Annotated in this window: 51 protein-coding genes (1 of these 51 only partly in view); 16 read left to right on the top strand and 35 right to left on the bottom strand. The window is 61.6% G+C overall.

Annotation, left to right across the window (positions count from 1 at the left end; translation table 11 throughout):
- The 5 genes from HX869_RS11985 to HX869_RS11965 form a co-directional block, all read right to left on the bottom strand.
- A protein-coding gene (locus HX869_RS11985; protein ID WP_003217110.1) for a type I secretion system permease/ATPase crosses the window boundary here: on the bottom strand, positions 1-1,076 show its 5' portion. The gene continues 676 nt to the left of window position 1, outside the view; only the first 1,076 of its 1,752 coding nucleotides appear in the window; it begins with the start codon at positions 1,074-1,076; its stop codon lies off the left edge, out of view.
- A 104-nt stretch (positions 1,077-1,180) separates the two neighbouring features.
- Entirely contained in the window at positions 1,181-1,549 is a 369-nt protein-coding gene (locus HX869_RS11980; RefSeq protein WP_158213549.1) for an AprI/Inh family metalloprotease inhibitor, read from the bottom strand.
- 74 nt (positions 1,550-1,623) lie between these two features.
- Positions 1,624-3,072 (bottom strand): serralysin family metalloprotease, encoded by a 1,449-nt coding sequence (locus HX869_RS11975; protein WP_003217113.1) that lies wholly within the window; start codon positions 3,070-3,072, stop codon positions 1,624-1,626.
- A gap of 364 nt (positions 3,073-3,436) precedes the next feature.
- Positions 3,437-4,537: a P1 family peptidase gene (locus HX869_RS11970; protein ID WP_178903130.1), complete on the bottom strand. Its 1,101-nt coding sequence runs from the start codon at positions 4,535-4,537 to the stop codon at positions 3,437-3,439.
- 9 nt (positions 4,538-4,546) lie between these two features.
- Positions 4,547-5,911, bottom strand: coding sequence for an APC family permease (locus tag HX869_RS11965; protein WP_003217116.1), 1,365 nt, complete (start codon positions 5,909-5,911; stop codon positions 4,547-4,549).
- Positions 5,912-6,108: 197 nt separating this feature from the next.
- Here HX869_RS11965 and HX869_RS11960 point away from each other — a divergent pair, with 197 nt between their 5' ends.
- Positions 6,109-6,903 (top strand): response regulator transcription factor, encoded by a 795-nt coding sequence (locus tag HX869_RS11960; RefSeq protein WP_371132459.1) that lies wholly within the window; start codon positions 6,109-6,111, stop codon positions 6,901-6,903.
- Between the two features lie 97 nt (positions 6,904-7,000).
- On the opposite strand, the gene HX869_RS11955 is transcribed toward HX869_RS11960, so the two are convergent.
- From HX869_RS11955 to HX869_RS11940, 4 genes are read right to left on the bottom strand one after another with little or no spacing between them, the layout of a single operon-like run.
- Positions 7,001-8,080: a polyamine ABC transporter substrate-binding protein gene (locus HX869_RS11955; protein ID WP_003217120.1), complete on the bottom strand. Its 1,080-nt coding sequence runs from the start codon at positions 8,078-8,080 to the stop codon at positions 7,001-7,003.
- Positions 8,081-8,140: 60 nt separating this feature from the next.
- Complete coding sequence (locus HX869_RS11950; protein WP_003217122.1) at positions 8,141-8,482, bottom strand: cupin domain-containing protein; 342 nt, start codon at positions 8,480-8,482, stop codon at positions 8,141-8,143.
- Positions 8,483-8,509: 27 nt separating this feature from the next.
- Positions 8,510-9,916 (bottom strand): FAD-binding oxidoreductase, encoded by a 1,407-nt coding sequence (locus HX869_RS11945; protein ID WP_177122984.1) that lies wholly within the window; start codon positions 9,914-9,916, stop codon positions 8,510-8,512.
- A 49-nt stretch (positions 9,917-9,965) separates the two neighbouring features.
- A complete protein-coding gene (locus HX869_RS11940; RefSeq protein ID WP_003217127.1) occupies positions 9,966-10,781 on the bottom strand; it encodes an AraC family transcriptional regulator in 816 nt (271 codons plus the stop codon).
- Between the two features lie 261 nt (positions 10,782-11,042).
- Here HX869_RS11940 and HX869_RS11935 point away from each other — a divergent pair, with 261 nt between their 5' ends.
- Complete coding sequence (locus tag HX869_RS11935; protein ID WP_003217129.1) at positions 11,043-11,315, top strand: DUF1652 domain-containing protein; 273 nt, start codon at positions 11,043-11,045, stop codon at positions 11,313-11,315.
- 112 nt (positions 11,316-11,427) lie between these two features.
- Here the strand turns inward: HX869_RS11935 and HX869_RS11930 are convergent, their stop codons facing one another.
- The gene (locus tag HX869_RS11930; protein WP_178903129.1) at positions 11,428-13,896 is read right to left on the bottom strand and encodes a UvrD-helicase domain-containing protein; all 2,469 of its coding nucleotides are present in this window, start codon (positions 13,894-13,896) and stop codon (positions 11,428-11,430) included.
- Positions 13,897-14,114: 218 nt separating this feature from the next.
- Between HX869_RS11930 and HX869_RS11925 the strand changes: the two genes are divergently transcribed.
- Entirely contained in the window at positions 14,115-14,810 is a 696-nt protein-coding gene (locus HX869_RS11925; protein ID WP_003217133.1) for a pirin family protein, read from the top strand.
- Positions 14,811-14,937: 127 nt separating this feature from the next.
- On the opposite strand, the gene pgm is transcribed toward HX869_RS11925, so the two are convergent.
- The 4 genes from pgm to HX869_RS11905 all read right to left on the bottom strand — a co-directional run bounded on the left by pgm (position 14,938) and on the right by HX869_RS11905 (position 21,216).
- Entirely contained in the window at positions 14,938-16,584 is a 1,647-nt protein-coding gene (gene pgm / locus HX869_RS11920) for a phosphoglucomutase (alpha-D-glucose-1,6-bisphosphate-dependent) (RefSeq protein WP_087694418.1), read from the bottom strand.
- 99 nt (positions 16,585-16,683) lie between these two features.
- Positions 16,684-18,096, bottom strand: coding sequence for a PLP-dependent aminotransferase family protein (locus HX869_RS11915; protein ID WP_178903128.1), 1,413 nt, complete (start codon positions 18,094-18,096; stop codon positions 16,684-16,686).
- A 24-nt stretch (positions 18,097-18,120) separates the two neighbouring features.
- Entirely contained in the window at positions 18,121-19,542 is a 1,422-nt protein-coding gene (locus tag HX869_RS11910) for a hypothetical protein (protein WP_178903127.1), read from the bottom strand.
- A gap of 651 nt (positions 19,543-20,193) precedes the next feature.
- Positions 20,194-21,216 (bottom strand): zinc-dependent alcohol dehydrogenase family protein, encoded by a 1,023-nt coding sequence (locus HX869_RS11905; protein ID WP_003217140.1) that lies wholly within the window; start codon positions 21,214-21,216, stop codon positions 20,194-20,196.
- Between the two features lie 248 nt (positions 21,217-21,464).
- Between HX869_RS11905 and HX869_RS11900 the strand changes: the two genes are divergently transcribed.
- On the top strand, positions 21,465-22,379 hold the full coding sequence (locus HX869_RS11900) for a LysR family transcriptional regulator (protein ID WP_003217142.1): 915 nt from the start codon (positions 21,465-21,467) through the stop codon (positions 22,377-22,379).
- A 20-nt stretch (positions 22,380-22,399) separates the two neighbouring features.
- Here the strand turns inward: HX869_RS11900 and HX869_RS11895 are convergent, their stop codons facing one another.
- The 4 genes from HX869_RS11895 to HX869_RS31815 are packed head-to-tail and all read right to left on the bottom strand — an operon-like array spanning position 22,400 to position 25,635.
- On the bottom strand, positions 22,400-22,639 hold the full coding sequence (locus tag HX869_RS11895) for a hypothetical protein (protein ID WP_178903126.1): 240 nt from the start codon (positions 22,637-22,639) through the stop codon (positions 22,400-22,402).
- 20 nt (positions 22,640-22,659) lie between these two features.
- Positions 22,660-24,528, bottom strand: coding sequence for an FUSC family protein (locus tag HX869_RS11890; protein WP_087694521.1), 1,869 nt, complete (start codon positions 24,526-24,528; stop codon positions 22,660-22,662).
- Positions 24,528-25,436: an HlyD family secretion protein gene (locus HX869_RS11885; protein ID WP_178903125.1), complete on the bottom strand. Its 909-nt coding sequence runs from the start codon at positions 25,434-25,436 to the stop codon at positions 24,528-24,530. Before HX869_RS11885 ends, HX869_RS11890 begins: the two co-directional genes overlap by 1 nt.
- 10 nt (positions 25,437-25,446) lie before the next feature.
- A complete protein-coding gene (locus HX869_RS31815) occupies positions 25,447-25,635 on the bottom strand; it encodes a DUF1656 domain-containing protein (protein ID WP_371319406.1) in 189 nt (62 codons plus the stop codon).
- Between the two features lie 127 nt (positions 25,636-25,762).
- On the opposite strand from HX869_RS31815, the gene HX869_RS11875 reads away from it, so the two are divergent.
- Entirely contained in the window at positions 25,763-26,557 is a 795-nt protein-coding gene (locus tag HX869_RS11875) for a helix-turn-helix domain-containing protein (RefSeq protein WP_003217152.1), read from the top strand.
- Here the strand turns inward: HX869_RS11875 and HX869_RS11870 are convergent.
- Complete coding sequence (locus HX869_RS11870; RefSeq protein ID WP_177081203.1) at positions 26,554-27,477, bottom strand: LysR family transcriptional regulator; 924 nt, start codon at positions 27,475-27,477, stop codon at positions 26,554-26,556. The genes HX869_RS11875 and HX869_RS11870 overlap by 4 nt on opposite strands.
- A 110-nt stretch (positions 27,478-27,587) precedes the next feature.
- Between HX869_RS11870 and HX869_RS11865 the strand changes: the two genes are divergently transcribed.
- Entirely contained in the window at positions 27,588-27,806 is a 219-nt protein-coding gene (locus HX869_RS11865; RefSeq protein WP_003210829.1) for a DUF2790 domain-containing protein, read from the top strand.
- Here the strand turns inward: HX869_RS11865 and HX869_RS11860 are convergent.
- The 8 genes from HX869_RS11860 to HX869_RS11825 all read right to left on the bottom strand — a co-directional run bounded on the left by HX869_RS11860 (position 27,803) and on the right by HX869_RS11825 (position 36,701).
- Positions 27,803-29,050, bottom strand: a complete 1,248-nt coding sequence (locus HX869_RS11860; protein ID WP_178903124.1) for an OprD family porin — start codon at positions 29,048-29,050, stop codon at positions 27,803-27,805. The two genes, HX869_RS11865 and HX869_RS11860, sit on opposite strands and share 4 nt — an antisense overlap.
- A gap of 30 nt (positions 29,051-29,080) precedes the next feature.
- Positions 29,081-30,415: an MFS transporter gene (locus HX869_RS11855; RefSeq protein WP_008433830.1), complete on the bottom strand. Its 1,335-nt coding sequence runs from the start codon at positions 30,413-30,415 to the stop codon at positions 29,081-29,083.
- Between the two features lie 55 nt (positions 30,416-30,470).
- A complete protein-coding gene (locus HX869_RS11850) occupies positions 30,471-31,232 on the bottom strand; it encodes a 1,6-dihydroxycyclohexa-2,4-diene-1-carboxylate dehydrogenase (RefSeq protein ID WP_008433831.1) in 762 nt (253 codons plus the stop codon).
- 10 nt (positions 31,233-31,242) lie between these two features.
- The gene (gene benC / locus HX869_RS11845; protein WP_177021725.1) at positions 31,243-32,265 is read right to left on the bottom strand and encodes a benzoate 1,2-dioxygenase electron transfer component BenC; all 1,023 of its coding nucleotides are present in this window, start codon (positions 32,263-32,265) and stop codon (positions 31,243-31,245) included.
- A 10-nt stretch (positions 32,266-32,275) separates the two neighbouring features.
- The gene (gene benB / locus HX869_RS11840) at positions 32,276-32,764 is read right to left on the bottom strand and encodes a benzoate 1,2-dioxygenase small subunit (RefSeq protein WP_102604627.1); all 489 of its coding nucleotides are present in this window, start codon (positions 32,762-32,764) and stop codon (positions 32,276-32,278) included.
- Positions 32,761-34,137: a Rieske 2Fe-2S domain-containing protein gene (locus tag HX869_RS11835; protein WP_003210841.1), complete on the bottom strand. Its 1,377-nt coding sequence runs from the start codon at positions 34,135-34,137 to the stop codon at positions 32,761-32,763. The genes benB and HX869_RS11835 overlap by 4 nt, the downstream gene beginning before the upstream one ends.
- Positions 34,138-34,222: 85 nt before the next feature.
- Entirely contained in the window at positions 34,223-35,182 is a 960-nt protein-coding gene (locus HX869_RS11830; RefSeq protein ID WP_178903123.1) for an AraC family transcriptional regulator, read from the bottom strand.
- A 118-nt stretch (positions 35,183-35,300) separates the two neighbouring features.
- Complete coding sequence (locus HX869_RS11825; protein WP_178903122.1) at positions 35,301-36,701, bottom strand: DHA2 family efflux MFS transporter permease subunit; 1,401 nt, start codon at positions 36,699-36,701, stop codon at positions 35,301-35,303.
- A 263-nt stretch (positions 36,702-36,964) separates the two neighbouring features.
- On the opposite strand from HX869_RS11825, the gene HX869_RS11820 reads away from it, so the two are divergent.
- Genes HX869_RS11820 through HX869_RS11805 form a run of 4 tightly spaced genes read left to right on the top strand, consistent with a single transcriptional unit; the run spans position 36,965 to position 40,884 of the window.
- The gene (locus HX869_RS11820) at positions 36,965-37,810 is read left to right on the top strand and encodes an ABC transporter substrate-binding protein (protein ID WP_008433837.1); all 846 of its coding nucleotides are present in this window, start codon (positions 36,965-36,967) and stop codon (positions 37,808-37,810) included.
- Positions 37,811-37,826: 16 nt separating this feature from the next.
- A complete protein-coding gene (locus HX869_RS11815) occupies positions 37,827-39,335 on the top strand; it encodes an amino acid ABC transporter permease/ATP-binding protein (RefSeq protein WP_102369136.1) in 1,509 nt (502 codons plus the stop codon).
- A gap of 17 nt (positions 39,336-39,352) precedes the next feature.
- On the top strand, positions 39,353-40,018 hold the full coding sequence (locus HX869_RS11810; protein ID WP_003210850.1) for a GntR family transcriptional regulator: 666 nt from the start codon (positions 39,353-39,355) through the stop codon (positions 40,016-40,018).
- A 14-nt stretch (positions 40,019-40,032) separates the two neighbouring features.
- Positions 40,033-40,884, top strand: a complete 852-nt coding sequence (locus HX869_RS11805) for a DUF1989 domain-containing protein (RefSeq protein WP_102604621.1) — start codon at positions 40,033-40,035, stop codon at positions 40,882-40,884.
- Between the two features lie 30 nt (positions 40,885-40,914).
- Here the strand turns inward: HX869_RS11805 and HX869_RS11800 are convergent, their stop codons facing one another.
- From HX869_RS11800 to HX869_RS11765, 8 genes are all read right to left on the bottom strand, one after another.
- Positions 40,915-41,889, bottom strand: a complete 975-nt coding sequence (locus HX869_RS11800; RefSeq protein ID WP_178903121.1) for an ABC transporter permease — start codon at positions 41,887-41,889, stop codon at positions 40,915-40,917.
- Positions 41,886-42,878, bottom strand: coding sequence for an ABC transporter permease (locus HX869_RS11795; RefSeq protein WP_177036674.1), 993 nt, complete (start codon positions 42,876-42,878; stop codon positions 41,886-41,888). Before HX869_RS11795 ends, HX869_RS11800 begins: the two co-directional genes overlap by 4 nt.
- Positions 42,865-44,400, bottom strand: coding sequence for a sugar ABC transporter ATP-binding protein (locus tag HX869_RS11790; protein ID WP_178903120.1), 1,536 nt, complete (start codon positions 44,398-44,400; stop codon positions 42,865-42,867). Before HX869_RS11790 ends, HX869_RS11795 begins: the two co-directional genes overlap by 14 nt.
- A complete protein-coding gene (locus HX869_RS11785) occupies positions 44,400-45,386 on the bottom strand; it encodes a sugar ABC transporter substrate-binding protein (protein WP_178903119.1) in 987 nt (328 codons plus the stop codon). The genes HX869_RS11790 and HX869_RS11785 overlap by 1 nt, the downstream gene beginning before the upstream one ends.
- A 188-nt stretch (positions 45,387-45,574) precedes the next feature.
- On the bottom strand, positions 45,575-45,985 hold the full coding sequence (locus HX869_RS11780; RefSeq protein WP_177021731.1) for a VOC family protein: 411 nt from the start codon (positions 45,983-45,985) through the stop codon (positions 45,575-45,577).
- A 16-nt stretch (positions 45,986-46,001) separates the two neighbouring features.
- Positions 46,002-46,532 (bottom strand): ester cyclase, encoded by a 531-nt coding sequence (locus HX869_RS11775; RefSeq protein WP_177021732.1) that lies wholly within the window; start codon positions 46,530-46,532, stop codon positions 46,002-46,004.
- Between the two features lie 34 nt (positions 46,533-46,566).
- On the bottom strand, positions 46,567-47,583 hold the full coding sequence (locus tag HX869_RS11770; protein WP_178903118.1) for a polysaccharide deacetylase family protein: 1,017 nt from the start codon (positions 47,581-47,583) through the stop codon (positions 46,567-46,569).
- Positions 47,584-47,613: 30 nt separating this feature from the next.
- Positions 47,614-48,798 (bottom strand): MFS transporter, encoded by a 1,185-nt coding sequence (locus HX869_RS11765; RefSeq protein ID WP_177020810.1) that lies wholly within the window; start codon positions 48,796-48,798, stop codon positions 47,614-47,616.
- Positions 48,799-48,899: 101 nt separating this feature from the next.
- On the opposite strand from HX869_RS11765, the gene HX869_RS11760 reads away from it, so the two are divergent.
- The 6 genes from HX869_RS11760 to HX869_RS11735 all read left to right on the top strand — a co-directional run bounded on the left by HX869_RS11760 (position 48,900) and on the right by HX869_RS11735 (position 56,795).
- Positions 48,900-49,823, top strand: coding sequence for a LysR family transcriptional regulator (locus HX869_RS11760; RefSeq protein ID WP_178903117.1), 924 nt, complete (start codon positions 48,900-48,902; stop codon positions 49,821-49,823).
- Positions 49,824-49,855: 32 nt separating this feature from the next.
- Positions 49,856-50,242 (top strand): cupin domain-containing protein, encoded by a 387-nt coding sequence (locus tag HX869_RS11755; protein WP_134326679.1) that lies wholly within the window; start codon positions 49,856-49,858, stop codon positions 50,240-50,242.
- A gap of 68 nt (positions 50,243-50,310) precedes the next feature.
- Positions 50,311-50,721: a DUF3757 domain-containing protein gene (locus tag HX869_RS11750; RefSeq protein ID WP_178903116.1), complete on the top strand. Its 411-nt coding sequence runs from the start codon at positions 50,311-50,313 to the stop codon at positions 50,719-50,721.
- A gap of 225 nt (positions 50,722-50,946) precedes the next feature.
- Positions 50,947-52,188, top strand: a complete 1,242-nt coding sequence (mexE, locus tag HX869_RS11745) for a multidrug efflux RND transporter periplasmic adaptor subunit MexE (RefSeq protein WP_008433857.1) — start codon at positions 50,947-50,949, stop codon at positions 52,186-52,188.
- 15 nt (positions 52,189-52,203) lie between these two features.
- A complete protein-coding gene (locus HX869_RS11740; protein ID WP_003210869.1) occupies positions 52,204-55,383 on the top strand; it encodes an efflux RND transporter permease subunit in 3,180 nt (1,059 codons plus the stop codon).
- Positions 55,380-56,795, top strand: a complete 1,416-nt coding sequence (locus HX869_RS11735; RefSeq protein ID WP_102369143.1) for an efflux transporter outer membrane subunit — start codon at positions 55,380-55,382, stop codon at positions 56,793-56,795. The genes HX869_RS11740 and HX869_RS11735 overlap by 4 nt, the downstream gene beginning before the upstream one ends.
- The last annotated feature ends 142 nt before the right edge of the window (positions 56,796-56,937 follow it).

Genomic DNA, 56,937 nt, shown 5'->3' with positions numbered 1-56,937 from the left:
ACTTCGCCCGCAGTCAGGTTGAAGCTGACTTGATGCAAGGTCGGCACACGTCGCCCCGGCGGGCCTGCGCTGACTTGCTCGAAACTCACATTGCCCTTGGGCGCCGGCAAGGCCATCTGCTCGCCCTGGGGCGGAAACTCGCGCATCAGGTTGTCCAGGCGCTGGTAGGCCAGCTTGGCCGAACTCCATTGCTTCCACACGGCGATCAACTGGTCGATGGGGCTCAACACCCGACCCATCAAAATGGAGCCTGCGATCATCATCCCGGCGGTCATGTCGCCCTTGATCACCAGGAGCGCACCCAGGCCCAGCACCAACGATTGCAGGCACAGGCGCAGGGATTTACTCAGGGAACTGATGATCGAGCCGGTGTCGCTGGCCTTGTTCTGCAGGCCCAGGAACTGCGAATGCACCTTGAACCAGCGCTTGCGCAATGCACCCAGCATGCCCATGGCCTGGATGGTCTCGGCGTTATGCAGGTGGCTGGTGGCCAATTGGGTGGATTGCTGGGAATAACCGCTGGCTTCACCCAGAGGCTTTTTGGTCAGGTATTCGTTAAGGCACGCCAGGGCAATCAGCAGCACGGCACCGGCACTGGCCAAGACACCCAGCCACACGTTGAACAGGAAAATCACGAACAGATAGATCGGAAACCACGGCGCGTCGAAAAACGCGAACAGCGCAGGCCCGGTGATGAATTGGCGGATGTGGGTCAGGTCCCCCAGGGATTGCCCGCCATGGCCTTCGCCCCGTTGCAGGTTGCGCTCGAAAGCGGCCTTGTAGACCCGCAGGTTGAAACGCCGCTCCAGCTGGCTGCCGATGCGAATCACGATAAAGCTGCGGATCACCTCCAGCACACCGATAAAGGCGAAGAACCCCACCACCATCAGCGTCAACATCACCAGGGTGGTTTCGTTCTGTGAAGACAGTACGCGGTCGTAGACTTGCAACATATAAATCGACGGCACCAACATCAATACGTTAATCAATGCCGTGAAACAGCCAATACTGATCAGAATACTTTTGTAGTCGCCGAGTGCCTTGAACAGTGGTGCAACGGGAGTGGTCTTCGCCATGTTGCCTGATCTTCCCTGAGCCGAATGACGCGCAATAGTTTACCGAGCGCTCCAATAAGGGGCGGGCAAACATTAAAATCGGGTTATATCGTTATAACGAACTATTACGGTGCACGTTGCAATATCAATACCGCGCCGGTTTTTGCGCGACCTTCATATTCGCCTTCTTTCTGGCGATTCAAATGGGTTATGCCGGTGCCTTCGGCATTCATCAGCCAAATACCATCGGGAGTAGGCGTCCAACTAACGGGGGCTTCCCCCAGCCATTGTCCGGCGCACTCCACATCGCCCCCTAACGCGTTAGCCTGCTCAATCAAGTCCAATGCGCACACCTGCTCTTGCTGGTGCAGCGCCCAATGCCCGGCCAACTGCGCGGAAGTAGGTAAAACCAGACTGCTTGCCATTGCTGTGGCTCCTGCCGACATAAGCAACACCTGGAAACTCCAGGCCACGGTACTGCGAAATAGCGTCATCACCTTCGCCCGTTCATGGGGTGGATGCAAGGGCAGAGGGCGGCGCGTGTGCGCCACCCTCCTTTACGCGTGTATCAGGCCACGATGTCGCTGACGGCTGCCTGGCCAACGGTGGTGACGAGGAAATCCGCCACGCCGTGCCCGGAGAAGTCCACGGCCAATGTGCCCAGGTTGGTACCCGAAGCGTAGGACAGCACCGCGTCGCCGGCATGACCGGTAAACGCGTTGACGAAGGTCAGGCCTGCACCTTTGGTGATGCCGGTGAGGTCGATCTTGTCGGAACCCGAGGTGAAGTCGAAGATCTTGTCCGCCGCACCCGGCTTGGAGTCGGAGCTGGCGCCGAACACGAAGGTGTCGTTGCCTGAGCCGCCCCACAGCTGGTCTGCACCGCCGCCGCCGAAGATGATGTCGTTGCCGGCACCGCCCTTGAGGACGTTGGCGGCTGCGTTACCGATCAGCAGGTCGTTGCCCGAACCGCCGATGGCGTTCTCCACGGTCACACCCTTGGCGATGGAAACGTTGCCCACCAGGCCGCCAACGTCGGAGAACGAGGTTTCATTGAGGTTGATCTTCTGGTTCTGGGTAAAACCGGAGAAGTCCAGGGTGTCGTTGCCGCCACCGTCCCACACCGAGAACACCAGCTTGTCGGCCGATGAAGTGGCGCTGAGGAAATCACGCCCGGTGTTGGAGTTGAAGCCATAGGTGGTGTCACCGGCACGGGTGTTGTAGTTGGCGCCGTAGAGCTTCTGGATCGCGGCGATGTCGTCAATCAGCGGGCCGGACGAGTAGGCTTCTACCCCGCCTTTGCTGAAGTTCTGGTTGGTGTTGCTCTCGCTCCAGTAACTCATGACGCTGTAGCCACGCGTGTCCTGTCCATAGTCCGCGTCTTTGTACGAAGGGTTGCCGGTCCCGGCGTTGTAGTCGCCAGGGTGGTCCAGGCCCAGGGTGTGGCCGATTTCGTGGGTCAGGGTCTGCCGGCCATAGTTGTTCAGGTCCGGGGTCTTGTTCGGCGTGTAGCTGTTGTTCGTCAGGTACCAGGAAGTGCCGTCAAGACCGCTTTCGTTGTACTTGGCGTTGGTGCCTGGCAGGTAGGCAAAGGCCGCTGCGCCGTCCTGGCCGCCGCTGTAGTTGCCGAAGGTCATGTGGAAGTCACCGCCCGAGGCTTTCTCGGTGAAGGTGACATTGGCCACATCGGCCCAGGATTGCATGGCCAGTACGGCCTGTGCTTTCTGCTGGGTGTTGAACTGGCTGAACCCGGTGATCCCATGCTTGTTCATGGTCGCGTTCGAAGCCGAAGTCAGGAAGGTGTAGGTGAGATCGATCTTGCCGTTGCCATCCACGTCCCGGTACGCGGCGTTCTCACGCAGCAGGTGGTCGGCGGCCTGGTCAACGGTGAACGACGGTTTGCCATTGACCGTGAGGTTGCCACCGCGGTCGTATTGATGGCTAAAGCTATCGATCTGGGTGTAAGCGGTACTTGCTTGAGCCGCCGACACAATAGCTTTGTCTTTTACTTTTGACATAAACGTACTTCCTTGTTTGCAAGTGGAACAGTTTTTGTCCGACCGGACCCACTCTGGCGAGTAAGTCCGATCACTCGCCCCTTTTGAAGGCGAAAGAAAACTGACACAACCTGAAATCATTCGTCCAGCGGTTTTTATCCAAGGATAAAGTTGGGCCGGTGAACAAAACCTGCAAACACTGGTAAATAGCGCGTTATTAAAATCCAGCTATTTAAATATTAAATACTCCTAAAGACATTTAGCCACGAATGGATCCAAAGTATTGACTGAGGTGCACTAAGAAAGTGTCACCGTGTCATTGTTAGTATTGAATAGCCACTATTTAAGTGTTTGTCCCGTATTACCGGGACAAGACTTAGTTTACTTACTGGCCGCGCCAGCCGGTTTGGCGCAATGCCTGCAGGAGTGTGTGGGCATCCAGCGCGGGCACCCGCACACCCTGGTCGGTGGTCATGTCTTCGCCGGCCACTATGGCATTAATGATCGCCTCTTCCACGGCCTCCGCCGCCGCGCTGAACAGCGGTGAAATGTGGTCGTTATTGACCATTTGCAGGGCTGTGCTGAGGGGCGAGCCCTTGCGCCCGTAGTCGGCCACCGGCAAATCCTGATTGCCGGTGGCGAACGCCAGGAACAGGTCCCCGCTGGAGTCCTCGGTACCGCCACCCGTGCGCGCAATCCCGATGGACGCGCGTTGTGCCAGGCGCTGGCATTGATGGGGCAGCAACGGCGCATCGGTGGCGATGATCACCACGATGGAGCCCATGCCGGGTGTGCCGCGATCGGCAAAGGGTGACGGGATGTCCATCAATTGCCGGCCTACCGGGTAACCATCCACGCGCAGGTCCTGGCGCTTGCCATGGTTGGCCTGCACCAGCACACCGACGGTCCAGCCACCCTGCTCCGCCGGCAAACGCCGTGACGCGGTACCGATGCCCCCCTTGAACTCATGGCAGATCATCCCGGTGCCGCCGCCCACGGCGCCCTCCGCCACCGGCCCGGATTCGGCGTTGGCCAGCGCCTCGCGCACATGCTCCGGGCCGACGTGCTGGCCCCAGATATCGTTGAGCAAGCCGTCGTAGGTTTCCATCACCACCGGCATGCACCAGTACACGGCGGGGTCTTCAAGGCTTTCGCGCTCCAGGGCGATCAGCGTGTCGCGCACAATCCCGATGCTGTGGGTGTTGGTGATCGCCAGCGGCGTGGTCAGCAACCCCGATTCGCTGATCCACTCAAGCCCCGTGGCGTCGCCATTGCCGTTGAGCACGTGGTAGCCGGCAAAACATGGCTGATACCGCGCGGCACCGGCCCGGGGCTGGATCGCCGTCACGCCGGTACGTACCTGTTTGCCGTCGATGCGGCTCTTGATCGTACTGTGGCCGACCCGAACCCCTGGAACGTCGGTGATGGCATTCAACTCACCGGGCGTACCCAGTCCCAAGGTGATGCCCAATTGACGTGCACGCATAACCACTCCTTACAATTTCTGAAACGCCGGACTCAACCGGCCACTGATGCAATACAGGATCACCGACAGTGCCAACAGGCCGATGATAATCATGATGTCGCGAACCGAGGCGGCAATCGCCAGGGTCACCAACAGGTAGCCGGCGCCCAGCACCGCCAGCAAGGCCGGCACCGGCCACAACGGCATGCGATACGGGTGCTCGCGGTCACGCAGCAACACCCGGCTCATCAACGCGCTCAACGCCACGATCAGGTACACCAGCATGATCAGCAGTACGCTGAAAGACGTCAGGTCCGCCAGGTTGGAGCTGAAGCTGAGCAATGCCGAAGGGACCGCCAGGAACAGCGTAGCCAACCACGGGGAATCCCAGCGTGGATGAATCCGGGTGAAGAGTTTGTTGATGGTGGGTGTCCACAACGCATCGCGGCCGCTGCTGAACACCACCCGGCCAATCTGGATGACGATGGCGACGATGGCGTTGAACACCGACAGGAAGATCCCGGCGCTGACCAGCCGCGACAGGGTTTCGTTACCGTGGCTGGTCAGCAGGTAGCCGATCGGGTCGGGACTGCTGATCATCGCGCTGAGGGATGGCGCACCGATCAGCAAGGCGGTGATCGGCACCAGCTCGATGACCACCACCAGGCCCAGGGACCACAACACCGCCTTGTGCACGCCCCTGCCGCCGCACTTCATGTCTTCGGCCAGCAAGACGGCGGGACCGTAGCCATTGAACGAGAACAGGCCGATGCCCACCGCGCCGATGACCAGCGCCCAGGGCGCCAGGTGCAGCACGCCGTTCTCGACGATTTGCGGTTGCAACAGCACGCTGACCGGCTGCACCGGGTTGCCGAAGCCGATAAACACGATCACCAGCAACGCCGCCACTTCCAGCAGCAGGCAGGTGCCGGTGATCCAGGCATTCAGCTTGATATTGAGGATACCCAGGGCGTAGCTGCACACCACAATCACCAGGGCCACGGTTTGCGAATCGAATTGGGTGCCGAGGGCGTTATTCAGGTAAGTCGCCGCCCCGGTGGCCAGTACCGGCGGGATAAACAGCAGCATCACCAGTACCGTGAGGAACGTCGCGTAGCCGGCCATGCCGCCGAACACCCGCTTGGCATACACGTATTCGCCGCCGGCGCTGTTGTGGGCACGCCCGAGTTCGGCGTAGCAAAAGGCGAACATCAGCGCGAGCAAGGCGGCCATCACAAAGGCCAGGAACACCCCGCTGCCGGCCTGCTGGATGGCAAACGGCGCAATCACGAACACTGAACTGGCCGGGGTGACCGCCGAGACGGTGATGGCCACTACATCGAATACGCTCAGGGTGGGTTTCAGCACGCCGTCGGGCGTGGAAGGAGCACTCATATCGTTATCCTCTTGATTGTTCTTGGTTTGAGGCAGAAACGAAAAGGTGAAGCGGCGCAGGGTATGTTCCCCACTGACTGACGGCCAACTTAAACACTCTGTGTAAATCGGCCAATTCCCCTATTGGAGTACTCCCCTTGACGCCGCCGGGCAAAAGTCGAACCCTTGCGGCCTGAATCCTTAGCGTGGAGCTGCACATGAGCCTGTTCAGGGAAGTCGGCATGCACGCGGGCCTGGGGCGTACCGTCGCACAGATCGGCACCGGGCGTTTCTGGAAGCAACTGGTGCTGTTGCTGCACCAATGCCTGCCCTTCGACAATGCCCTGGCGATCTTCTACCCCGCCGATGGCCCGCCCGAAGCGCTGGAAGAATACGACGCACAACCGAGCAGCAAACCGGCGTCGATGCTGGTTTATCTGAATGGCTTGTACCTGTTGGACCCGTTTTTCCAGGCGTGTCGCGAGGGGTATGCCAGTGGCGTGTACCGCCTTGAGGAAGTGGCGCCGGATCATTTTCGCCAGAGTGAATACTTCCTCAATTACTTCCACGACAACGTGCTGGAAGACGAGGTGCAATTCATCCTGCAATTGCCGGGTGCGGGGACGTTATCGCTGTCGTTGGGGATGCAGCGGTTGTTTACCGGCGAGGAAACGGGGTTGATGACCACGCTCGCGGCCTGGGTGTTGCCGTTGATGCAGCAGCATTGGCAGCAGAGCACCCAGCGAGTGGCCGCGCCGGCGGAAATGGCCAGCCAGATACGGGACGCGTTGAGTCATTTCGGCTGTGGCGTATTGTCGGAGCGGGAACTGGAAATAGCGCGATTGGTGTTGCGTGGGTTTTCGTCAAAAGCCATGGCCGAACGGCTGAATATCTCGCCGGATACGGTCAAGGTTCACCGCCGGCACCTGTATGCCAAGCTGGATATCTCGTCGCAGCCGGAGCTGTTTTCGTTGTTTATCCAGTCGTTGGGGCATGACTTGGAGAATCCTTAATGATCGTTCCCACGCCCTGGACGCTCCGCTTCCGCTTTTGAAGTCGTGACGCGGAGCGTCACAGGATGCATTCCCACGCGGAGCGTGGGAACGATCATCAACGCCCGGTACGAATGGTGTTCCACACCCGCGTACGAATCCGGTCGATGTTCAGTGGCATTGCTTCCAGTGCGAACAACTTGCCCATCATTTCCGGACTTGGGTACACCTTGGTGTCGCTCTTGATTGCCGGGTCCACCAGGCTGTCCGCCGCGGCATTGCCGTTGGCGTAGTGCACGTAGTTGGTGATGCTGGCCATCACTTCCGGGCGCAGCAGGTAGTTCATGAAGGCATAGCCGGCTTTTTCATCCGGGGCATCGGCGGGCATGGCGACCATGTCGAACCAGATCGCGGCGCCTTCTTTCGGAATGTTGTAGCCGATGTTCACGCCATTCTTGGCTTCCTTGGCGCGGCTCTCAGCCTGGAGGATGTCGCCGGAGAAGCCCACGGCCACGCAGATGTCGCCGTTGGCCAGGTCGGCGGTGTATTTCGAGGAATGGAAATACGCCACGTATGGCCGCACTTTCATCAGCAGGTCCTCGGCCTTTTTGTAGTCTTCCGCCTTCTTGCTGTGGTGCGGCAGGCCCAGATAGTTGAGCGCCGCCGGCAGCAGCTCCGGGCCGTTGTCGAGGATGGCGACGCCACACTTCTGCAGTTTTTGCATGTTCTCGGGCTTGAAGATCAGGTCCCAGGAATCCACTGGGGCGTTGTCGCCGAGTACCGCCTTGACCTTGTCGATGTTGTAGCCGATACCAGTGCTGCCCCACAGGTACGGGAAGCCGTGGGCGTTGCCCGGGTCGTTGTTTTCCAGGGCCTTGAGCAGCACCGGGTTGAGGTTCTTCCAGTTGGGCAACTGGCTCTTGTCGAGTTTCTTCAGCGCCCCGCCCTGGATCTGCCGGGCCATGAAGTGGTTGGAGGGGAACACCACGTCATAGCCGGATTTGCCGGTCATCAACTTGCCGTCGAGGGTTTCGTTGCTGTCGTACACGTCGTAGGTGAAACCGATGCCGGTTTCTTTCTGGAAGTTCCTGGTGGTGTCGGGGGCGATATAGTCCGACCAGTTGTAGATCTTCACCGTCTCGGCGGCTTGGCTGAGGGTGGCGACGAATACCAGCGGCAACAGGGCAATGGGTCTCATGGTTCGATTTCCTGGCGGTTTTAGGGCTGTTTTTATGGCAGGCGATCAAAGATCAAAGAATCAGAGGATCAATACATAGGTCTTGCGCACGGTTTCCTGGATGTCCCAGATACCGGTGCTGTTGGCCGGCAACATCAGTGCGTCGCCGGCTTCTATGTGGAGCATTTCCCCGTTGTCGGGGGTGAAGGTGCAGCGTCCCTGGATAAAGTGGCAAAACTCCTGGGCTTTGATCTGCCGGCGCCAGCGCCCGGGCGTGCATTCCCAGATGCCGGTTTCGACGCCGTCGCTACGTTCCACGCTCAAGGTCGAGGCCACCGCGACCGGTGTGCCCAGTGGCACGGCGACGGGCGAGGAGTCCGGCAAATGGGCGCTGAGTGTGTCTTTGAACTGGGTAATGCTCATGTTCATACCTGTGGTGATTGAAACGACTCAGTGCATGAAACCTTCCATGAACCCGGCAACCCCGCTGGCCAGTTTGCGGCGCCACGGGGCGGTATTGGGGTTGGCCAACACCTGGTCCTCATGCACAAAACTGCGGATGATCGCGTTGTAGCCCAGCCAGCGGCAGGGTTCCGGTTCCCAGGCCTTGAGCCCGTCCAGCCGGCCCGGCTGAATCACCCATGGCTGGCGAACCAACGGCGTATCGAGCCCCAGGATCAAGTCCGCCAGGGTGCGGCCACCGAGGTTGCTGGCGCCTACGCCCTCGCCGCCGTAACCACCGGCCAGGGCGATGCCTGCCGCGTGATCGCAGAGCATGTGCGGCTTGAAGCGCCGGGACATGCCCAGGTTGCCGCCCCAGGCGTGGGTGATACGGACTTTCTTGAGCTGCGGGAACAGTTCGCCGAACAGATAGCGACGCAGTTCGACTTCGCTGTCGGTGAGCTCGAAGTTGTGCCGCAACTTGCCGGCAAACTGATAACCCCCGCGAGCGCCGAACACCAGGCGGTTGTCCGCCGAACGCTGGCCGTAAGTCACTTGCCGGCTGCTCTCGCCGAACGCCTGGCCACGATTCAGGCCGATCTCGTCCCAGGTGCTGGCCGGCAACGGCTCGGTGGCAACGATCAGGCTTTGCACCGGCAACTGATAGCGCCCCAGCGGAGCCAGCGTGGTGGCATACCCTTCCACCGCCGGCACCACCCAGGAGGCGCGCACCGAGGCTTTGTCCGTGCGCAGGCTGCCGGACTGCCAATGAGTGACGGGACTGTTTTCGTAGATCTTGACGCCCATCCGCTCCACCAACCGCGCCAGGCCGCGCACCAGCTTGGCCGGGTGAATCGTGGCAACGTGGGGTGCATAGATGCCGCCATAAGGCTTGGCGATACGGATCTGCTCGGCCAGTTGTTGCGGGCCAAGCCAACGGTAATCGTCGTCGGTCAGGCCCTGGCTGTGAAGTTTGGCCAGGTACGCACGCAGGGTGGCTTCCTGTTCGGGGTAGCGCGCGGCGCAATACAGCACACCACCCTTGCGGTAGTCGCAGTCGATGCCTTCGCGCTCGATCACTTGCGCGACTTCGTCGGGGATGGCGTGCAGCAGGTCGAACGAGGCCCGGCGCTGTTCCGGGGTCAGGCCGGCCAACAGGCGGTCCTCTCCCAGCAGGTTGCCCATCAGCCAGCCGCCGTTACGGCCCGAGGCACCGAACCCGGCGGTTTGCGCCTCGATGATTGCGATTTTCAGCTCGGGCGCCTGGCGCTTCAGGTAATACGCGGTCCAGAGCCCGGTGTAGCCGGCGCCGATGATGGCCACGTTGACGTCCAGGTCCTGCTCCAGGGACGCGCGTGCCAGCAGCGGCTCGTCCAGCTGGTCCATCCATAAACTGATATTGCGCCATGCAGGCATGCCAAGCTCCACCACCACACTTCGATGGCAGTGATCCTAGAGCCTGGCCTCAGGGGCTGTCTTGCGCGCGTGCACGCAGGGAAATTTGTTTGACGTAGGCCTTGGGCGACTGGCCGGTGTGCTGGCGGAAGCTGCTGTAGAACGCCGACGTCGAATTGAAGCCGGCGGCAAACGCCAGTTCGTCGATGCGGATCGGCGGCGCGGCCATTTCCAGTGCAGCCAGCAAATGCTGGAGGCGTGCCTGGTTGACGTAGCGATAAAAACTTTGCCCCAGCACCTGGTTCAACAGGTAGGAAATCTGGTTGCGGCTGTACCCGCACTCCTTCGCCACCCGTTGCAGGTCCAGTTCGGGGTCCAGATAGGGTTGCTGGCGCTCGAAGTACTGTTGCAGGTCGTTGGCCATGTAGCTCAGTTGCTGCGGCGACAGGCCCAGGCGGCTGACGGTCGGGCGTGTGGTCTCGCGGCGGCTGGCAGACTGCTCGTGGACCAGGGAGGCGTACTCGTTGACCCGCCAGATCAAGCCATCGCGCACGGTAATCGCTTCGCTGGTGCGAAACGACACCAGGCCCTGGCCGCCACGCAAGGTGATGCGGTATTGGATGAACGCGGTGTCGCCGTCGGCGCGGATGCGGTCGGTGTGTTCGATCGCTTCGTCGGCGCCACGGGGCATGCTGGCTTGCAGGTATTCGCGCAGCTCGCCGGCACCCACCACGCGGTTCTGGAAGAAATCGTGGTACTGGATGTCCGGATGGTAGTACGACATCACTCCATCCAGGTCCCGATCCCGCCAGCACAGATGGTGACGCAGTACCAGCTTGGCCGTAGCTTGGGTTTTCTGGGAGTCATCCGGAATGATGTCTTGCATTGAGCGCTCTACGCCGGTGAAAAAAGAGGCAGCTTGCCCAACTGCCCGTACCCGCTCAACGGCCATTTGATATTTCCGACTAATGGCCTTTCGCTTAATACCACGCAGCACGTGACCCATATCAACGTTATTGAAAACAACTGCCGGACGGGACGAAAAAACTCCCATGCCCGATGCGAACGAATGCTATTTTTAATGCTCACGACGGCCAGGACCAGTGACGGTCATGGCGCCCCTGCAGCGAGCTAAAGGAAGCGCTCAATGAACAAGGTGGGCAACATGAACAAAGTGACATTCCCCAACGCCTGCCAGTTGATGCGCTGGCACTTTCATCCCATGGGCTTTGAGGCGAGCATGGATGCTCCCGGCAGCATGATCGCCCGCCTGTTCGACCGCGCCAGCGGGGAAACCCTGATTGCAATTGCCGGTATCCCTTGCGCCACGGTGATGAACGCTGCTGACGTGGAACGGATCATCGAGGCGGTTGAGGATGAACTGGAGTCGTTTGTGCCGCCGCTGTCGCTGCGGGCTTGATCTGGCAACGCAGGTATCCTGTGGCGAGGGAGCTTGCTCCCGCTGGGTTGCGTAGCAGCCCCAAAATCCTGGGAGCGNNAAGCTCCCTCGCCACAGGATTCAACGTCACCCCTTATGATTTGCTGATGCGCTGGTCGTCAAAAAACGGTTTGTCCCCGGCAACCCGGTCCGAAGCCTTTGGCACATTCACCCCTTGGCCATCCTGGCCGTCGACATACCAATAGCAATGGCTCACCGCCCGGGTAATGCCCACGTAGGCCAGGCGCAGCACTTCGTCTTTCTGCGCGCTGTCGTAAGCTTCGGTATCGCCGTCCTTGCCCAGTCCTGCCATGCGGTAGACCTGGTTCTTGTACGGCGAACTGGTCAAGTGCTGGCAGTCGCCCAGCAGGAATACCGCATCCGCTTGCAGGCCCTTGGCGCTGTGATAAGTCAGTTGCTTGAGCCGGCGGCTGCCGTACGGCAAACTAGAATCCACATTAATTACCGACTGAATATGCTCTTGCATCAATGACTTATCGCTGCTTTTTCGATACAGCATTAACACCGAATCACCCTTTTGATAGTGCGCCAGCAGTTGTTGGCCCAGCGCCGCATCGTCACGGTCACGCACCGTGACCGGCACCAACTCCTTCGCGGCTCCACTGGCCTTGGCTTTCTTGCCGCTGATGGCCGGGGCCGCCCGCACAATGTGCTCGGCAGCATCGATCACGTGCTGATGGCTGCGGTAGTTCTCGCCCAGCATCACCCGGGTGGTCGTGGGTGACGGGAACTCCTTGTTGAACTCCATGAAATACTTGGGCGAACTGCCACGCCAGCCATAGATCGACTGCCAATCATCGCCCACGCACAACAGCGAAGAGCGCTGGGCCCCACGCCCCACGTGCATGGCCGGCCCACGGCTGCGGATCTCCCGCAGGCTGGCCCGGATCCACGAGACGATCTGCGGCGATACGTCCTGGAATTCGTCGATCATCAGGTGCGACATCGGCCGTAGCAGCGGGTCGCTGAGCAACTTCAGGTTCTCCGGGGTGTTTTCGCCAAACAGCGAGAACATCCGGTTGTAGGTCATGACCGGTGGCGACTGGTCCAGCAAGTGATCTTCGAGGGCCTTCCAGAAAATGCTCAGTGCCTCGAAGTAAAAACGGTCTGGATCATCCTTGGCAAAACTCATCTTGCCCACGGCGGTGGGCACATCCAGCCCGAGGTTCTCGATGAACCCGGCGGCGGCAACAAAGCTGTCCAGCAACGGTGCCGAACCCAGCTCGCCCTTGACCTTGTAATCGAAGCCCGGGCCCGCTGTTGCGTCACCTGCCAGGCTGCTTAAAAGCCGCTTGGAAGACTCGTAGCTTTCTAGCCATATCAATGGTTTACGGCAGAAAGCTTGAAACAGGGTTCGCTTTACCGCCCATTCGGCACGTACTGACAGCTTGGACCCGGGTCGACTGACCTGGGCATTTTCCCGCGGGTCGAAGCCCAGTACGACCCAGGCATCCAGTTCGGCAATGTAGCCATGGCAGTGAAACTTCGCGCCGTTGATATCGAACGTCTGGCGATTGGGCTCGATGCCCTTGATCGGCCAGGCGCCGGCACGAAACCACAGGTCTTCGATCACATCGCAGAGTTCTTCATCGCGCTTGGCCGCCAGTTCGGTCACCGCCACGCGTTTTTGCACGTCCGGGTGATCGCGCTCCAGCTCCTTGAGTTGCAGGGCATGGCGCGCCAGCGGGGCGATCAGTTCGCGGAAGCGTTCATGGCGGCCATGCAGCCGGTGATAGCAGGCATTCAGTTGCTGGCGCTGGGCGTCGTTGATCCGCAATTCGAAGGGGTTGCTGTCGGCCTCATCAAAGCCCGCTTCGGTCCGCGCATTGAGGTTCTCGAACGCCTGCAGCCGCTCAAGGCCCGGCAGGCTGCGCACCATTGGCAGGATGCGTGAGTGAAAGGTCCGCACCACCGCTTGCGCTTCTTTCATACCAAGGGGTTGGCCCCACAAGGCGAGAATTTCCATGAGCTTGTTGATGAAGTCCTTGCGCGACTCACGGGTGAAGGTCACCACCGTCATCGAGCTCAGCTCGAAGCCCAGGTAATGGGTCAGCAGCAGGATACGCAGCACCAGCGAGGTGGATTTACCCGCGCCGGCGCCGGCGATCACCGAGGTGGACGGCGTATCGCTGAAAATCATCTTCCATTGCGCCGCACTCGGCTGGCCATGGGCCGGCAGCAGGCGCGCCACATCAGCCTTGATGCGTTTTTTCAATTCGGCGGTCAGCGGCAGGCGCCAATCATCGAACAGGTTGTCGTCAACACCCGGCGCAGTGTGCTCATCCGGCCGGAAGTCACGAATCAGCAGGACCTGGCGGCCTTCTTCGATACCATCCGCCTTGCCTTCCTTATAGCCATACTCCACGCCGGCCGTGTGGCCACTGCGAAAGCCGTCGGCCTGGCCATGCAGCCATGAGAAACGGTGCTGTGCCCGCAAGCGCGTCAGGCCGTGACCGAATAATCGGGCGGCGAGCCGTTTCAACAGGGGCATTTCGGCCAGTGGCCGCAGTTCGGGAGGCAGATCGGGGGTGTGTTGCGGCACGCGGACTCCTGCGATGCTTTAACTCGGACAAGAGCCCTATGGTCGCCGCAAATGCCCCACAGTTCCAGCCAATTGCTTTGCGCTCATGCAGTTAGGCGATGAAGTGAAGACAAGTCCTGAGCATCGGCATCGAAGCATTCGATAGGAATCCAGCATTTTTTACGCTTTTTATCGATCTGGCGCTGCTGGATGATAGCTCCCATCCACAGGAGACGATCATGCTTGAACTTCGACCTTTCAACACCCTGGGCGGCGCCAATCACGGTTGGCTGGACGCTCACCACCACTTTTCGTTTGCCGAATACCATGACCCCAAGCGCATGCACTGGGGCAACCTGCGGGTGTGGAACGATGACCTCATCGCACCGGGCACCGGCTTCCCGCAGCACCCGCACCGGGACATGGAAATCATCACCTATGTGCGTGAGGGCGCCATCAGCCATGCCGACAACCTGGGCAACCAGGGCCGCACCGAGGCCGGCGACGTCCAGGTAATGAGCGCCGGCACCGGGATCGCCCACAGCGAGTACAACCTGGAAGCTACGCCGACCAAGATTTTCCAGATCTGGATCATTCCCAATGAGGCCGGTTTGCCGCCGTCGTGGGGCGCTAAGCCGTTTCCGAAGGGTGACCGCGAAGGGTTTGTGACCCTGGCCAGTGGCAAGGCCGGAGACAGCGAAAGCCTGCGGATTCGGGCCGATGCACGCTTGGTAGCGGCAAACCTGAAAGCCGGTGAAAGTGCCGAGTATCGGCTGGACAACGGACGCCGGGCGTACCTGGTACCGGCCACCGGGGTGATTGAAGTCAATGGCTTGCGTGCACAAGCTCGAGACGGTGTGGCGGTTGAGGATGAGCAGGTACTGCGGGTGACAGCGGTTGAGGACAGCGAGATCGTCTTGGTCGACCTCGCCTGACCGAGCTTGAATGTGGCAAGGGAGCTTGCTCCCGCTGGGGTGCGAAGCGCCCCCAAAAATGGGACTGCTGCGCAGTCCGGCGGGAGCAAGCTCCCTCGCCACAGGTTAATCAGTCATAGGTTGGGCATCAGTTAGCCGAGATCGCCCCGTCCACCAACACCTGGGCCTCTTCCACCAGTTGCTTGAGGTGATCTTCGCCGATAAAGCTCTCGGCGTAGATCTTGTAGATGTCCTCGGTGCCCGATGGCCGTGCGGCAAACCAACCGTTTTCAGTCATGACTTTCAGCCCGCCGATCGCCTGGTCATTGCCCGGCGCGTGGCTGAGGATCTGCTGGATGCTTTCCCCGGCCAACTGCGTGGACGTCACCTGGTCTGGCGACAGCTTGCCCAACAAGGCCTTCTGCGCCGGAGTCGCCTTGGCATCCACCCGAATGGCGAACGGCTCACCCAGTGCATCGGTCAGCCCGCGATAAATCTGGCTTGGGTCCTGGCCTTTGCGCGAGGTCATTTCCGCCGCCAGCAGCGCCGGGATCAAACCGTCCTTGTCAGTGCTCCACACGCTGCCGTCCTTGCGCAGGAACGAGGCGCCGGCACTTTCTTCGCCACCAAAACCCAGCGAACCGTCAAACAGGCCATCGGCAAACCACTTGAAGCCCACCGGCACTTCGTACAGGCGACGGCCAATGCGCTTGGCCACGCGATCAATCAAGCCGCTGCTGACCACGGTCTTGCCCACCGCAGCATCAGCGCGCCATTCGGGGCGGTTCTGGAACAGGTAGTCGATGGACACGGCCAGGTAGTTGTTCGGCGCCAGCAAGCCACCGGACGGCGTCACGATGCCATGGCGGTCGTGGTCCGGGTCGCAGGCGAAGGCCACGTCATAACGGTCCTTGAGGCCGATCAACCCCTGCATGGCGTAGCTGGAGGACGGGTCCATGCGGATCTGGCCGTCCCAGTCGACGCTCATGAAGCGGAAGGTCGAATCCACTTCGGTGTTCACCACGTCGAGGTTCAGGCGGTGATGCTCGGCGATGGCCGACCAGTAGCGCACCCCTGCTCCGCCCAGCGGATCGACGCCCAGGCGCAAGCCAGCGTTGCGGATGGCATCGAAGTCGATGACGTTGACCAGGTCGGCCACGTAGGTGTTGAGGTAGTCGTGGCGATGAGTGGTGTCGGCCTTCAGCGCCTGGGCATGGGTGATGCGCTTGACCCCGGCCAGCTTATTGGCCAGCAGTTCGTTAGCCTTGGCTTCGATCCACTTGGTGATGTGGGTGTCGGCCGGGCCGCCGTTGGGCGGGTTGTACTTGTAGCCGCCGCTTTGTGGCGGGTTGTGGGACGGCGTGATCACGATGCCGTCGGCCAAACCACTGGTGCGGCCGCGGTTGTAGCAAATGATGGCGTGGGAAATCGCCGGTGTCGGGGTGTACTCATCGCCTTCGGCGAGCATCACGTGCACGCCATTGGCGGCCAGCACTTCCAGCGCACTGGCGCCGGCCGGGGTGGACAACGCGTGGGTGTCGAGGCCGACAAACAGCGGGCCGTTGATGCCCTGGGCTTCACGGTACAGGCAAATGGCCTGGCTGATGGCAAGCACGTGCCATTCATTGAAGCTGAGGTCGAACGAGCTGCCGCGGTGTCCTGAGGTACCAAAGGCGACGCGCTGGGTGGAGATCGCTGCATCAGGCTGGCCGGTGTAATAGGCCGTTACCAGTCGCGGGATGTCTACCAGCAATTGAGCTGGTGCCGGCTTGCCCGCAAAAGGACTGAGAGTCATGCATAAACCTCGGAAAGAGAAGGATTCGGAAAAAAGTGCAGTTTACTGGGACTTGGACTGCTCCGCGACGTTATAAATCCTACAGCAATCAGCGAAATTTCATTCAGCGCCGGTCTGTGCCTGCCTGAGCGCCAGAGCCAGTTCATCCAGGGCGTTCTCCAGGTTATGGGCGCCGTCAACGGCATGGCTCAGCCGCAGATGCTGGCAGTGCAGGCCACTGAGGCTGAACAACTCCCCCGGCGCAATCACCACCTGCCGGGTGAGCAGGCGCTGGAACACCTGGCGCATATCCACCGGGGCCTCTGAGCGCAACCAGAAGGTCGCGCCAGCGGCGGGCATTCGGTAGCTCACCTGGTTGCCCAGATGCGTGTCCAGCCGCAGGCCCATGCGCCGGGCCTGCTCTTTGAGTTGCGGGCGCAACTCCCGCAGATGCTGGTCGATGCGCCCGCTTTGATAGAGCCGCGCAATCGCGCGCTGGCGGATAGAGGACAACCGGAATGCGCGCAACAGGAACTGGCGCTGCAGCTCGCCGCTGAGGTGGCGCGACAGCAAATAGCCAAACGGCGCTTCCGGCCCGAGCATCTTCTCGAACGTGGAAAACACCATCAGCCGCTCGGGATTGGCCAGGTCCCGTAACGCGGTGATTGGCTGCCCGAAGCCGAGGTCACCATGGCTGTCATTTTCTAACAACCAACAGCCATGCTGGTCCAGCAATCGCACTAGCTGCAGGCGGTCATGGGTGGACAGGACTACGCCGGACGGCAGGCTGACACCGGATGACAGCAACGCCAGCTGCACCGGCTCGGTGCTGAGCAAGTGCTCGAACAACGCCAGGTCCAGGCCGTCGTCCGCCGTGAATGGCAATTCGAGAACCCTCACGCCTGCCCCCTGCAACAACCGCAGGATCAGCCAGTCACACGGGGATTCGACGATGATCGCAGCGCCCTTGAGACCCAGCACCTCGATCAGGATTTCCAGTACCCCGCGCAAGTCGGCGCCGATGTATACCTCGTCCGCCTGCCAGCAACGGGTCGGCGACGAGGTATAGCGCGCCGCGAGCGTCGCCCGCAGTTCCCACACACCACAGGGCTGCGACCATGGCTGCAGATGATGCGGGTAATGCCGCAACAGTTCGCGCTCGAGCAGCAACAGCGCTGCGTCCAGTGACGCCGCAAGTGCCGGCTCATCGGCGCTGAGCACGCGCATTCCCGGGCGTCGCGCACTGGCATAGAGGCGCTCCAGCAGGTCGCCACCGCTGCTGCCTGGCGGTCTATTCAATACCGGCCAGGCGTAGTAGCCCGACTTGGGCACCGAGTACACCCGGCCCTCCTTCTCGAGCAACGAATAAGCGTATTGAATGGTCGAGATCGACACATTCAGGCGCTCCGCCAGCTGCCGCAATGATGGCAGTTTTACCCGGGCATCCGTGCCCACCTCGCCGATGAGGTTGATCATGTAGCGATACACCGCCTGGTAGGCGAAGTCGGTTTGCCGGTCGTCCCTGAGGTTCATCGCTGGTCACCCGCCGCCACCCGCTTAACGCCCCGCCAGTTGGTAGGCTGCCAGGGCGGGAGCATCTTGCTGTGGCGTCTCGGCCATGCCCGGCACGCCGGTGGCTGGCCGCTTGCGATAGAGATGTTGCAGCAGGTCGATCGGCAACCCGCTGATGTCGATGGCCCATTGCACCAGCATCTCGGCCACCGGCTTGCCTTGCAGCGCCTTGTGCAGCTCGGGAAGTGCCACCAGCATGCCGGGGTGGCATTGGCGCAAAAAGCTTTCGAGGCGCTCGCCGTGACGGATAAACGGCGAAAACATCAGGCAGTTCAGTTGGCTTTCATCCAATCGGAACAGCGCCTGGGCGTAGTCGGCCGCCAGCGCTCGACCATCCTGGGTCGCTGCCTGGGCAATCAGGTGTTCGGGAATCTGCTTGCGCCGCATGAACAGCGCGGCCTGCTGCATGAAGCCCTGTGCGCCCTCCTCGTAATCCAGTTCCCGCAGGCACTCGGCCTGCAGGCCCCGCAGATGGGCCATCAGCAACGGGTTCGCATAGCTCGCGTGGCTGAAATGAAAGCCAAACTCGTCCGGTTCATAGCCCATGAACTGACGCAACAGCGGCCCGGAGGAGTATTCGGCCGCGTCCTTAAGGTCGGCAGCGCCGATATAGGCCAAGTGGCGATGGTTGTCCGTGTCGGACTTATCGGCGACGGCGTAACGCTCGCCGTAAAGGTCGCAGTAATAGGCGTTGCTCCACTCATCCATGCGCGCGAACAGCCCGCTGAGCACCAGGGGCTGGCGCGGCGGGATCTCTGCACCGCTCGCCAGCGCAGCCTTCTTCAGCCACGCCAGGTACTCCCGCTGCTTGCGCGCGGAGTCACCGCTGACCAGCGCGTGCACGCCGCCATTGCATGTGGTGACGCGCTGGTAAAAGTCACCGAGGGCCAGGTAGGCGTCGTTGCACAGGGTTTGGCGAAGATCTCCCGAAGTCAGGTGCCCCACCATCAGCATATTGCGCCGGCTGGTGTCGCGCGCCGCACTGGAGGCCGGCCGCAGGTGGTTGAACGGCAAGACTTCCTGATTCTCGACCATCAGCAATTCGACACGCGCATCGTCATGCAGGAACAGCGCGCTGTAGCCGCGATGCAGCGTGTCCAGGGCATTTTGCGACATGCCGGCATGGCGCAAGGTCGCGACCCGCAGTTGAAACGTCCGCGGCGCCCGGCCTGCAAGCGTCAGCTGGGCTGCGCGCAACAACGCCAGGACATAGCTGCTGCCGGCGCCTGCGCCGTGAGCGACCAGCACCTTGTATTCACCGATCCGCTCCATGCCGCCTGCCGCTACCACGATTCGTTGAATCAATAACTGGAGCGAGGTACGTTCTGTTCGAGAGAAATGCCCTATCAAGCGTTGCAATACTTGTTGATAGACATAGTTCATGGCTTGTTCGTGAATAGCGCTCATAGTTCTACTACCTGAGTTGAAATATCAGTTTCGGGCAATCGTTGACGGCATTTGCCTGACCTGTTGTTTCTGTAGGGGCGTTACAACATGTGACATTCAATGGAGATTAGCACCGGGCCCTACCTGCCAAGCCTGCCTTTGGGGGCTTCCAGTCCCGAAAAGGCGCCAAGCCAAGGGGCACGCAGCCCAAACCGAAAGTCTTAGGAACGCTCTGACAACTTCCTACGCTGCTTTAACTTACAAACTAGAGAAGCATCCGACATAACCCACTTCAATATTGATGTTCCGGCAAAACAGCCATGGGAAACATTATTGGGCTTGACGGATGTACGGGGTGATTTCATATATTCAATCATTGCTCAATCCTTGAGATAAAAGTGACGGGGCAATTATCGGCACTTGAATAATGATTAACAGATACAGAACGCCGGCTAAAACCGGTTCAGATGGGGGCTTGCATGGAGTATCGAGTGTGCAGACACGACAACGCCGCGCTGGGATTCAGGGCGGCGTCAGGGGCATACATCTGGTTTATCGGGCTGAAGTGCTGAAATCCCGATTCAAGCGGTGGGCAGGTTAAGTCCTGTCAAATGGCGCATTTGCCCCATGCGCCCGGGGGCAGGAATACTCGCTTGAGAATATTCCCACAGATCAAACAGTTTCTACCTGCAAGGCAACCCGTTCACGGCACGGACATTCGTCCATATAGCGGTGCGCTTCAACGAACTGGCTGAACGGAAATACCGTGGTTTTCAGCGGTACCAGCACCTTGTCGGCGGTCAGTTGGTTGATGTCACGCAGGGCTCGCTGCAAGGCCACCTGGTCCTGGATGATGCCCAGTTCCGGTTTGCCGGTGAAGTTGCCGATGCAGTGCACAAAGAACTGAATGTTCTTCTGGAACGCCGCGCAGGCCGGGAATGGCGTCTGGTTGCCACCTTGCAGGCCGTACAGCACCAGGCTGCCACGCGGCGCCAGCACATCACCCAGCAACGACATCTGCGGGCCACCCAAGCCATCGAACACCACGTCTACGCCGCGGTTGTCGGTGAACTTGTTGACTTGCATCAGCAGGTCCTGCTCTTCGGTGACGATGACCTTCTCGGCCCCGAGGGACAGCAGGTATTCGCGCTCATCACTGGTCTTGGTGGCGGCAATCACCCGCACACCCAGGGCTTTGCCCAGTTGCACGAACGATGGGCCGGCACAGTGGCTGGCGTCCGTTACCAGGGCGAATTGCCCGGGTTTGACCCGCGCCAGGTCCATGTACGCAAAGTAGGCAATCAGCAACGGCGTGTAGTGCACGCTGGCTTCGATCGGGCTCAGGACATCCGGGTAGCGGGTCAGGGCCGAGCGCGGCAGGACGATCTGTTCGCCGTACACCGGGTAGTCATTCGGGCTCTCGGCCGGGAAGCTGGCGACCTTGTCACCCACCGCCAGGTCGTCGACACCCTCGCCAACGGCCACAACCACGCCGGCCATTTCATGGCCAAGGCCGGAAGGCAAGCGGGCATGGGACGACGCCAGGTTCTGGCGCCACAGAATGTCGTACCAGCTGATGCCAATCGCCTCGACGCGCACCTGCACTTCGCCCGGTGCGGGCTTAGCGGCTGCATGCTCTTCGCATTTGAGCACCTCGGCCGGACCAAACTTGTGAAAACGGATCGTGCGGGACATCGCAAACCTCGTCAAAGTAACCTCTATTGCCATGAACTCTATCTGGGCTTTCGGGGCAAGACCACCGGTCGCCGTTAATAGTCGACATGCCTGTCATTGATTCCGCACATACGGAAAAGGTGCCAAGCCATGTAGGAAAACTGAATTAGCCGGTGCAGAGTACCAGCCTTTCCCCGTAAGATTCATGCCGGTCATTGTTCTTATATGACCGCTCCCGTCAAGTTTACTGACGCCGCCTGGGACACAAGATGAACCGTAACGACCTGCGTCGTGTCGACCTCAACCTGTTGATCGTATTCGAAACCTTGATGCATGAGCGCAGTGTGACCCGCGCTGCCGAGAAACTGTTCCTTGGCCAGCCGGCCATCAGCGCAGCCCTGTCACGCCTGCGCGGCCTGTTCGACGACCCGTTGTTCGTGCGTACCGGACGCAGCATGGAGCCCTCGGCCCGTGCGGTAGAAATCTTCGCCCTGCTCTCCCCGGCCCTGGACTCGATTTCCACGGCCGTCAGCCGCGCCTCCGAATTCGACCCGGCCACCAGCACCGCGGTATTCCGCATCGGCCTGTCGGACGACGTCGAATTCGCCCTGCTGCCGCTGCTGCTCAAGCGCCTGCGGGCCGAAGCCCCCGGCATCGTGCTGGTAGTGCGCCGCGTCAACTACATCCTGATGCCCGGCCTGCTGGCCTCCGGCGAAATCTCCATCGGCGTGAGCTACACCACCGATTTGCCGGCCAACGCCAAACGCAAAGTCCTGCGCCGCAGCAAGCCGATGCTGCTGCGAGCCGACAGCATGCCGGGCTCCATGAGCCTGGATGACTTCTGCGCCCGGCCCCATGCTCTGGTGTCGTTTGCCGGGGATTTGAGCGGGTTTCTGGATGAAGAACTGGAAAAACTGGGCCGCAAGCGCCACGTAGTCCTGGCTGTGCCGCAGTTCAATGGGCTCGGGACATTGCTGGCGGGCACCGATATTGTCGCGACCGTGCCGGACTATGCCGCTGAAGCGTTGACTTCAGCGGGTGGCTTGCGGGCTGAGGAGCCGCCACTGCCGGTGCGCACATTTGAATTGCACATGGCGTGGCGTGGGTCACAGGACAATGATCCGGGGGAACGGTGGTTAAGGTCGCGGATTCAGATGTTCTTTGGCGACCCGGACAGCCTATAAAGCAACAGCACCGCCGGGCATCACACCGAACTCGTCACTTCGCTCTGAACAGATTGCAATTCCCCGGGAACCGGCTCATCGCTGGCGATCGGCCTTGGGCCTTGAATCACGGCCAGGCGCCCGGTGCTCGGCGAGCTTTTTTGCTCTTGTTTGAATTGCTGTTGCCAGCGGGCCAGCGCCTCAGCCCCGTCCGATGCCTGCACCGCCATTGGCACAGACACAATCATCCCGAAAAGCGTCCAGATAAGGAGTTGCTTCATTTCATCTCACCTTCGTTGTTTTAGCTGAAACGGGTTCGGATATCGGCACGCTGGTATTGGTCGAGCAACCCCGCCAAATCCCGGTAACAAGCAGCCAGGTCGCGGGCACCAAGGCGGATCAGTGATCTCGACGTACGCCGGGCCTGGGCCGCGCTGATCGCTGAATCGAAGGCATATCTGGCAATACGCCGATCGCCCGCTTGCACACACCTGGCGATTGACGAATGAGGCTCCAGGTCGCGTGTCTTGCGGTGCAGCAACCTTAACTGTCGACCCAGTTGAAGCGAGACGGCACCGGCCTCATCGGCGCCCGACAGCGCTTGCAGGGCAACCATCCGGTGCTGTTGCGTGGCCTGCCACTTCAGAAGATCCATGCGGTGCCCGTGACGCAGTAACCGGCGTGTGTCCTTGTGCAGCGCGGTCCTCAGGACGTCGGCGTGGCTGGCGGGTTTCCCCGGCAGCAACTGGAAGGCCAGCAGGCAGATAGCAAGCGTCACCATCCAGGCCAGGGCTTGATTCACGAAGTCAGCGAAGTCGTATTGGGCGGTCCCGGCGGTGCCGACCAGGGTGTTGAACGTAATCAGGTAGGCGACGCCTTGCAGGGCATGGCGCGGCCGGGTCGTGGCATGAATCCCGACCGCCCAGAACGCAACCAGCACCACCGTGAGCAACCCGAACCCGCTGATGTGCGGCAACAGCAGGAACTTGCACCCCGCCGCTGCCAGGATTGCGTAGAAGGTTCCCCTGGCAAGGCTCGCAATGCCTTGCTCGGGCGCCGCGCTGGTGGCCAGCAAGGTGCAGAACGGACCCAGTACGGCCAGCAAGGTTGGCCCCTGGTCCCAGCCGGTGAGGTACCAGACAGCACCGGTCGCCAGCGTGGCCAGCAACGCTCGCACACCGTTACGCAGTGCAGCGCCGTAGTGTCGGTGAAACCCCACGGCGCGGGCCGGCGGCAGGGGCGCGCGCTCAAGGCAGGCAAAACTCGACAAGGCGCTGGCCAGTTCGGCCAATGGTTCATTCAGACGCCGCTGGCTCGCGCCTGGTTCAAGGCTGGCTTGCAGCTCCCGGACACGATCGGCCGCCACGCAAAACCCGGGCATGGCTTCAGCCAGCTGGCGCAACTGTGCGCCGATTCCAGCGTGCGAAGGTATCGCGCATTCGTCGAGCACCACGGCATGCAGATACGCAAGTCCTGCCTGCAGGGTCGCCAGCCTGGCGCGGATCAGCACCGACTCGCCCCGACCAATCCCGAGAAGGTCGTCCACTTTGCTGATATCGATGGCCAGCGGGTCCTGCGCACGCGCCGGCCCGCCGTCAAACCGCACGGCCAATAACCGCAGGGTGCGCGACGAGACGTCGCGAAGTGCCATGGTCAGTGTGCGCTCGACGGTCTTGCGGCTGAATAATGTGGCCACCAGGCTCAGGCTCAACACCCCCAGAACAACGGCCGTGCCCCGACCGACGATATGTTCGAAACCTTGCTGTGGCGCGACGATGGCGGGCCCCAGGGCCAGGCAAACGGTGTAGCCGGCGACCACCGCCGCCGTGGCCTGGTAGTGCCGAAGCACGGTCATGGCGCCGACACAAAGGCCCAGCCATACCCCGATCCCGAGGATAAACAGCAGCATTTGCTGGGCGAACAGGCTGGTCAGGACCAATGCCACAGCCAACCCCACCAGGGTGCCCAGTGCCCGGTGGAAGCCCTTGCCAACCACTGCCCCCTGCAGCGGATGGATCAGCAACAACACGGTTGAGGCGGCCGAGAACGGCGAATCCAGGTGTAATTGGAACCCCAGCCACAGGGCCAATGAGGCCGCCAAAAGACTACGCAGCACATAGCCCGAGGTAGCAGCTTCCCATGCCCCCAGCATGCGCAGTGCACGGAGCATCACATGAACGCCTGAAGCCATTGCACCAGCCTCCAGCGCGGCGCCGTGCCCTCCTCGGCAACCTCGATGCTGGCGGTCATCCCCGCCGCCAACTCCACACCGGGCGGCACCTTGTCCAGTTCAATCCGCACGGGCACGCGCTGGGCCAGGCGTATCCAGCTGAACGTAGGCGCCACCTGGGGCAAACCACTGTTACTGCGCAGCTCGTTACCGTCGGCAATGCCCCGACCAATGCTCGCCACATGCCCTTCGAGCAGCGGTGAAAAACCCATCAGCTTGATGGACGTCGCAGCCCCCACCCGAACACCAGCCAGCTTGGTCTCCTCGAAGTAACCGGTGACCCAGAAGCTATGGCTATCGACTACAAAGATATTGGTCTCGCCCGCTGCCGCGTAGTCACCCGGCTGCAGCCGCAACTGGGTCACATAGCCGTCGACCGGCGAACGAATCGTCGTGCGGTCCAGATCCAGCCGCGCATGGGCCAGTTGGCTGCGGGCCGCATCCAGGCGCGCCCTGGCCACCGCCAGGTCCCGGGCTGCGTTGTCGGTTTCCTCCCGCGCAATCGCATCGCCGAGCTGGTTGCGGCGTTTGAGCTGTGCACTGCGCTGCTCGAAAACACTGCGCGCCTCGGCAAGCTCGGCCGTGCGCTGTTGCTGGGCAAGCAAGTAGCTGCTGCGATCGATCTGGTACAGCAACGCGCCCTTGGCGACCCACTGGTTGTCACCCACCAGCAGGTGTTCGACCTGGCCGGACACCTCGGGGGCAATACGGATGACTTGCGCGCTGACACGCCCGTCCCGCGTCCAGGGGGCCAACTCATAGGCACGCCATAGTTGCATGCAGAACAGCAATGCGGCCAGCCCGAGCACCAGGGTGACGAGGGTCTTGAGGATGTGTTTGATGATCATCGCGCTGCCCTCAAAAGCTCAGAACCAAGGTCGAGAGCACGATCAGCGACACAAAGAAACGCGCCAGGCTGGGGTGCCAGGCCCAATCCAGCCCGCGCCGCAGGGCCCGCTCCAGTAGCCCGTACACCAGGGCTGCAACGCCAACGTAGAGCAAGAACGGAGGAATGTAGAGGTGGGCAATCGTGATTTCGCTGAGCATCGGTTGAATCTCGCAGTCGGCAATCACCTTGATCGCCTTGATGAAGATGGTAGGGACTGCAAGGTCGTGCCGATATTGAGTATGCTGCCAGGATATAATCAATTTCAGACAATCGAGGCGGTGCAACATGGGCGAGATGAAGCTCCAGGGCGTTGATCAATTCGAACTGGACAGTTTTGATCAGCCCGCCGTCGCGTTGATGCTCGGCAGCCAGCGCAACGACACCGAATTCCCCGTGCACAGCCACCGCAAAGGCCAACTGGTGGTGGCGTATCACGGCGGTATCGTGTGTACCGTAGAGGATGGCGTGTGGATGGTGCCGTCGGGCTTCGGCGTGTGGATTCCGGGCGGTATCGCCCACAGCAACCGGGTGACCGCCAACGGCAGGATCGGCTATCTGTTTGTCGAGCCCGGCGCCGCCGCGCTACCGGAGAAATGCTGCACGCTGGTGCTTTCGCCGCTGGTCCTGGCGTTGATCCTGCACCTGAGCGCCCAGCCCCAGGATTATCCGCCTGCCTCTGCCAATTCGCGCGTGGCGAGCGTGCTCCTTGAACAACTGGAACTGGCTCCTTCGGAGCAGTTGTACCTGCCGCTCCCCGCTGCTACGCAGTTGCGCTTCATCGCCCGCGGCCTGGCCCAGGACCCGTCAAACCGTTGCACCATGGCCCAGTGGGCACGCCAGGTCGCCATGAGCGAGCGGTCCCTGGCGCGGCTGGTCAAGAGTGAGACCGGCCTGACATTTGGCCAATGGCGCAAGCAATGGCAAATCATCGTGGCCTTGCAGAGCCTGGCCGAGGGCGAATCGGTGCAACGGACCGCCGAGGCGCTGGGGTATGAGTCGGTCAGTTCGTTCATCAGCATGTTTCGCAAGACGCTGGGCTCGTCGCCGGCGCGTTATATCCGTCGTACTGCAACGCGCTAGCCTCGGGGAGCCTCAATCACGTTCACCTGCTCCGCCAGCAACACCGGCAATTGCACCTGCAAAAACGCGACCCACGTGCGCACCTTGGCATCCAAAAAACGCCTCGACGGATACACCGCGAAAATGCTGCGCTCCCTTAGCCGATAGTCGGGCAACAGCCGTACCAGCGAACCTTCCCGCAGTGCCGCGCTTGCACTGAAAAACGGCAACAGACTGATGCCCATGCCTTCCTGCGTCGCCTTGACCATCGCATCCGCGACATTGGTCCTGAAGGTGTCACCCGGCGAAATCGCAATCTCGCCCTCTTGCCCCTTGAACAACCACGCATCCTCCTGGAAATCCTGCAGATGCAACCGTCGATGCTGCATCAACTGCTGCGGATGCTCGGGCACGCCGTACCGGGCCAGATACCCCGGTGCCGCACAGGGCACACTGAACAACTGCCCGATCGTCTGACTGACCAGCGCCGAATCCGGCAACGAATGGGCGATGGAGATCACCACGTCGTGACCCTCTTCAAGCGGGTCCGGGTTGTGCTGGGACAGGGTCAACTCGATGGACACGTCCGGGTATTGCTCGCTGTAGCGGGCAATCAGCGGCGTGATCAGCACCCCCAACCCGCTCATGCAATGCACCCGCAATCGCCCGCGCGGGTTGAGGTGCGCGCCGCTGGCTTCTGCCGTGGCCTCCCTGACGTCTTCAAGAATGTCGCGACAGCGCAACAGAAAGCGCTCGCCCGAATCGGTAAGGCCCAGGCGCCGGGTGGTGCGTTGCAACAGGCGGGTCTGCAGGTGTTTTTCCAGCTCGCAGATCAACCGTGATACGTGTGCCCCGGACAGGTCCAGCGCCTCGGCCGCTGCGGCAAAGCTGCCAGTGTCGACAACCCGGGCAAACACCTGCATGCCATTGAGCAAATCCATCAACATTGCCCCTCGATTGCTACGTGATACGTACGAGTCATTCACCTGTTCCTGTCTTTATCCCGCTGCGGCAATCACTAAAATGAACCCTACTCACAGAGGAACTCATCATGAATATCAAATGGCTCAGCCTGCTCCTGTTTTTCACCGCCGCCGGCGCCATGGCGGCCGGCAGCAATGAAGCGCTGGATATCCAACACGTTGTTTCAATCACGCCCGTGCCGGGCAGCTGCCAGGTAGAACCGGCGACCATGGTGTATCTCGACAGCCAGGGCGCCAGCCATACCGTCCACTACCAGGTCATGGGCACGTGCCAGGGCGGGGTTTAAAGCAGCTTCCAGGTGTAACTGAGGATCAGCCGGTTCTCGTCGATGTCGCTGCGGTAGTTTGAACGGGCCATGACATTGCGCACCCGAATGCCCAGGCCGCTCAATGTGCCGCTTTGCACCACATAGCCGATATCCAGGTCGCGCTCGCGATCCTTGCCTTCATAACCCGCGCCGGTGGTCACGTTGTTGCCGGTGATATAACGCACGGTGGTGGTCAGCCCCGGAATGCCCAGCGCCACGAAGTCATAGTCGTACCGCACTTGCCAGGAGCGCTCGTCGGTGTAGGCAAACTCGTAGGTGGGTACTTCGTTGCCCAGCGGCGTGATGTTGGCGAAGACCCGCGGGAAGGCACTGTCGCCATACATGGCTTGATAACCGACGTAGAAGATATGGCCGCCATGCTTGGCCGACAGCAGCGAGAAAAACGCCTGGTTGTCGATCTTGCCGAGCAGTTTGTCGCCGTCTTCCCGGGCATCGTAGTAGCCGAGGTTGGCGCCGAGCGTCCACTCACCCATTGGCTGGCTGTGCTTGAGGCCGACAAAGTCCTGGCGGTAGATGTCCTTGAGTTGGCCATGCCAGTAGCTGACGCTGGTGCGGTTGGTGTTGAAGGCGTAGTCGCCGCCGACGTAGTTGAACCCATCACTTTCAGCGCCGCGTTGCGGCACATGGCCGAGCATGGCGATCATTTTCTCGTCGCCGGCTTCGTTGCGCAGGCTGGTGGTGGTCAAGTGCCCGGCCTGCAGCGCAAGGCCGGCGATTTCGCCGGAGCTGACACTCACGCCCTGATAGCTCGGCGGCAGCAAGCGGATATCGCTGAAGGCCAGCACCGGCAGGTTCGGTTGCAGTTCGCCGACCTTCAATTCGGTCCTGGAAAACCTGGCCTTGAAGGTCAGGCCCAAACGGCTGTAATCATTCGGGGCGCTGCCGTCGCCCTTGACCGGGAGCAGGCCGGTATTGGTGCGGTCCGGGCTGCTGTCGAGCTTGAGGCCGAGGGTGCCCAGGGCATCCAGGCCAAAGCCCACGGGCCCCGGGGTGTAGCCGGATTTATAGGTCAGGATAAAACCCTGGCCCCACTCCTCTGCCTTTGATTGCTTGTTGGCGCCGACGATGTCCAAGAAATCGCGGCTGAAGTAATAGTTGCGCGCCTGCAAGGTGGCGGTGGAGTCCTCGAAAAACCCGCCCTCGGCCGCCGTCGCCGCAAGGGGCACGCCCAACAGGGATAGCCAGATACGTTGTGTGTTCATGTCGTTGCTCTTAGTTATTGTTATCGACAGTTACTGCGCCGGGGCGGCGATCACCTCCTGCCGGCCCCGACGTTCATTCAGCGCATACGCCGTCATTGCCAGCACGGCGATGGCCCCGGGGATGGCAAAGGCCATGAAGTTCAGGTGCAGCGGCAGTTCAATCCCCATCAGCGCGCCGCCCAGCAGCGGGCCGACGATGGCGCCGGTACGACCGATACCGGAAGCCCAGCCCAGGCCGGTGGCTCGAATGTTCAAGCCATAGAGTTGTGCGGCGCCGGCGTACAGCAGGATTTGCGTGCCGATGGTGGTGGCGCCGGCAAAAAAGATCAGCAGGTACAGGACCGGCATCGGGCTCTTGATACCCAGCAGGCTGATGGAGAGCAGCGCGGCGATAAAGAAACCGATCACCACCTTCACCAGGTTAAGCCGGTCACACAGCCAGCCACCGACAAGCGCCCCGGCGATGCCGCCAAAATTCAGCGCCAGCAGGAACGACAGGCTCGATCCCAGGCTGTAACCGGCACCCGCCATCAGTTTGGGCAGCCAGGAACTCAGGGCGTAGACCATCAACAGGCAGCAGAAAAACGCGACCCAGATCGCCGCCGTCCTCAAGGCCAGGCCGTGGCGGAACAACTCCAGCACCGAAGCGCCCTTGCCTTTACCGGCGCTGACGAGCAGTTGGTCTTGCGGGTCGATCCGGGTCTGCGGCGACAGGCGCTTGAGCAGCTCACGCGCCTGTTCCTTGCGGCCCTGGCGAATCAGGAACCCGATGGACTCAGGCAGCCAGTACACAATCAACGGCATCAGCAGCAGCGGGATCGCCGCGGCGAAGAACATGGACGACCAGCCAAAACGCGGCAGCATGAAAATCCCCACGCCGGCCGACAGCATGCCGCCCAGCGAGTACCCGCCAAACATCACCGCCATCAGGATGCTGCGCATTTTCTTCGGTGCGTATTCGGTAATCAGTGCGGCCGCATTGGGCATCAGGCCGCCACAGCCGAGCCCGGCAATAAACCGGCAGATTCCGAACTCAGTCGGGTTGCTGGCAAAACCGTTAATCACCGTGGCGACGCTGAACAAGGCAAAGCAGATGGCGATGCCTTTGCGGCGACCGAACTTGTCGGCCAGGCTGCCGAAGACCAGCGCGCCGAACATCATCCCGAACAGCGCATAACTGCCCAGAGCGCCGGCCTGCAGGGGCGATAGTCCCCATTCCTTCATGATCGACGGCAAGACCACGCCGTAGATGAACAAGTCATAACCGTCAAAGATCAACAGCACAGCACACAGGCTGACCACCAGCCAGTGGAAACGATTGAAATGGGCATTATCGATAATCGAATTGACGTCATGGGTTCGCATGGCAGTGCTCTCATTATTGTTGTTGTGAGTCAGTGTCTGCAGGTACGGCGCTGGGTCAGCCGAGGTCGCCGCCTCCTACCGGCAAGGTGACGCCCGTGATGTAGGAGGCCTCATCAGAGGCCAGAAACAGAATCGCGCCGGCTTGTTCGTCGATGCTGCCGTAGCGCTTCATCGGGCTGCTGTCGAGGGTCTGGTCGACGATCTGCTGGTACCAGACGCGCTCCTGGTCGCTCTGGGGCTGGCTGTTGCGCGGGATCCGCCGCGGTGGCGCCTCGGTGCCACCGGGTGCGGTGGCGTTGACCCGAATGCCGCTGCCGGCGGTCTCCAGGGCCAGGCACGCGGTCAAGGCGTTGACGCCGCCCTTGGCCGCGCCATACGGCACACGGTTCACTCCGCGCGTGGCCACGGACGAGACATTGACGATGGCACCGCTGCCCTGCTCCAGCATGTAGGGCAACACGCAATGGCAGCACCACAGGGTCGGGAACAGCGAACGGCGCACCTCGGCTTCGATTTCGTTCTCGGCGTAGTGCTCGAAGGGCTTGGCCCAGATGGTCCCGCCGACGTTGTTGACCAGGATGTCGATACGCCCGAACCGCGCCTTGGCAGCGGCCATCACACGGGCACATTCGGCATGCTGCTCCAGGTCGGCGGTGAGGATCAGCGCCCGCTCATGCTGCAATTCATGCACGAGTTCCGAGCGATCGACGGCCACCAGCCAGGCGCCCTCTTCCAGCAAACGCTCGGCAACCCGCCGACCGATGCCCTGGGCGGCGCCGGTCACCAGCGCAACCTGGGTGTTGAAACGTGGAGTCATGGGGGATTCCTCAGGCGGCGTCGCCGGTGACGATGGCGTTGGGGGTGAACTTCTCGTAGTGGAAGCTGGCGGGGGTGACGCCCTGGTTCTTGAAGTGCTGGCGTACCGCGTCGACCATCGGTGGCGGCCCGCACAGGTACACATCCACGTCGCCATCGTTCAGCACGTCAGCGGCCATGTGCTGGGTGACATACCCCTGCCGGGGGTGCGCGGTCTGGGGGTCGGCCACGCAGGTGACAAAACCGAAGTTGGGCAGGCGTTGGGCGAACGCCTCCAGCGCCTCGACCATCACCAGGTCCTGGTCCCGCGTCACGCCGTAGATCAGCGTGACCGGCCGGGTTTCCTCGCGCTCGGCCAACACTTCAAGCATCGACAGGAACGGCGCCAGCCCCGTACCACCTGCCAGCAACAGCAGTGGCCGCGCCACTTCGCGCAGGTAGAAACTGCCCAGCGGCCCGGTCATCGGCACCGCGTCGCCCGGCTGGGCACGCTCCAGCCAGCCACTCATCAACCCGCCAGGCACATGCTTGATCAGGAAGCTCGCGCGTTTGTCGCCGGGGCGACTGCTGAAGGAATACGCGCGGGTCTGCCCACTGTCGGGCACGCCGATATTCACGTATTGCCCCGGCAGGAACACCGGCGCCTGATCCAGTTCGAAGCTGACTTCCAATGCTGCATCGGCATGCCGGGTAATGCTCGCCACCGTCGCGGCAAATTGCGCGGTGCCGGTCTTGCAGGCACCGGAAGGCACCGGCACGGCAATCACGCAGTCCGACTGCGGCACCATCTGGCAGGTGAGCACCTGGCGTTCGCCGGCTTCATCCTCGCTCAGGGCGTCTTCGATGTAGTCGTCGCCCAAATCATAGGCGCCGGTTTCACAGCGGCATTTGCAGGTGCCGCACACACCGTCGGAGCAGTCCATGGGCAGGTTGATACGTTGGCGAAAGGCCGCGTCGAGGACCTTTTCACCCACCTTGCAGTCGATGAAACGGGTTACCCCGTCCTCGAAGTTCAGGGCAATGGAGTACGTCATGGGCGTGTCCTCAGATGTGGTAGATATCGATGACCTGATGGATGTAGTCGTTTTTCAGCACCACCTTCTTGCGCGTGATCAGCGGCTGTTCGGCGCGGATGTCGAGGCGATAGAACGAGGTACCGAAGTACGTATCCGTGGTCTTGTAGCGATGGCTGAGGGTTTGCCAGTTGAAACGCAACTCCACGTGCTGCCCGTCGTCGGCCAGCACTTCGAGGTTGGTGATCAGGTGCGCGGTGCGCGGCTCCGGGGTGCTGGCGCTGGAGCGCTCGGTCTTGATCCGGAACACCCGGTCTTCCAGGCCGTCGCGGCTGGGGTAATAAATCAGCGAGATTTCTCTCTGGGGGTCTTCGGTCAGCGTGTCGTGGTCGTCCCAGGCCGGCATCCAGTACTCGACCTTGGGTGAATAGCATTCGAGCCACTCATCCCACTGGCGGTCATCCAGCAGGCGGGCTTCGCGGTACAGAAAGTCCAGCAGGCGGTCACGGGAAGCACTCATGCCAGCACCTCCTTGTCCGTCGCGATCAAGCCTTGCTGCTCCCGTTCGATAGCGCGTTGCAGGCTCTGGGCCCAGTGGGCGTGCTGGCGCACGAACAGGCCTTCGTCCTCGGTCTTGACGCCACTGAGCTGCGGATTCATGCCCATGGCCCGGGCGTTTTCGTCAGGGCCTTCGACCCACTGTTTGGCGCCGCGACTGAGGTCATTCCACAAGGTGGTCGCGCCCTGGTAGCCGGTCTGGCAGGCGCGGAATTCTTCCAGATCGTCCGGTGTACCCATGCCGCTGACGTTGAAGAAATCTTCGTACTGGCGGATGCGCGTGGTGCGTTCCTCGGCACTTTCGCCCTTGGGTGCCATGCAATAGATCGTGACTTCGGTCTTGTCGACCGCGATTGGCCGTACCACGCGGATCTGCGTGGAGAACTGGTCCATCAGGTACACATTCGGGTAGAGGCACAGGTTGCGGGTTTGGTCGACGATAAAATCGGCGCGTTCCTGGCCCAGGCGCTCGGCCAGCGCCTCGCGATGGGCATGCACCGGACGCACTTCGGGGTTGAGCAGGCGCGTCCACAGCAGGATATGGCCATGCTCGTAGGCGTACACGCCGCCCAGGCTTTTCGACCAGCCATTGGCATCCACGGTGCGCGTGCCTTCGGCTTCGTAATTGCGCCGGCCCATGGTCGCCGAGTAGTTCCAGTGCACGGAGCTGACGTGATAACCGTCGGCGCCGTTTTCGATCTGCAGCTTCCAGTTGCCGTCATACACATATGACGAACTGCCCCGCAGCACCTCCAGCCCCAGCGGGGCCTGATCGACCATCTGGTCGATGATCACCCGGGTCTCACCCAGGTAGTCGCTCAGCTCCGGCACCGTCTCGCTGAGGCTGCCGAACAGGAAGCCGCGATAGTTTTCGAAGCGGCCAAGGCGTTTCAAGTCGTGGGAGCCGTCACAGTCGAAGCTGTCGGGGTAGGCGCCGGTCTTGGCGTCCTTCACTTTGAGCAGCTTGCCGGCGTTGCTGAAGGTCCAGCCGTGGAAAGGGCAGGTAAACGAGCCTTTGTTGCCTTGTTTACGGCGGCAGAGCATCGCGCCACGGTGGGCGCAGGCGTTGACCAGGCCGTGCAGCGTGCCGTGTTTGTCTCGGGTGATGACCACGGGCTGGCGGCCGATCCAGGTGGTGAAGTAGTCGTTGATCTCCGGCACCTGGCTTTCGTGCGCCAGGTAGACCCAACCGCCTTCGAAAATGTGCTTCATTTCCAGGGCAAACAGGTCGGGGTCGGTGAAGATGTCGCGGCGGCAGCGGAACACCCCAGTGGCGGGATCTTCCTGGACGGAGTCGCGCAATTGTCGGGCGAGTCGGTCGAATGTGCTGATCATGGGGTAGGCCCTCGGTTGTTCTTGTATCAGGCCCCCCCACCTTATGTGCTTGCCCTACCCCTCAATATCCGCTGACTGCAATTCGTTATCCGCCTGGCGCGAGCCGGCGCTTCCAGGTTTGCGAAGGCAGCTCGCCAAAGCGTTTGCGATAGGCCTCGGAGAACCGCCCCAAATGCACAAACCCATGATCCAGCGCCACCTCCGTCACGCTGCGCGCCGTGGCCAGTTGCAGCATGGCGTGCACCCGCTCCAGCTTGCGCTGGCGCATGTAGTCACGGGGTGACAGGCCGACCTGGCGTTCAAACAAGGTATACAACGAACGCTCGCTGACCCTGGCGATGGCCATCAGTTGTTCGATGCTGATGTCGTCGGCCAGGTGCTCCTCGATGAACTGACGCACGGCTTCAAAGCCCCCACCCTGATCCGGTCGCGGAATCACCCGCAGGACGTTGCTGGCCAGCAGCGCCAACAGCTTGTTCGCCACAATGCGCTCGTACAGGCCCTGCACTTCGGGTTCGGCGGCGTTTTCGGCCTCATGGCAGATCAGCCCCAGCAATTGCAGGAACCCACCCATTTCGGCAAGTGCGTGGCGCGGCGCCGCAAAACGGATGCCCGGCTGCGGCAACGTCCAGTGCTGCTCAAGGCAGGCGTTTTCCAGCAGGCGCACGGGCACCTTGACGATGAATTTTTCGCAGTCGGCGGAATAGGTCAGGTCTACCGGGTCATCCGGGTTGATCAGCAGCACTTCGCCGGGGCCCAACACCTGTTCTTCGCCACGGGAGCTCGAGCGGCAGTGGCCGTGCAGCAGGATCTGCAGGTGGTAGATGGTTTCCAGCGCCACCGAGGTCACCCGCACCGGCGCGCCGTAGCTGATGCGGCACAGGTCCAGGCTGGAAAAGGTCCGGTGGCTGATGCTCGCCTGCGGGCGGCCCTTGGGCGGCAGGCGGATGCAGTGGCTGCCGACATGCTGGTTGACGTAGTCGGACACGGCATAGGCATCTGCACGGTCGAAAATCTGGCTGCGCTCACTCAATAGCACGGTCATGGTTGCGCCTTTTATTGTTATGGGCCCTGCGTATGTACTTCACCGCAGAGTGATGCGGGGGACGCAAGCCGTCCAATATTCAATAGGTGTTGCGTCATACCCCGAAGGTATCGTGGGTTCACTTTCGCTGCAAAACCGACTCACCGGCCCGGGGCGGCAGCCGCAGGTTATCCAGCAGCGCCACGCCGGCGATCACCGCCACTAGAAGAAACGTCAGCTGGAAATCGGCGGTGGCGGCCTGCCCGGTATTGCCGTGAAAATTCATGGCAAAACGTAACAACAGCGCGCCAATCGCCACGCCCATGGCCATGCTCAGCTGGAAGAACATGCTGAACAAGGTTGAGGCGTCGCTCATCTGCGCCTTGGGTATATCAGCGAACCCCAGGGTGTTGAACAAGGTGAACTGCATGGAGCGTGACAGGCCACCCACGAACAGAATGAACAGGATCAGCGCCCAGCTCATGCGCTCGTCCAGCAGCGCACAGGCCGCAATCGCGAGCACGCCAAGGATGCCGTTGATCATCAGCACCGAGCGAAAGCCCCAGCGCTGCATCACCGCCGTGGTGAACGGCTTCATCGCCAGGTTGCCGGCAAATACCGCGAGCACCAGCAACCCCGCATCGAATGCAGAAAGGCCGAACGCCAGTTGAAACATCAGCGGCAGCAGGAACGGCAAGGTGCTGATGGCCACCCGGAAAATCGACCCGCCGCACAGGCACACACTGAACGTGCGCACACTCACCACACCCAGCGCCAGCAATGGTTGGGCATGCCGGCGCATATGGCGCCAGGCAAAGGCGCCGAGCATTACGCCTGCAGCGCTGAGTAACAGGCCCTGCAACAAGCTGCCACGGCTTTGCCCGAGCAGTTCCACGCCGTACAACAGCGCCGCGCTGGCGACACCCACCAGCAGGAAGCCGCTGAAATCGAATGAGCGGGACGTCACCTCGTCGTGTTTGGGGATCAGTACCAGCGTGGCAATCAGCGCCAGCAGGCCCAGCGGCAGGTTGAGGTAGAAAATCCACGGCCAGGACGCGTGGGTAACGATAAACCCGCCCACCGGCGGCCCGAATATCGGCGCCACCAGGCCGGGCCAGGTGATGAATGAAATCGCCCGCACCAGGTCTTTTTTCTCGGTAGCCCGCAGCACCGCCAGGCGCCCCACCGGCACCATCATCGCGCCGCTGATGCCCTGCAACACGCGCGCGGCGACGAAGGTCTGCAGGCTGTCGCTCCACCCGCACAGCAGTGACGACAGGCTGAACAGCACGATTGCCCAACCGAATACCCGCCGCGAGCCAAAGCGGTCGGCCAGCCAGCCGCTGATGGGAATGAACACCGCGACGGCGAGCATGTAGGCGCTCATACCGATGTTCACGTCCACCGCGCCCACGCCGAAGGTTTTGGCGATGTCCGGCAACGCGGTCGCGATCACGGTGGCATCGAGGTTCTCCATGAAGAAGGTGACGGCGACCAACAAGGCAATCAGGGTTGAGCGGCGTTGGGAGGTCGACGTCATTGCTGTTCACTCATGGTTTCGAATCGGCACTTTATCAATAAGTGCGTCCTTTATGGTCCGCGAAATGCCTGCCTCACAACGTGGCGCCCGGTAACGAATTGCCCCGAATTGGGGTGCGCGCTTGCAAAAAACGGCTGTCTCACGCGTCAAAACCCATCAAAAACCTGAAAAAGTCATTAGTTGGCACGATAACCGCTTACTAGCTAATACAGGATTGTTGAACAATCCAAATCTCCCTGCATCCAGCAACCGAGGCGACGAATATGCAAAAAGGTCTGACGGGCAAGAACACCCTGCGCACATTGGCGCTAGCGATCACCCTGGCGTGCGTGACGCCGCTGCTGTCGGCTGCCGAAATCAAGGGCACCCTGAAACCGGGCGAGCTGTCCATCGGCTCCGACCTCACCTACCCGCCTTACACCTACCTTGAGCAAAAGACCCCGGCCGGTTTCGACCCGGAGTTCATGCAACTGATGGGCAAGCAACTGGGGCTCAAACCACGTTTTCTCGACACCCGTTTCGCCAACCTGATCCTCGGCGTCAACGCCCGGCGTTTCGACGTGGTGGCCTCGGCGCTGTACGTCACCCCCGAGCGCGCCAAACAGGTGGATTTCCTCAGCTACCTGAAGACCGGTTCTTCGCTGATGGTGCTCAGCACCGGCGACTTCAAGCCCCAGCGCCCGGAAGACCTGTGCGGCAAGCGCGTCGGGTCGATCAAGGGCGCGTCGTGGGTGCCAAAGCTGAACAAGGTTTCGGCGGACTACTGCCTCCCTGCGGGCAAGCCGGCGATCGAGTCGCGTGAGTTCCCGACGTCCCCGGAGGCCGCCCAGGCCCTGCTCGCCCAGGCGGTGGACGTGCAGATGGAAGACGCGGCGGTCGCCAAGATCACCGTGGAAAAACTGCAAGGCAAAACCGTGATCAGCTCCAGCGAGTTGATCTACCCGGTGGTGGTCGGCCTGGCCGTGCGCAAGGAAAACCCGGCACTGCTCCAGGCGCTGACCGGTGCCCTGAGCCAGATCAAGCAGGACGGCAGCTACGGCAAGCTGCTGGCGCGCTACAACCTGGCCGAGCCGAACGCCGCCGAGATCAGTGCGGCACTGGGTAACTGAAACGCGGAGCACCTTTATGCAATTCGATTGGCACTACACCCTGGGCTTGTTATGGAACGGCGACTTCTGGCGAGCCGTCGGCACCGTGGTCGAACTGAGCCTGGAAACCTGGCTGCTGGGCATTGTGCTGGGGTTTTTCCTGGCCCTGGCGCGGCAGTCGGAGCGCCGCTGGCTGCGGGACTCCGCTGGCGTCTACATCTGGTTCTTCCGCAGCCTGCCGTTGCTGGTGCTGTTGATCTTCGTCTACAACCTGCCGCAGGTGTTTCCGTCCACCAGCGTGGTGTTGTCCAACCCCTACTCCGCGGGCCTGATCGCCCTGGTGCTGAGTGAGGCGGCCTACATCGCCGAGATCCATCGGGGCGGCCTGCTGGCGGTGGTCAAGGGGCAGCGCGAAGCCGGCAAGGCGCTGGGCGTGGGTTATCGCGGCGTGCAGCGGTTGATTGTGGTGCCGCAGGCGCTGCGGGTTGCGTTGCCGACACTGGCCAACGAATACATCACCATCGTCAAGCTCACCTCGCTGGTGTCGGTGATTTCGCTTTCGGAAATCCTGCTGGTGGGCCAACAGCTCTACACCCAGAACTTCCTGGTGATGGAGACCATGCTGGCCGTGGCGTTTTATTACGTGTTCATCGTGACGGTGTTCAGTTGGCTGTTGCGGGTGCTGGAGAACCACCTGGACGTGACCCGGCGCAAACCCAAGGCCATCGCCCCCGCCGTGCTCGACCAGGTGGCCACGCGTCGTGCCCCCGGCCAGGCCGAGCCCGGCGAGTTTGCCTTGCAGGCCCGCGGGGTGCGCAAGGCCTATGGCGAGCTGGAAGTGCTCAAGGGCGTCGAACTGAATGTGCGCTGGGGCGAGGTGGTGTCGATCATCGGCCCGTCAGGCTCTGGCAAAACCACACTGATTCGTACCATGAACGGCCTCGAAAGCCTCGACCGTGGCGAAATCACCCTGCAAGGCCAGCCGTTCCTGCGTGGCAGCCAGGAGCCGCAAGGCGCGCTGGGGCACAAGGTGCATATGCGCGGCATCGTGCATGTCGGCATGGTGTTCCAGGGGTTCAACCTGTTCCCGCATAAAACCGCCCTTGAGAACGTGATGCTCGCGCCGGTCTACCATGCCCATGGTAGCGGCGAAGAACTGCGCCTGTTGAGCCTGGCCCTGTTGCGCAAGGTCGGCATGCTGGAGCACGCCGGCAAATACCCGCACCAGCTATCCGGCGGGCAACAGCAACGGGTGGCGATTGCCCGCGCCCTGGCGATGCGGCCCTCGGTGATGCTGTTCGATGAACCCACCTCGGCCCTCGACCCGGAACTGGTGGGCGACGTACTGGCGGTAATCGAGGAATTGGCTCGCGAGGGCATGACCATGGTCATCGTCACCCATGAAATGAACTTCGCGTTCAAGCTTTCCGATCGTGTGGTGTTCATGGAAGGCGGCGAGATTATCCAGGACGCCGCACCGCGTGACATGCTCGAGCAACGCAGCGAACGCATGACCAAGTTCCTCAAAGACGTCCAACTGGCGTGAGCCCAAGGAGCCCCAACGTGAGCCAAGCCAAGGAACCCAGCCTGTCGCTGGCCGACCAGGTTGCCATCGAACTGCGCGAAGACATCATCGGCGGCCGCCTGCTGCCCGGCATGCCGCTGGTGGAAAGCGAACTGGTGAACGCCTACAACGCCTCGCGCAACACGGTGCGTGAAGCCTTGCACCACCTGGGCCGCGAAGGCCTGACCAGCTACGTGCGCAACAAAGGCGTGATCGTGCGCCGCCTGGGGGTGGAGGAAGTGCGTGACATCTTCAAGGTGCGACGCACCCTGGAGCTGCAGGCCATCGCCGCCAGCAAGCCGCTGCGCGAATACCAGTCCGACCTGATGCTGGAGTCCATCGAGGCCGCGCAGCTGGCCCAGGACCGCGAGAACTGGCAAGCCTTCGGCACCCACAGCCTGCGCTTTCACCAACATATTGTCGGGCTGATGCGCAGCCCGTTGCTGGACGAGTTTTTTACCCATATTGCAGCCCAGATGCGCCTGGTGTTTTCCAACGCGCCCAGCGAGGAAACCTTCCAGAAGCCCTGGCTGGAGCGCGACCGGCAGATTCACGACTTGCTGGTTGACGGCCACAAGCAAGCCGCCGGCGAAGCCCTGGCCAGCTACCTCAATGACTCCGAATCGCTGCTGCTGGACATCCTGAGCAGCATTCCAAAACCCTGAAGCGAGGACCCACCATGTACAAGGACTACCCAGCGGCCTACCAAGTCAGCAAAGGCGCTGCCTTGCAGGTCGACAAAGCCTTCTATGACCGCGTGCGCGAGTCCCGGGACGGGCGCACCCTGATCGAGCAATTCGAAGTGCCGATCCGCACCGGCCGCGCCTGGAAAGTACCGGCAGGCCATGTGTTCCGCGTGACCACGCCGGTTGGCCCGCAGGTCGGCGACTTCAACGTGTGGAGCGCCAACGACCCCCGCGAACGCATGTGGGCGGCACGCACCCGCCAGCTGCAAGGCGCGCACGTCACCACCTACGACCGCCTGTGGTCGAACCTGCCGTTTTTGCGGCCGATGGTCACCATCACCGATGACAGCCTGGCCGGCTATGGCATCGACGAACACGGCGGGCGCCTGCATGACTTGCTGGGCACGCGCTGCGACCCTTACGTGAACAAGATGCTCACGGGCGAAGACTTCCACCACCACTGCCACTCCAACCTGACCCGCGCCGTGCTGCCCCATGGCCTGACCGAGTTCGACGTGCACGACGTGCTGAACATTTTCCAGTGCACCGGCCTCAATCACGACGACATGTACTTCATGAAAGCCTGCCCGGCCAAGCAGGGCGACTATCTGGAGTTCTTCGCCGAAATCGACCTGCTGTGTGCCCTCTCCACCTGCCCCGGTGGCGACCTGTCGCTGCCGATGTGGGGCCCGGATGCGGAAGACCCGTTGAAGGTCTGCCGTCCGCTGGGGGTGGAAATCTACCGCCTCGACGACGCGCTGCTGGAGGGCTGGAAACAACCCGAGCGCGCCGCCTATAACGGCAACCATGGCCTGTTGATTGCCAAGGCTGACTGGGAAAAGTAACGGGCAGACCGACACCTGGGGCGCCGCGCCTCAGGTGTTCTGCGCAATCCTGCGGCTGATGAAACTGAAGGCCAGCACGATAAATATCAGCACGCCGGTTGCCACCTGCTGCCAGTAGAAGTTCCAGCCGATCAACAGCAAGCCATTGGCGATGACGTTGATGAACAGCACCCCCAGCAACGTGCCCGGAATATTCGCGCGGCCCTGGTGGTTCAATGTGGTGCCGATAAACACCGCACCAATCGCATTCAGCAGGAACGCATTGCCCGACAGCGGCACGTAGGCGCTCACCGTCGAACTAAGCAGGATCCCCGCCACCGCGCACGCCAGCGCCGCCGCCAGCACCGTGGTGGTGACGATGCGCCGCACCGACAACCCCGAGTAATACGCCAGCAGCGGCTGGGTACCCTGGGCCAGCAGTTCGCGCCCCAGGCGTCCACGGGCCAGCAACAGGCCGTAGACCACGGCCAATACCAGCACGACCAAAAGCGGCAAGGGCACGCCCAACGGGCTGAAGCTCGCCAGTTCCGGCTTGAAACCCTGGGCGATATAAATTGGCTGGCCGCCGTCCGAGAGCAGTTGCTGGGCACTGGTGCCGATAAACAAGGTGCCGAGGGTGGCCAGGAACGGGCTGATCCGCAGCCCCGCGATCAAGCCGGCATTGAACAGCCCTACCAGCAGCCCGGCGGCCAACGCACCGGCAATCGCCACACCCAGCCCGTGCCCGGCGTTAAGCAACACCACGAAGCTGAAGCTGGCGAAATCCAGCGCGGTGCCTACCGACAGATCGATGCCACCGGCCGCCACCGCATAGGTCATGCCGATCGCAACAATCGCCAGCAGCACGAAGTTATTCAGCACCAGGCTTTTCAGGTTGCCGCCACTGAGAAACCCCGGGGCCTGCCAGGCAAACGCCACCACGATGGCCACGAACACCAGCGGCAACGTCAGGGGCAACAGCGAACGCCAGCCGCCATGGGCTTGCAGGATGGATACCTGACTCATGAATGTTCTCCCCGGTTCAATGCGCTGGAAGCGGCGACCACCAGCAGAATCAGCACGCCCTGGACACCGTTGACCCAGAAGCTCGATACGTTGAGCAACTGAAACCCGTTGATCAAAAAGCCGATCAACAGCGTCGCGAGCAAGGTGCCGGGGATGCTTGCCACCAGTCGCCGGGAAAACACCACGCCAAGAAAGGCTATGGCGACCACCGACAACAGCATGTCGCCGGAGCCGGTGGTGCTGCCGCTGAAAAATGCCGCTGAACACAAAGCCGCCACCGCGGCACACAGCCCAGAGAGCAAATAACTGGAGAGTACGTAGGCCGGCACTCGAATCCCGGCGGCCTCGGCGGCGTGCGGGTACTCGCCGACGGCATGCAGGCGCAGCCCATAGGCGGTGTGCTGGATCAGCAGCGTCAACACAAAGGCCGTCACCAGCAACACCCAGGCGAGTGCCGGCACGCCCAGCCATGCGCCGCCGCTGAGCAGGTCGAGCAACGGTGAGTCAGTCGAGACCACGGTGTTTTCGGTGAGGACCAGCTCCAGCCCGGCCAGTACATTCATGCTTGCCAGCGTTGCGAGCAACGGTGGCAAGCGCAGCACCACCACGGCCAGGCCATTGAGCAGGCCCACCGCCAGGCCGCAACCCAAGGTCAGCAGCAGGCTTGCCCACAGGTCGAGGCCTGCGTTGTTGAGTCGACTGAACACGGCCGCGCACAAGCCCAAATTGGCCGCCAGCGACAGATCAAGCCCGCCCGCCACCACGTTGGAGCCGCCGCCGATAATCACGCAGGTCAGGCCGAAGGCAAGTACGCCGAGGATCGCCGACTGGCTGAACACATTCGCGATATTGCCGACTGAAAAGAAGTTCGGCGCGGCGACGGCAAAGCCCAGCAAAATCGCGAGGAATACGCCCACCGAGCCGCGCCGCAACAGCAGTACCCATAACCGTTGGGACAAGCCAGGAGTAGCAGCTTCAAGCAGGGACATGCGCCACCTCCTGTTTCACCTGCACAGCCACTGTGGACTGCACCGCACCCGTGGCACACGCCAACAGTTGATCACTGTCCGCCTCACCGGCATGGAACTCCCCGGCTATTTCACCGCGATGCAGCACCAGGATGCGGTCGCAGATCCCCAGCAGTTCGGGCAAATCCGAAGACAGCACCAGCACCGCTGCGCCCTCTTCCACCAGCCGCCCGATCACGCGATAAATCTCGACCTTGGCGCCGACGTCCACACCTACGCACGGTTCGTCCAACAGGTACACCGCCGAGCGCCGGCTCAGCCATTTGCCCAGGGCGACTTTCTGCTGGTTGCCGCCGCTGAGCTGGCTGACGGCAGCCTGCGGGCCCGGCGTCTTGATCGCCAACTCGTCGATCAGCCGCAGGCTTTCGGCCTGCTCCTTACGCTGGCTCAGTACCCCCCAGCGACTGAAACGCCCAAGCCCGGCGAGCGTGAGGTTTTCCAGCACCGACAGCAGCGGTGAAATCCCCTGGCTGCGGCGTTCTTCCGGCACCAGTGCAATCCCTTGGGCAATGGCTTCTCCGGGTGAACGCAGGCGCAACAAACGCCCCTCCAGATGAATGCTGCCGCTGTCGGCGCGCACCACACCGAACAGGGTCTTGAGCAGGTCCTTGGCGCCCGACCCGACCAGCCCGGTGAGGCCGACGATCTCGCCCCGACGCAATTCCAGGTCGATCTGCCGGTAGCGCCGGGCCAGGCTCAGCCCGCGCACCTGCAGCAATGGTTCGCCGCGCTCCACCTGCGCCTTGGGGTACATCTCCTGGACCTCGCGGTTGACCATCAACCGCGCAATCTGCGCGCTGGTGGTGTGCCGTGGCTCTACCACGGCCACATCTCGACCATTGCGCAACACCGTCACTTCATCGCACAGGCTGTCGATTTCCTGCAGGTAATGGGAGATGTAGAGAATCGACAAACCCTGGTCCCGCAGGCGCTTGACGATCCGCAGCAGCTGGTCGACTTCGCGCTTGACCAGCGCCACGCTGGGCTCGTCGAACACCAGGATCTTCGGCTGGCGAATCAATGCCCGGGTGATTTGCAGCACTTGGCGCTCGGCGCTGTTCAGCTCGCCTACCAACGCGTCGGCGGGCAGTTGCAGCTCAAAATATTCCGCCAGCAAGCGCTCGGCCTCGCGCTGCTGCCGGCGCCGATCCACAAACGGACCCCGGCGTAATTCATGCCCGAAGAACAGCGCTTCATCCACGGTAAAACTCGCCGGCAACAGCCGCTCCTGATGGATGAACTGCACGCCCAGCGCGTCCACCTGGCGCGGCGACAGTGCGGCATACGGCTGGCCGTCAATGCTCACCTGCCCCGAGTCCGCTTTGTGGATCCCCGCCAGGACCTTGATCAAGGTCGACTTGCCGGCACCGTTCTCGCCAACCAGGCCGTGAATGGTGCCGCGCTCGACCTTCAGGCTCGCATCCTCCAGCGCCAGGGTGGCGCCGAAGCGTTTGCGCAGGTGCTGCAAGTGCAACGCGGCCATCAATCACCCCGCAGTTGCTGGACCTGCGCCAGGTTGGCGGCGGTGGTCAGCAGCGTCGGCACATGGGTTTCCTTGGGCAGGTCACGCTGCCCGGCCAGGTAGCGGGCCACGTTCTGCACAGCAGTCTTGCCGATCAGCGCCGGTTGCTGGGCGACTACCGCGCCCACCGGCGAATTGGCCTGGCCGAGCAGCTCCAGTACTTCCGGCGTACCGTCCACGCCGTAGGTCTTGATCTCGGTGCGCCTGGCGTCGATCAACGCCTTGCTTGCCCCCAGTTGCGGAATGTCCCATGCCGCCCAGATCGCCGAGACACTGCCGGCCGGGTACTTGTTGAGCAACGCGGACACCTGGGAATAGGCATCCTGCACGGTGTTGGGGATCACATCCCGCAGCTCCGGCTCGATGATTTCCAGTTGCGGGTGATCCTTGAGCGCCAGCTTCAACTGGTCGTAGCGAATCGCGCACACCGGCACGCCGTAGAAGCCGTTGAACACCAAGATCTTGCCCTTGCCGCCGGCATCCTTGATCAACTGATCGGCCAGGGCCTTGCCGGTGGCGACATTATCCGAGGTGGTGTTGTTGAGGCTGTACTGCGACGGCGCGTCGATGGTGAACAGCGGGATGCCGGCCTTGCTGATGCGCTTGAGCCACGGGTCGATCACGCTCAGGGTGCCGAGGGTCTGGATCACCGCATCGGGTTTCTGGGTGACCACGGTTTGCAGTTGGGTCACCAGGTTCTTGTCATTGCGCCCTGCATCCAGTGTGATCGGCGTGCCGCCGAGGCGCTTGATCTCATCGACCTGGGCCTGGAAGGCCTTGATATCGAAGTAGTGACTGGTGCCGGTCATGCTCACGGCAATGCGCTTGCCGGCCAGGGACGGCACCGCGTCATCGCCCTCGGCGGCCTGGGACACGGCGGCGTGGCCCAGCAACAACGCTGCGCCGAGCAAGATGTAACGTGAACGCGAGAAAAAGGTGCAAGGCATACAGGGCTCCGCTGAGCAACGGGTGAAAGGGTTCACCTGTGTGCATTGCAGAGCCCATGCCATAAATTATTTCGAATAAAATCAAGCAGATGAAAACATTGGATGACGTTGCGCTGTCCCGCCCAAACCACAACTGTCCGACTGCTGTTGCCCAGCCAACAGTTGGCCGGGAAATCCGGCCAGCCACCTCAGGCCGCCGGGTAAGCAAAGATCAGCTCGACCCTGATCCCGTTGGGGTCTTCGACAAACAATTGGTGCTCGAACAGCTCCGGCACCACCCGCTCGGTAAAAGGCAGCCCTAGCGTGTGCAGGCGTTGCCGGTGAGTTTCAAGGTCATTGCAGCGCAATGCAATGTGATCGAGCGCACTTGAGCCGTCGCCGGCAGCACGCACCCCAAGATACGTTTCAAGCTGCGCGGCGCTGCCCTGCAGGCTGGCGATATGCAGCAGCGGGCGACCTGCTGAATAAAGCCAACTGCCCGGAAAAGGAAACGCCGGGCGCCAGCCCTCCTCCAGGCCGAGGGCGTCACGATAGAAACTCACCGTCGCGTCGACATGCTCCGTGCGGAGCGTGAAGTGATCAAGGTAGTGAACGGTCATGTGCAGAGCCCTCCCGTCAGAGCGCACCCAACTGCTTCATCAGCGTCAGGTTGTCTTCGATGTGCCAGTTGGCGACGATCTTGCCCTTGCCGATCTGGTAAATGTCGGTGGCAATAAAGTCTACGACCTGCCCAGTGCCCTTGATCTGACCAAAGGAACCGGTGAAGTGCCCGCGAAAATGCAAATGTGCCACCACGCGGTCGCCGGCAATGATCATTTGCTCTACTTCACAGCTCAGGTCCGGCACCGCGCCGCGAAACGCACGGGAGGCCAGCAGCGGTCCCTCCGGCCCTTGTTTGCGCCCGGCGGGCGGTGTTTTATCGATGAAGTTGAGCGCCAGCGCTTCACGGGCCAGGCTCTCGTCACCGGTATTCCAGAAAGTGTCGTAACGCCGGGCGACAGTTTCCATGATCTTCAGTTGCGCGGCGGTCAGGCTCTTGTCCACCACCAGGACACCCGGCGTCACCAGTTCGGTGGTGGCAAACGCCACGCCGGAGAGGGTCAGGGCCAGGAATCCGGCGGCGATAAGGGGAATGGAACGTTGCATACGGGCACATCCTTTAAAGGCGAAGAGAACGAACTCAGATGGTTTCGCTTTCCCTGAGGCTGAGGGGGCTTTTCAAGGTGTATTGAGCGATGGCGTCCTTGCGCATGAACGCCACGCCGGGATGGCTGTTGGCGTACCGCAGAAACTCGTCCCAGACCCTGACCATTTGCGGCGTACCGCTGATGCGATCGTGGGCACTGATCGCCATCATGCGGCGTCGGCTTCCGGCTTCCAGGTAGAGCTGGTCGAACTCCAGCTTGACCTGTTGAAGGAATTTCGAGGGCGAGTAATTGCGCCCCTCAATCAAGACGATGTCGTTGTTGCGCAGGGTATACGGGACCACGACAAAGTCCTTGCCATTGACCTGCTCGATAAACGGCTCATCGCGACTCACATCATCAATGTGATAGACGTAGCCCAGCTCCTGCAACAACGACAAGGTATTGGGCCCGCGCCGCAGCCAGTTGCAGTTGTAGCCGGTGACCGGCTGACCGGTGACGTCCTGCAACATGCTCGCGGCCTGGCGCAGGAAAGTGCGCTCTTCATCGCGGCTCATAGCAAATTGCGAGCTCCAGTGCGGGCCATGCCCCGAGGCTTCGTGCCCACGGGCGACGATCTCCCGGGCCAGCGCTGGGTTGCGCTTTACGGCGTCGCCGATCATGTGGCAGGTGACTTTCACCCCATGCCGGTCCCAGAGATCAAGCATCCGCGGAATACCTTCACGGTAGCCATAGGCAAACCAGGTATTGGTGGCCACATCCTCCGGAACACTGTCGGGAAAATCCACGTGGGGAAACGGACTGTCAGTGCCCTTGAGCGGTTGGCCGCCTGCCTCGAATTGCATGGAAATGGACACCACCAGCCGGGTGTCCCCTGGCCAGAAACGCCCGATTGCCTTGCCGGCAGTCGCCGCGGGGGCAGCGTTGCCCGGCACTGTCACCGCGGCTTTGGCAGCGGCCGGGCCGAGCAGCGATCCTGCGGCCAGAACAGCAGCACCTGTGCCGGCCTGGGCGAGGAAAGTACGACGATGCGGGTTATCGGTTTTGTCCATGTTGGTTCACCTCATACTGAATTCAGGGGATCAGGCAATCGCGGCAGGCCGGGTGGCTTTACCCGCGGCTTCCTGGGAAACAATGAACAGCACACCGAGCAATGGAATCGCCGCAGCCGCAAACGGAATCGCCGCCGCGCCCCAGTGGCTGTCCACAACGATGCCGCCGATGACGCCGCCCAGGGCGTTGGCCAGGTTGAAGGCCGAGATATTCGCCGTGGCAGCCAGCTCCGGGGCCTTGCCGCCGTGCTTCATCACGCGCATTTGCATGGATGGCACGTTGGCGAACGAGGCGATACCGAAGAGGAACACGGTCACCAGGAACGGCCACTTGTAGGGCGCCACAAGGCCTGCGGCGATCAGTGTCACGATCATCGCCGCCGGCCAGAACATCAGCGAAAAGCGCAAGTTGGCGTCTGCGGTACGCGCCCCGAGACTGTTGCCGACTACCAGGCCAATGCCGACCACGACCAGCACAGCGGTCAGCATCGTCGAATCAAACCCTGCCACCTGTTCGGCAATCGGCGCGATATAGCCATAAAAGGCCATGAACCCGGCCCAGCCGAGCACCGTGAACATCAGACTGGCCAGCAGGTTGCGGTTACGAAACACCGCCAACTGGTTGATCAACGACACTGACTGCTCGGTGCCCTGGCGCTTGATCGACACAATGATTGCCAGCAACGCGAGCACGCCCAACGCGGCGACTACCAGGAATGCGGTGCTCCAGCCATATTGATTGCCAATCCACGAGCCGGCGGGTACGCCCAGCACGTTGGCCAACGTCAGCCCGGCAAACATCTGGCCGACGGCGCGGCCTTCCATGCCGCTGGCCACCAGGCGCGTCGCGACCACCGCGCCGATCCCGTAGAACGGCCCCTGGGTCAGCCCGGCAATCGCCCGGCTGACCAGCAACACGCTGTAGTCGCTGCTGAGGGCAGTCATTACGTTGGCGCCGACGAACACCGCCATCAACAACCACAGCACCGTGCGTTTTTCGTAGCGCGAGAGCCAGATGGTCAGCACCGGGCCTCCGATCACGATGGCCAGCGCGTAGGCGGTAATCAGGCTGCCAGCCTGCCCTTCGCTGATGTTCAAGCTGTGGGAGACCTGGGTCAGTAATCCGGCAATCACGAACTCGGCGGTGCCGATGGCGAAAGCCGCCAGGGTCAGCACCCAGACCTGGATGGGCATTTTCGAAGAATTGGATGACATGTCAGTCACTCCGATGGTTAACGATGGATGCAAAACTAGTTCTTTTGGCTTAACTTGATAATTGAGTCGAAATCAAAAACTACTTTCGGAAATACCGAACAATGCTGCTGAAGAACCTTGAGTTGTTTTTGCTGATTGTGGAAAAAGGCGGGCTGTCGGCAGCGGGTAGAGAGCTGGGACTGTCACCCGCCTCTGTCTCGGAAAGGCTCGCGCAGTTGGAGGGTTTCTATGGCGCCAGCCTGCTCAACCGCACCACCCGGGCGATCAACCTGACGGACGAAGGCCGCTTGCTGGTGGAAGGCGCCCGCCGCTTGCTGGCAGAGGCCAACGAGCTGCACAGCAGCATTCGCCATGGCACCCACACCCTGTCCGGGCCGATTCGCCTCAGCGCCCCGGAAGACCTCGGGCGCCAATACATCGAACCGATCCTCGCCGCATTCATGCTGGAGCATCCCGAGATCAGCATTGACCTGAACCTGAGCGACGGATACGCCGATCCGGTGAGCCAGGGCATCGATTTCGCGGTGCGCTACGGCGAGCTGGCGGACAGCACCCTGCATGCCAGGCCGATTGGCGAAAACCGTCGCGTGCTGTGTGCGTCACCCCACTACCTGGCGCTCAATGGTACGCCCCGACACCCCGAGGAGCTGGCGCGCCACGAGTGCCTGGTGATGCGCTTCGGCATCAATATTTCGCGGGAATGGACCTTCAAGCGGCACGGGCACGCCCATCGGGTGCTGGTCCAGGGCCGGCGGGTGGCGAACGACGGTGCGCTGGTACGCCAGTGGTGCCTGGCGGGCCATGGCATTTGCCTGAAATCGGTGTGGGACGTGCGCGCCGACCTTGAGGCCGGGCGATTGGTCGAGCTGCTGGCTGACTATGATTTGGGTAGTACCGCGCTGAACATCATCTATCCGCCGACACGGGTTCAACCGCGCCGTGTCAGGGTGTTGATCGAGCGGATAGTGGATGAGCTGTCGCTGCACGATCATTCAATATCCGGCCAGCCGTTAGGCCTAACTTAAGGCTCCAATGTCCTGAAACCCTGGAACCTACAATGCCCGCCTCCCACGCTTCGACGAATTACGCCTCGATCAACTTCGCCCAGAAATACGCCCTGTTCAGCGAGCAATGGGCGCCCAAGGTCGTCGCGCAGATGAACGACTACCAGTTCAAGGTGGTGAAGATCGAAGGTGACTTCATCTGGCACGACCATGCCGATACCGATGAAACCTTTATCGTCCTCGAAGGCACCCTGCGCATCGACTTCCGCGACGGCGCGGTGATCATCAGCCAAGGGGAAATGTACGTGGTGCCCAAGGGCGTCGAGCACAAGCCACACGCATTGGGTGAGGTGAAGTTGCTGTTGATCGAACCCTGCGGCGTGCTGAACACCGGCAGTGAAGGTGGCGAGCGTACGGCAATCAACGACGTGTGGATTTAGCACCTTCCGGCGGTGCCTGTTTGGGCTAGTCTTTACCTCACAGTTACTCCAGACCAGGAGCACGCGTGATGAACAGGCAGCTCAGGAAAACCTCAGCTCTCGTGATTACCCTGATGGCGTTGATGGGCAACGTCTACGCTGGCACTGGTGCCTGCCCGCCCACCCATGCCCTTAAAGACGCGTTCAAAAAGACGCCGACCGGGGAAGTGGTCGCCTACACCGCGTCCGGCCCGGACGGTCGGCAATGGACCGGGCAAAACCCGATGACAGAGCAGAAGGACCTGCACCAGGTCCACTTTGAAAAGGCGGTGATCCAAAGCAGCCAGGGCCAGTCGTCTGTGGCATGCCACTACCTGGATCAGAACCATGAACCGGTAAGCATGACCCTGAAAAACCAGCTCAATGCCAGGCCTCTGGGCAGCGCATGGTCAGGCAACGAATGCACGACAACCAACCCGGCGCTCTGTACATTTGAATAGCAGACACGCCCGACAATTTATGCGGCGCGCTGTTCCTTGCATCTTGCGCAACAGTCCTTTGTCATCAACAGCATTGATAGCTCCCTAACGAAAGCCCCATGCTAGAGGGCTCGCTTTACGCTTATATCATTCCGAATGATAGTTACCTTTGTTTCATTCGATTCGTGAGATAGCACCCTGCCGAGCATGATCCGCCCATCTTAAATACATTGGCGGATGCACCTCATGGAACAGTCACTCAAACATTTGCGCTATCCCTTGGCCATTTTGGCCGTGATGGTGATGAGCGCCTGCGGCAAAGCGCCCGAACAGGCAGCCGCCATGCCACCAAGCCACGTCAGCGTGGCCAAGGTGCTGGAACAACCGGTCAATGAGTGGGACGAATTCACCGGCCGGCTCGAAGCGCCGGAAACCGTGCAGATCCGTCCGCGCGTGTCGGGCCAGATCGATCAGGTCGCCTTCACCGAAGGTGCCTTGGTCAAGAAAGGCGACCTGTTGTTCCAGATCGACCCACGCCCATTCCAGGCCGAAGTGCGCCGCCTCGAAGCACAACTCGCACAAACCAAGGCCGCCGCCACCCGCAGCGATAACGAAGCCCAGCGCGGCGAACGCCTGCGCCAGAGCAATGCGATCTCCGCCGAGCTGGCCGACTCGCGCACCACCGCCGCCCAGGAAGCCCATGCGACTGTCGCCGGCATCCAGGCGCAGTTGGACCTGGCCAAGCTGAACCTGAGCTTCACCCGTGTCAGCTCGCCCATCAGCGGCCGCGTCAGCCGTGCCGAGATCACCGCCGGCAACCTGGTGACCGCCGATGTCACCGCGCTGACCAGCGTGGTGTCCACCGACAAGGTCTACGCCTACTTCGACGCCGATGAACGTGTGTATCTCAAGTACACCGAACTCGCGCGCCAGGGTCGCCGTGGCGCGACTACCCCGGTGTACCTGGGCCTGTCCAATGAAGACGGCAACCCGCACCTGGGCCAGATGAACTTCGTCGACAACCAGGTCAACCCGGCCACCGGCACCATTCGTGGTCGCGCCGTGTTTGATAACAGCAAGGGCGAATACACCCCAGGCCTGTATGCGCGCCTGAAGCTGGTAGGCAGTGGCACCTACTCCGCCGTGCTGATCAGCGACGAAGCCGTGGGCACCGACCTGGGCAAGAAGTTCGTACTGGTGATGGACGGCGACAAGCCTGCCTACCGCGCGGTGGAGCTGGGTCCGAAGATCGAAGGTTTGCGCATCGTGCGCAGCGGCCTGACCAAGGACGACACGATCATCGTCAAGGGTTTGCAGCGCGTTCGCCCGGGGTCGCCGGTTGCACCGGAAACCATCCCGATGGCCAGCAAGGAAACCCTCGCCGCCTTGGCACAACAACGACAAGCGCTTGAAGCCAGCAACCTGGAGCAAGTGGCGCCGGATAAAGCCGCGCCCAAGCTCGCAAGTACAGCGACTCCACGCGGTTAAGGGATACGACTCAAGATGAATTTTTCCAAGTTCTTCATTTCGCGGCCGATCTTCGCAGCGGTGCTGTCGCTGTTGATCCTGATCGCCGGCGCGATTTCACTGTTCCAGCTGCCGATCAGTGAATACCCGGAAGTGGTGCCGCCGACCGTCGTGGTCCGTGCCAACTTCCCGGGCGCCAACCCCAAGGTCATCGGTGAAACCGTGGCCGCGCCTCTGGAGCAAGCCATCACCGGCGTCGAGAACATGCTGTACATGTCCTCGCAGTCAACCGCCGACGGCAAGCTGACCCTGACCATCACCTTCGCCCTGGGCACCGACCTGGACAACGCGCAGGTGCAGGTGCAGAACCGGGTAACCCGGACTCAGCCCAAACTGCCCGAGGAGGTGACGCGCATCGGTATTACCGTGGACAAGGCCTCTCCCGACCTGACCATGGTGGTGCACATCACCTCCCCCGACCAGCGCTACAACATGCTCTACCTGTCCAACTACGCGATCCTCAATATCAAGGATGAGCTGGCACGGCTGGGCGGCGTGGGTGATGTGCAGCTGTTCGGCATGGGCGATTACTCCCTGCGTGTGTGGCTGGACCCGAACAAGACCGCCTCGCGCAACCTGACCGCCACCGACGTGGTCACGGCCATTCGCGAACAGAACCGCCAGGTGGCGGCCGGTGCCTTGGGCGCGCAACCTGCGCCGAATGACACCAGCTTCCAGCTGTCGGTCAACACCCAGGGCCGACTGGTCACTGAGGAAGAGTTCGAGAATATCGTCATCCGTGCCGGCGCCAACGGCGAAATCACGCGCTTGAAGGACATTGCACGGGTTGAGCTGGGTTCCAGCCAGTACGCCCTGCGCTCGTTGATCGACAACCAGCCGGCCGTGGCGATCCCGATCTTCCAGCGCCCGGGCTCCAACGCAATCGACATCTCCAATGAAGTGCGCGCCAAGATGGCGGAGCTGAAACAGAGCTTCCCGGAGGGCATGGATTACCGCATCGCCTATGACCCTACCGTCTTCGTACGTGGCTCCATCGAGGCCGTGGTTCACACCCTGTTTGAAGCACTGATCCTGGTGGTGCTGGTGGTGATCCTGTTCCTGCAGACCTGGCGTGCGTCGATCATTCCATTGGTGGCGGTGCCGGTATCGTTGATCGGTACCTTTGCGGTGATGCACCTGTTTGGCTTCTCGCTCAACGCGCTGTCGCTGTTCGGGCTGGTGTTGGCGATCGGTATCGTGGTGGACGACGCCATCGTGGTGGTGGAGAACGTCGAACGGAACATCGAATTGGGCCTGGAACCGTTCCCGGCCACTGAAAAGGCCATGAGCGAAGTAACCGGCCCGATCATCGCGACCGCGCTGGTACTGTGTGCGGTGTTCATTCCAGCGGCATTTATCAGCGGCTTGACCGGCCAGTTCTACAAGCAGTTCGCCTTGACCATTGCGATCTCGACCGTGATCTCGGCGTTCAACTCGCTGACCCTGTCGCCCGCACTGGCAGCGGTATTGCTCAAAGGCCACAACGCTCCGAAAGACGGGTTCTCCAGGTTCCTCGACAGGATGCTGGGTGGCTGGTTGTTCAAACCGTTCAACCGCTTCTTCGACAAGGCCAGCCATGGTTACGTCGGCACGGTACGCCGGGTGATCCGCGGCAGTGGTATCGCGCTGTTCCTGTACGCCGGCCTGATGGTCCTGACCTGGATGGGCTTTGCCCACACGCCGACCGGTTTCGTACCGGCCCAAGACAAGCAATACCTGGTGGCCTTCGCGCAATTGCCGGACGCCGCGAGCCTGGACCGCACCGAAGACGTGATCAAACGCATGTCCGACATTGCGATGAAACAGCCCGGCGTGGAAAGCGCGATTGCCTTCCCCGGCTTGTCGATCAACGGTTTTACCAACAGCCCGAACAACGGCATCGTGTTCGTGACCTTGAAGCCGTTCGATGAGCGTAAAGACCCGAGCCTGTCTGCCGGTGCGATTGCCGGTGCACTGAACGGCAAGTACAGCAGCATCCAGGAAGCCTACATGGCGATCTTCCCACCGCCGCCGGTACAGGGCCTGGGTACGATCGGCGGGTTCCGCCTGCAGGTCGAAGACCGTGGCAACCTGGGTTACGACGAGCTGTACAAAGAAGTGCAGAACATCATTACCAAGAGCCGTGGCGTGCCTGAGTTGTTCGGCCTGTTCACCAGCTACACGGTCAACGTGCCCCAGGTCGATGCTGCCATCGACCGCGAAAAGGCCAAGACCCATGGCGTGGCGATCAGCGACATCTTCGACACCCTGCAGATCTACCTGGGCTCGTTGTATGCCAACGACTTCAACCGCTTCGGGCGCACCTATCAGGTCAACGTGCAGGCTGAGCAACAGTTCCGCCAGGATGAAGACCAGATCGGCCAGCTGAAAGTGCGCAACAACAAAGGCGAGATGATTCCCCTGGCGACCTTCATCAAGGTCAGCGACACCTCGGGCCCGGACCGCGTGATGCACTACAACGGCTTCATCACCGCCGAGATCAACGGCAACGCCGCACCGGGCTACAGCTCCGGCCAGGCCCAGGCGGCGATCGAGAAACTGTTGAAAGACGAACTGCCCAACGGCATGACCTACGAGTGGACCGACCTGACCTATCAGCAAATCCTCTCGGGCAACACTGCGCTGTTCGTGTTCCCGCTCTGCGTACTGCTGGCGTTCCTGGTACTGGCCGCCCAATACGAAAGCTGGAGCCTGCCACTGGCGGTGATCCTGATCGTACCGATGACCCTGTTGTCGGCCATCACCGGGGTGATTATCTCTGGCGGCGACAACAACATCTTTACCCAGATCGGCCTGATCGTCCTGGTGGGCCTGGCCTGTAAGAACGCGATTCTGATCGTCGAGTTCGCCAAGGATAAACAGCAGGAAGGCCTCGATCCGCTCGCTGCGGTACTGGAAGCCTGCCGTCTGCGTCTGCGGCCGATCCTGATGACCTCGTTCGCCTTCATCATGGGTGTAGTGCCTCTGGTGATGTCCAGCGGTGCCGGTGCCGAGATGCGCCATGCCATGGGTGTGGCGGTGTTCTCCGGGATGATCGGCGTGACCTTCTTCGGTCTGCTGCTGACGCCAGTGTTCTATGTACTGATCCGCCGGTTTGTTGAACGCGGTGAAGCGCGCAAAGCGGCCAAGGCCTTGAAGCTGGAGACACAGCAATGAGCGTGAAAGTATTTTTGCCGAGCTTGCTGGTACTGGCGCTGAGCGCCTGTGCCGTGGGCCCGGACTATAAAACCCAGCCACTGGAGGCAGCCAACGTAACGGCCGCCGCCGACGCCAAGCAATACGACCACGGTAAGTTCGAAGGCATCTGGTGGCAGCAGTTCGAGGACCCGACCCTTAACCAGCTGGTGACTCAATCCCTGCAAGGCAACCGTGACCTGCGGGTGGCATTTGCCCGCCTGCGGGCGGCCCGGGCGATTCGTGACGACGCTGCCAATGACGTGATGCCGGTGATCACCAGCCGTGTCAGCAGCGATGTGGGCAAAGGCCAGATCCCCGGCCAGACCACCCAACGTGTCAACAGCGAGCGTTATGACCTGGGCCTGGACATGGCCTGGGAAGTGGACTTGTTCGGGCGCATCCGCCGCAACCTCGAGGCCAGCGACGCTGACCAACAGGTTGCCGAAGCTGACTTGTATCAGCTGCAAGTGACGATGATTGCCGAGTTGGTGGACGCTTACGGTCAACTGCGGGGCGCGCAACTGCGCGAGAAAATCGCAGTGGCCAACCTGAAGAACCAGGAGGATTCGCGCGGTATCACCGTCAGCCTGCGGGACGCCGGTGTGGGCGATCAGCTCGATGTGGTGCGGGCCGATGCGCGTCTGGCGGCTGTAGAAGCCAGTGTGCCGCAGCTGCAGGCCGAGGAAGTTCGCGAGCGTAATCGTATCGCTACCCTGCTCGGTGAGCGGCCGGACAAGTTGAGCGTGGATTTGAGCCCGAAAGATTTGCCGGCGATTGCCAAGGCGTTGCCGATTGGTGATCCGGGGCAACTGCTGCAACGTCGTCCGGACATTCTCAGTGCCGAGCGTAAGTTGGCAGCCGCCACGGCGCGGATTGGGGTGGCCAAGGCTGATCTGTTTCCGCGGGTGAGCCTCAGTGGGTTCCTCGGGTTTACCGCTGGGCGGGGTTCGCAGATTGGGTCGGCGGCGGCGAATGCCTGGTCGCTGGGTCCGAGCATTACCTGGGCGGCGTTTGACCTGGGCAGTGTGCGGGCAAGGTTGCGTGGTGCGGATGCCGAAGCGGATGGCGCCCTGGCGACTTATGAGCAGCAGGTGTTGCTGGCGCTGGAAGAATCGGAGAATGCCTTCAGTGATTACGGCAAACGCCAGCAGCGGTTGGTCTCGCTGATTCGTCAGAGTGAGTCGAGCCGGGCTGCTGCGGATCTGGCGGAGATTCGTTACCGCGAAGGGACGGTGGACTTCCTGGTGTTGCTGGACGCGCAGCGTGAGCGTTTGGCCGCCGAGGACTCCCAGGCTCAGGCCGAGGTGGATCTGTATCGCGGGATCGTCGCGATCTACAAGGCGTTGGGCGGTGGGTGGCAGCCGAGTACCACGATTGCCAGTGCCAAGTGATTTGACTTAAAGAGCTCCTTTGGTTGGTCGCATCCAGCCAATTTTTAGCCCCGTGCCGTCATTCGGTCGCGGGGCTTTTTTTTGCTCGCTTGTGGTGTGTGCATATCCGTTATTTCGGTCAGGGCTGCTATTGGTTCCGCTC

The sequence above is a fragment of the Pseudomonas sp. P7779 genome (genome assembly GCF_013386315.1).
Taxonomy (GTDB): Bacteria; Pseudomonadota; Gammaproteobacteria; order Pseudomonadales; family Pseudomonadaceae; genus Aquipseudomonas.
Note: the sequence above shows the minus strand (reverse complement) of the source record. Positions and strands in the feature narration are given on the sequence as shown.

Bases quoted from the DNA above. Each gene is read 5' to 3' on its own strand.
- HX869_RS11960 (WP_371132459.1), top strand. From the start codon at position 6,109: ATGAGCCTGTTCAGGGAAGTCGGCATGCACGCGGGCCTGGGGCGTACC.
- HX869_RS11805 (WP_102604621.1), top strand. From the start codon at position 40,033: ATGTACAAGGACTACCCAGCGGCCTACCAAGTCAGCAAAGGCGCTGCC.
- HX869_RS11910 (WP_178903127.1), bottom strand. From the start codon at position 19,542: ATGAGCGCTATTCACGAACAAGCCATGAACTATGTCTATCAACAAGTA.
- HX869_RS11760 (WP_178903117.1), top strand. From the start codon at position 48,900: ATGCTGCTGAAGAACCTTGAGTTGTTTTTGCTGATTGTGGAAAAAGGC.
- HX869_RS11870 (WP_177081203.1), bottom strand. From the start codon at position 27,477: ATGGATTTGCTCAATGGCATGCAGGTGTTTGCCCGGGTTGTCGACACT.
- HX869_RS11940 (WP_003217127.1), bottom strand. From the start codon at position 10,781: ATGCAAGACATCATTCCGGATGACTCCCAGAAAACCCAAGCTACGGCC.
- HX869_RS11815 (WP_102369136.1), top strand. From the start codon at position 37,827: ATGCAATTCGATTGGCACTACACCCTGGGCTTGTTATGGAACGGCGAC.
- HX869_RS11925 (WP_003217133.1), top strand. From the start codon at position 14,115: ATGCTTGAACTTCGACCTTTCAACACCCTGGGCGGCGCCAATCACGGT.
- HX869_RS11905 (WP_003217140.1), bottom strand. From the start codon at position 21,216: ATGTCCCGCACGATCCGTTTTCACAAGTTTGGTCCGGCCGAGGTGCTC.
- HX869_RS11875 (WP_003217152.1), top strand. From the start codon at position 25,763: ATGGGCGAGATGAAGCTCCAGGGCGTTGATCAATTCGAACTGGACAGT.
- HX869_RS11800 (WP_178903121.1), bottom strand. From the start codon at position 41,889: ATGAGTCAGGTATCCATCCTGCAAGCCCATGGCGGCTGGCGTTCGCTG.
- HX869_RS11965 (WP_003217116.1), bottom strand. From the start codon at position 5,911: ATGAGTGCTCCTTCCACGCCCGACGGCGTGCTGAAACCCACCCTGAGC.
- HX869_RS11895 (WP_178903126.1), bottom strand. From the start codon at position 22,639: ATGAAGCAACTCCTTATCTGGACGCTTTTCGGGATGATTGTGTCTGTG.
- benC (WP_177021725.1), bottom strand. From the start codon at position 32,265: ATGACGTACTCCATTGCCCTGAACTTCGAGGACGGGGTAACCCGTTTC.
- HX869_RS11950 (WP_003217122.1), bottom strand. From the start codon at position 8,482: ATGAGCATTACCCAGTTCAAAGACACACTCAGCGCCCATTTGCCGGAC.
- HX869_RS11825 (WP_178903122.1), bottom strand. From the start codon at position 36,701: ATGACGTCGACCTCCCAACGCCGCTCAACCCTGATTGCCTTGTTGGTC.
- HX869_RS11955 (WP_003217120.1), bottom strand. From the start codon at position 8,080: ATGAGACCCATTGCCCTGTTGCCGCTGGTATTCGTCGCCACCCTCAGC.
- HX869_RS11885 (WP_178903125.1), bottom strand. From the start codon at position 25,436: ATGATCATCAAACACATCCTCAAGACCCTCGTCACCCTGGTGCTCGGG.
- HX869_RS11900 (WP_003217142.1), top strand. From the start codon at position 21,465: ATGAACCGTAACGACCTGCGTCGTGTCGACCTCAACCTGTTGATCGTA.
- HX869_RS11740 (WP_003210869.1), top strand. From the start codon at position 52,204: ATGAATTTTTCCAAGTTCTTCATTTCGCGGCCGATCTTCGCAGCGGTG.
- HX869_RS31815 (WP_371319406.1), bottom strand. From the start codon at position 25,635: ATGCTCAGCGAAATCACGATTGCCCACCTCTACATTCCTCCGTTCTTG.
- HX869_RS11855 (WP_008433830.1), bottom strand. From the start codon at position 30,415: ATGCGAACCCATGACGTCAATTCGATTATCGATAATGCCCATTTCAAT.
- HX869_RS11735 (WP_102369143.1), top strand. From the start codon at position 55,380: ATGAGCGTGAAAGTATTTTTGCCGAGCTTGCTGGTACTGGCGCTGAGC.
- HX869_RS11770 (WP_178903118.1), bottom strand. From the start codon at position 47,583: ATGGACAAAACCGATAACCCGCATCGTCGTACTTTCCTCGCCCAGGCC.
- HX869_RS11860 (WP_178903124.1), bottom strand. From the start codon at position 29,050: ATGAACACACAACGTATCTGGCTATCCCTGTTGGGCGTGCCCCTTGCG.
- HX869_RS11835 (WP_003210841.1), bottom strand. From the start codon at position 34,137: ATGATCAGCACATTCGACCGACTCGCCCGACAATTGCGCGACTCCGTC.
- HX869_RS11780 (WP_177021731.1), bottom strand. From the start codon at position 45,985: ATGACCGTTCACTACCTTGATCACTTCACGCTCCGCACGGAGCATGTC.
- HX869_RS11795 (WP_177036674.1), bottom strand. From the start codon at position 42,878: ATGTCCCTGCTTGAAGCTGCTACTCCTGGCTTGTCCCAACGGTTATGG.
- HX869_RS11980 (WP_158213549.1), bottom strand. From the start codon at position 1,549: ATGACGCTATTTCGCAGTACCGTGGCCTGGAGTTTCCAGGTGTTGCTT.
- HX869_RS11765 (WP_177020810.1), bottom strand. From the start codon at position 48,798: ATGTCATCCAATTCTTCGAAAATGCCCATCCAGGTCTGGGTGCTGACC.
- HX869_RS11935 (WP_003217129.1), top strand. From the start codon at position 11,043: ATGAACAAGGTGGGCAACATGAACAAAGTGACATTCCCCAACGCCTGC.
- HX869_RS11775 (WP_177021732.1), bottom strand. From the start codon at position 46,532: ATGCAACGTTCCATTCCCCTTATCGCCGCCGGATTCCTGGCCCTGACC.
- mexE (WP_008433857.1), top strand. From the start codon at position 50,947: ATGGAACAGTCACTCAAACATTTGCGCTATCCCTTGGCCATTTTGGCC.
- HX869_RS11755 (WP_134326679.1), top strand. From the start codon at position 49,856: ATGCCCGCCTCCCACGCTTCGACGAATTACGCCTCGATCAACTTCGCC.
- HX869_RS11750 (WP_178903116.1), top strand. From the start codon at position 50,311: ATGAACAGGCAGCTCAGGAAAACCTCAGCTCTCGTGATTACCCTGATG.
- HX869_RS11890 (WP_087694521.1), bottom strand. From the start codon at position 24,528: ATGCTCCGTGCACTGCGCATGCTGGGGGCATGGGAAGCTGCTACCTCG.
- HX869_RS11785 (WP_178903119.1), bottom strand. From the start codon at position 45,386: ATGCCTTGCACCTTTTTCTCGCGTTCACGTTACATCTTGCTCGGCGCA.
- HX869_RS11790 (WP_178903120.1), bottom strand. From the start codon at position 44,400: ATGGCCGCGTTGCACTTGCAGCACCTGCGCAAACGCTTCGGCGCCACC.
- HX869_RS11820 (WP_008433837.1), top strand. From the start codon at position 36,965: ATGCAAAAAGGTCTGACGGGCAAGAACACCCTGCGCACATTGGCGCTA.
- HX869_RS11970 (WP_178903130.1), bottom strand. From the start codon at position 4,537: ATGCGTGCACGTCAATTGGGCATCACCTTGGGACTGGGTACGCCCGGT.
- benB (WP_102604627.1), bottom strand. From the start codon at position 32,764: ATGAGTGCTTCCCGTGACCGCCTGCTGGACTTTCTGTACCGCGAAGCC.
- HX869_RS11850 (WP_008433831.1), bottom strand. From the start codon at position 31,232: ATGACTCCACGTTTCAACACCCAGGTTGCGCTGGTGACCGGCGCCGCC.
- HX869_RS11915 (WP_178903128.1), bottom strand. From the start codon at position 18,096: ATGAACCTCAGGGACGACCGGCAAACCGACTTCGCCTACCAGGCGGTG.
- pgm (WP_087694418.1), bottom strand. From the start codon at position 16,584: ATGACTCTCAGTCCTTTTGCGGGCAAGCCGGCACCAGCTCAATTGCTG.
- HX869_RS11865 (WP_003210829.1), top strand. From the start codon at position 27,588: ATGAATATCAAATGGCTCAGCCTGCTCCTGTTTTTCACCGCCGCCGGC.
- HX869_RS11975 (WP_003217113.1), bottom strand. From the start codon at position 3,072: ATGTCAAAAGTAAAAGACAAAGCTATTGTGTCGGCGGCTCAAGCAAGT.
- HX869_RS11830 (WP_178903123.1), bottom strand. From the start codon at position 35,182: ATGACCGTGCTATTGAGTGAGCGCAGCCAGATTTTCGACCGTGCAGAT.
- HX869_RS11945 (WP_177122984.1), bottom strand. From the start codon at position 9,916: ATGCCTGCATGGCGCAATATCAGTTTATGGATGGACCAGCTGGACGAG.